This is a genomic window from Pelagibacterium xiamenense (assembly GCF_021166475.1).
GTDB lineage: Bacteria > Pseudomonadota > Alphaproteobacteria > Rhizobiales > Devosiaceae > Pelagibacterium > Pelagibacterium xiamenense.
Genome location: NZ_JAJOYS010000003.1, coordinates 397,349 through 454,528, shown reverse-complemented (window position 1 = coordinate 454,528; position 57,180 = coordinate 397,349). Strand labels below are relative to the sequence as shown.

At 62.8% G+C, this 57,180-nt stretch carries 50 protein-coding genes (2 of these 50 only partly in view); 28 read left to right on the top strand and 22 right to left on the bottom strand.

The window, feature by feature from the left end; genetic code table 11:
* The 8 genes from rnr to ruvX all read right to left on the bottom strand — a co-directional run.
* A protein-coding gene (rnr, locus tag LSG43_RS14815) for a ribonuclease R (protein ID WP_231805552.1) crosses the window boundary here: on the bottom strand, positions 1-712 show its start. 1,556 nt of this gene lie to the left of the window's left edge; the window shows 712 of its 2,268 coding nt (coding positions 1-712); it begins with the start codon at positions 710-712; its stop codon lies beyond the left edge, outside the window.
* Positions 713-798: 86 nt separating this feature from the next.
* Positions 799-3,345 carry a type I DNA topoisomerase gene (topA, locus tag LSG43_RS14810; protein ID WP_231805550.1) on the bottom strand — a complete coding sequence of 849 codons (2,547 nt, stop codon included), beginning with the start codon at positions 3,343-3,345 and terminating at the stop codon, positions 799-801.
* A 164-nt stretch (positions 3,346-3,509) separates the two neighbouring features.
* Positions 3,510-4,628, bottom strand: a complete 1,119-nt coding sequence (dprA, locus tag LSG43_RS14805; RefSeq protein ID WP_231805549.1) for a DNA-processing protein DprA — start codon at positions 4,626-4,628, stop codon at positions 3,510-3,512.
* 1 nt (position 4,629) lies between these two features.
* Positions 4,630-5,229, bottom strand: coding sequence for a glycerol-3-phosphate 1-O-acyltransferase PlsY (gene plsY, locus LSG43_RS14800; protein WP_231805548.1), 600 nt, complete (start codon positions 5,227-5,229; stop codon positions 4,630-4,632).
* Positions 5,226-6,524: a dihydroorotase gene (gene pyrC, locus LSG43_RS14795; RefSeq protein WP_231805547.1), complete on the bottom strand. Its 1,299-nt coding sequence runs from the start codon at positions 6,522-6,524 to the stop codon at positions 5,226-5,228. Before pyrC ends, plsY begins: the two co-directional genes overlap by 4 nt.
* Complete coding sequence (locus tag LSG43_RS14790; protein WP_231805545.1) at positions 6,521-7,495, bottom strand: aspartate carbamoyltransferase catalytic subunit; 975 nt, start codon at positions 7,493-7,495, stop codon at positions 6,521-6,523. Before LSG43_RS14790 ends, pyrC begins: the two co-directional genes overlap by 4 nt.
* A 69-nt stretch (positions 7,496-7,564) precedes the next feature.
* A complete protein-coding gene (locus LSG43_RS14785; RefSeq protein ID WP_231805543.1) occupies positions 7,565-8,068 on the bottom strand; it encodes an anthrone oxygenase family protein in 504 nt (167 codons plus the stop codon).
* A 53-nt stretch (positions 8,069-8,121) separates the two neighbouring features.
* Complete coding sequence (gene ruvX, locus LSG43_RS14780; protein WP_231805541.1) at positions 8,122-8,586, bottom strand: Holliday junction resolvase RuvX; 465 nt, start codon at positions 8,584-8,586, stop codon at positions 8,122-8,124.
* Between the two features lie 80 nt (positions 8,587-8,666).
* Here ruvX and LSG43_RS14775 point away from each other — a divergent pair, with 80 nt between their 5' ends.
* The 6 genes from LSG43_RS14775 (at position 8,667) to LSG43_RS14750 (ending at position 12,731) form a co-directional block, all read left to right on the top strand.
* Positions 8,667-9,200 carry a hypothetical protein gene (locus tag LSG43_RS14775; RefSeq protein WP_231805539.1) on the top strand — a complete coding sequence of 178 codons (534 nt, stop codon included), beginning with the start codon at positions 8,667-8,669 and terminating at the stop codon, positions 9,198-9,200.
* Positions 9,201-9,327: 127 nt separating this feature from the next.
* Positions 9,328-9,615, top strand: a complete 288-nt coding sequence (gatC, locus tag LSG43_RS14770) for an Asp-tRNA(Asn)/Glu-tRNA(Gln) amidotransferase subunit GatC (protein WP_231805537.1) — start codon at positions 9,328-9,330, stop codon at positions 9,613-9,615.
* Positions 9,616-9,621: 6 nt separating this feature from the next.
* Positions 9,622-10,089 (top strand): GNAT family N-acetyltransferase, encoded by a 468-nt coding sequence (locus LSG43_RS14765; RefSeq protein WP_231805535.1) that lies wholly within the window; start codon positions 9,622-9,624, stop codon positions 10,087-10,089.
* A 12-nt stretch (positions 10,090-10,101) separates the two neighbouring features.
* On the top strand, positions 10,102-11,586 hold the full coding sequence (gene gatA, locus LSG43_RS14760) for an Asp-tRNA(Asn)/Glu-tRNA(Gln) amidotransferase subunit GatA (protein ID WP_231805533.1): 1,485 nt from the start codon (positions 10,102-10,104) through the stop codon (positions 11,584-11,586).
* Positions 11,580-12,344, top strand: coding sequence for a pentapeptide repeat-containing protein (locus tag LSG43_RS14755; RefSeq protein ID WP_231805531.1), 765 nt, complete (start codon positions 11,580-11,582; stop codon positions 12,342-12,344). The genes gatA and LSG43_RS14755 overlap by 7 nt, the downstream gene beginning before the upstream one ends.
* A gap of 69 nt (positions 12,345-12,413) precedes the next feature.
* Entirely contained in the window at positions 12,414-12,731 is a 318-nt protein-coding gene (locus LSG43_RS14750; protein ID WP_231805529.1) for a hypothetical protein, read from the top strand.
* Between the two features lie 56 nt (positions 12,732-12,787).
* Here the strand turns inward: LSG43_RS14750 and LSG43_RS14745 are convergent, their stop codons facing one another.
* Positions 12,788-13,045, bottom strand: a complete 258-nt coding sequence (locus tag LSG43_RS14745; protein ID WP_231805527.1) for a YjhX family toxin — start codon at positions 13,043-13,045, stop codon at positions 12,788-12,790.
* A 282-nt stretch (positions 13,046-13,327) separates the two neighbouring features.
* Here LSG43_RS14745 and LSG43_RS14740 point away from each other — a divergent pair, with 282 nt between their 5' ends.
* The 4 genes from LSG43_RS14740 to LSG43_RS14725 all read left to right on the top strand — a co-directional run bounded on the left by LSG43_RS14740 (position 13,328) and on the right by LSG43_RS14725 (position 16,186).
* A complete protein-coding gene (locus LSG43_RS14740; protein WP_231805525.1) occupies positions 13,328-13,642 on the top strand; it encodes a chorismate mutase in 315 nt (104 codons plus the stop codon).
* An 8-nt stretch (positions 13,643-13,650) separates the two neighbouring features.
* Positions 13,651-14,166 (top strand): GNAT family N-acetyltransferase, encoded by a 516-nt coding sequence (locus LSG43_RS14735; protein ID WP_231805523.1) that lies wholly within the window; start codon positions 13,651-13,653, stop codon positions 14,164-14,166.
* 89 nt (positions 14,167-14,255) lie between these two features.
* The gene (gatB, locus tag LSG43_RS14730) at positions 14,256-15,740 is read left to right on the top strand and encodes an Asp-tRNA(Asn)/Glu-tRNA(Gln) amidotransferase subunit GatB (RefSeq protein WP_231805521.1); all 1,485 of its coding nucleotides are present in this window, start codon (positions 14,256-14,258) and stop codon (positions 15,738-15,740) included.
* Positions 15,741-15,784: 44 nt separating this feature from the next.
* Positions 15,785-16,186 carry a VOC family protein gene (locus tag LSG43_RS14725; RefSeq protein ID WP_231805519.1) on the top strand — a complete coding sequence of 134 codons (402 nt, stop codon included), beginning with the start codon at positions 15,785-15,787 and terminating at the stop codon, positions 16,184-16,186.
* A 261-nt stretch (positions 16,187-16,447) separates the two neighbouring features.
* Here LSG43_RS14725 and LSG43_RS14720 read toward each other — a convergent pair whose 3' ends face one another.
* The 3 genes from LSG43_RS14720 to purM form a co-directional block, all read right to left on the bottom strand.
* Positions 16,448-17,347: a DMT family transporter gene (locus LSG43_RS14720; RefSeq protein ID WP_231805517.1), complete on the bottom strand. Its 900-nt coding sequence runs from the start codon at positions 17,345-17,347 to the stop codon at positions 16,448-16,450.
* A 111-nt stretch (positions 17,348-17,458) separates the two neighbouring features.
* Positions 17,459-18,082, bottom strand: coding sequence for a phosphoribosylglycinamide formyltransferase (purN, locus tag LSG43_RS14715; protein WP_231805515.1), 624 nt, complete (start codon positions 18,080-18,082; stop codon positions 17,459-17,461).
* Complete coding sequence (gene purM, locus LSG43_RS14710; RefSeq protein ID WP_231805513.1) at positions 18,079-19,155, bottom strand: phosphoribosylformylglycinamidine cyclo-ligase; 1,077 nt, start codon at positions 19,153-19,155, stop codon at positions 18,079-18,081. Before purM ends, purN begins: the two co-directional genes overlap by 4 nt.
* Before the next feature lie 134 nt (positions 19,156-19,289).
* On the opposite strand from purM, the gene LSG43_RS14705 reads away from it, so the two are divergent.
* The 4 genes from LSG43_RS14705 to LSG43_RS14690 are packed head-to-tail and all read left to right on the top strand — an operon-like array spanning position 19,290 to position 24,867.
* Positions 19,290-20,405 carry an AI-2E family transporter gene (locus tag LSG43_RS14705; protein WP_231805511.1) on the top strand — a complete coding sequence of 372 codons (1,116 nt, stop codon included), beginning with the start codon at positions 19,290-19,292 and terminating at the stop codon, positions 20,403-20,405.
* Positions 20,386-21,141 carry a P-loop NTPase family protein gene (locus tag LSG43_RS14700; protein ID WP_231805509.1) on the top strand — a complete coding sequence of 252 codons (756 nt, stop codon included), beginning with the start codon at positions 20,386-20,388 and terminating at the stop codon, positions 21,139-21,141. Before LSG43_RS14705 ends, LSG43_RS14700 begins: the two co-directional genes overlap by 20 nt.
* A gap of 10 nt (positions 21,142-21,151) precedes the next feature.
* Positions 21,152-23,335 (top strand): RNA degradosome polyphosphate kinase, encoded by a 2,184-nt coding sequence (locus LSG43_RS14695; RefSeq protein ID WP_439652039.1) that lies wholly within the window; start codon positions 21,152-21,154, stop codon positions 23,333-23,335.
* A complete protein-coding gene (locus LSG43_RS14690; protein ID WP_231805507.1) occupies positions 23,332-24,867 on the top strand; it encodes a Ppx/GppA family phosphatase in 1,536 nt (511 codons plus the stop codon). Before LSG43_RS14695 ends, LSG43_RS14690 begins: the two co-directional genes overlap by 4 nt.
* A 6-nt stretch (positions 24,868-24,873) precedes the next feature.
* Here LSG43_RS14690 and rnd read toward each other — a convergent pair whose 3' ends face one another.
* The gene (rnd, locus tag LSG43_RS14685; RefSeq protein ID WP_231805505.1) at positions 24,874-26,031 is read right to left on the bottom strand and encodes a ribonuclease D; all 1,158 of its coding nucleotides are present in this window, start codon (positions 26,029-26,031) and stop codon (positions 24,874-24,876) included.
* A 152-nt stretch (positions 26,032-26,183) separates the two neighbouring features.
* Between rnd and aspS the strand changes: the two genes are divergently transcribed.
* The 3 genes from aspS (at position 26,184) to LSG43_RS14670 (ending at position 32,037) form a co-directional block, all read left to right on the top strand.
* The gene (gene aspS, locus LSG43_RS14680) at positions 26,184-27,971 is read left to right on the top strand and encodes an aspartate--tRNA ligase (protein ID WP_231805503.1); all 1,788 of its coding nucleotides are present in this window, start codon (positions 26,184-26,186) and stop codon (positions 27,969-27,971) included.
* 100 nt (positions 27,972-28,071) lie between these two features.
* Positions 28,072-29,649 (top strand): EAL domain-containing protein, encoded by a 1,578-nt coding sequence (locus LSG43_RS14675; protein ID WP_231805501.1) that lies wholly within the window; start codon positions 28,072-28,074, stop codon positions 29,647-29,649.
* 105 nt (positions 29,650-29,754) lie between these two features.
* Positions 29,755-32,037, top strand: coding sequence for an NADP-dependent malic enzyme (locus LSG43_RS14670; protein WP_231805499.1), 2,283 nt, complete (start codon positions 29,755-29,757; stop codon positions 32,035-32,037).
* A 50-nt stretch (positions 32,038-32,087) separates the two neighbouring features.
* Here the strand turns inward: LSG43_RS14670 and LSG43_RS14665 are convergent, their stop codons facing one another.
* The 5 genes from LSG43_RS14665 to LSG43_RS14645 all read right to left on the bottom strand — a co-directional run bounded on the left by LSG43_RS14665 (position 32,088) and on the right by LSG43_RS14645 (position 37,022).
* Entirely contained in the window at positions 32,088-33,566 is a 1,479-nt protein-coding gene (locus LSG43_RS14665; RefSeq protein WP_231805497.1) for an AMP nucleosidase, read from the bottom strand.
* A 296-nt stretch (positions 33,567-33,862) separates the two neighbouring features.
* Positions 33,863-34,285: a DUF1801 domain-containing protein gene (locus LSG43_RS14660; RefSeq protein WP_231805495.1), complete on the bottom strand. Its 423-nt coding sequence runs from the start codon at positions 34,283-34,285 to the stop codon at positions 33,863-33,865.
* A gap of 9 nt (positions 34,286-34,294) precedes the next feature.
* Entirely contained in the window at positions 34,295-34,879 is a 585-nt protein-coding gene (locus tag LSG43_RS14655; protein ID WP_231805493.1) for a DUF1176 domain-containing protein, read from the bottom strand.
* Between the two features lie 125 nt (positions 34,880-35,004).
* Positions 35,005-35,601 (bottom strand): Spy/CpxP family protein refolding chaperone, encoded by a 597-nt coding sequence (locus tag LSG43_RS14650; protein ID WP_231805491.1) that lies wholly within the window; start codon positions 35,599-35,601, stop codon positions 35,005-35,007.
* A gap of 164 nt (positions 35,602-35,765) precedes the next feature.
* A complete protein-coding gene (locus LSG43_RS14645) occupies positions 35,766-37,022 on the bottom strand; it encodes an aminopeptidase (RefSeq protein ID WP_231805489.1) in 1,257 nt (418 codons plus the stop codon).
* Between the two features lie 126 nt (positions 37,023-37,148).
* Between LSG43_RS14645 and LSG43_RS14640 the strand changes: the two genes are divergently transcribed.
* Complete coding sequence (locus LSG43_RS14640; protein WP_231805487.1) at positions 37,149-38,363, top strand: TIGR03862 family flavoprotein; 1,215 nt, start codon at positions 37,149-37,151, stop codon at positions 38,361-38,363.
* 8 nt (positions 38,364-38,371) lie between these two features.
* Here the strand turns inward: LSG43_RS14640 and LSG43_RS14635 are convergent, their stop codons facing one another.
* Positions 38,372-39,367 carry a LacI family DNA-binding transcriptional regulator gene (locus LSG43_RS14635; protein ID WP_231805485.1) on the bottom strand — a complete coding sequence of 332 codons (996 nt, stop codon included), beginning with the start codon at positions 39,365-39,367 and terminating at the stop codon, positions 38,372-38,374.
* 305 nt (positions 39,368-39,672) lie between these two features.
* Here LSG43_RS14635 and LSG43_RS14630 point away from each other — a divergent pair, with 305 nt between their 5' ends.
* From LSG43_RS14630 to LSG43_RS14595, 8 genes are all read left to right on the top strand, one after another.
* On the top strand, positions 39,673-41,997 hold the full coding sequence (locus LSG43_RS14630; protein ID WP_231805702.1) for an alpha-L-rhamnosidase: 2,325 nt from the start codon (positions 39,673-39,675) through the stop codon (positions 41,995-41,997).
* A gap of 58 nt (positions 41,998-42,055) precedes the next feature.
* Complete coding sequence (locus LSG43_RS14625) at positions 42,056-43,351, top strand: ABC transporter substrate-binding protein (protein WP_231805483.1); 1,296 nt, start codon at positions 42,056-42,058, stop codon at positions 43,349-43,351.
* Positions 43,352-43,422: 71 nt separating this feature from the next.
* Positions 43,423-44,334 carry a carbohydrate ABC transporter permease gene (locus tag LSG43_RS14620; RefSeq protein ID WP_231805481.1) on the top strand — a complete coding sequence of 304 codons (912 nt, stop codon included), beginning with the start codon at positions 43,423-43,425 and terminating at the stop codon, positions 44,332-44,334.
* Positions 44,331-45,158, top strand: coding sequence for a carbohydrate ABC transporter permease (locus LSG43_RS14615; protein WP_231805479.1), 828 nt, complete (start codon positions 44,331-44,333; stop codon positions 45,156-45,158). The genes LSG43_RS14620 and LSG43_RS14615 overlap by 4 nt, the downstream gene beginning before the upstream one ends.
* A 12-nt stretch (positions 45,159-45,170) precedes the next feature.
* Complete coding sequence (locus tag LSG43_RS14610; protein WP_304622655.1) at positions 45,171-46,277, top strand: ABC transporter ATP-binding protein; 1,107 nt, start codon at positions 45,171-45,173, stop codon at positions 46,275-46,277.
* A gap of 406 nt (positions 46,278-46,683) precedes the next feature.
* Positions 46,684-48,336, top strand: coding sequence for a Na/Pi cotransporter family protein (locus LSG43_RS14605; protein ID WP_231805477.1), 1,653 nt, complete (start codon positions 46,684-46,686; stop codon positions 48,334-48,336).
* A 108-nt stretch (positions 48,337-48,444) separates the two neighbouring features.
* Positions 48,445-49,989 carry a VOC family protein gene (locus LSG43_RS14600; RefSeq protein WP_231805475.1) on the top strand — a complete coding sequence of 515 codons (1,545 nt, stop codon included), beginning with the start codon at positions 48,445-48,447 and terminating at the stop codon, positions 49,987-49,989.
* 110 nt (positions 49,990-50,099) lie between these two features.
* Positions 50,100-50,333 carry a hypothetical protein gene (locus LSG43_RS14595; RefSeq protein WP_231805473.1) on the top strand — a complete coding sequence of 78 codons (234 nt, stop codon included), beginning with the start codon at positions 50,100-50,102 and terminating at the stop codon, positions 50,331-50,333.
* Between the two features lie 521 nt (positions 50,334-50,854).
* Here the strand turns inward: LSG43_RS14595 and LSG43_RS14590 are convergent.
* A complete protein-coding gene (locus LSG43_RS14590; protein ID WP_231805471.1) occupies positions 50,855-51,571 on the bottom strand; it encodes a hypothetical protein in 717 nt (238 codons plus the stop codon).
* Between the two features lie 46 nt (positions 51,572-51,617).
* Positions 51,618-55,319 (bottom strand): vitamin B12-dependent ribonucleotide reductase, encoded by a 3,702-nt coding sequence (locus LSG43_RS14585; RefSeq protein WP_231805469.1) that lies wholly within the window; start codon positions 55,317-55,319, stop codon positions 51,618-51,620.
* 550 nt (positions 55,320-55,869) lie between these two features.
* Here LSG43_RS14585 and LSG43_RS14580 point away from each other — a divergent pair.
* Complete coding sequence (locus LSG43_RS14580; RefSeq protein WP_231805467.1) at positions 55,870-56,253, top strand: NADH:ubiquinone oxidoreductase subunit NDUFA12; 384 nt, start codon at positions 55,870-55,872, stop codon at positions 56,251-56,253.
* Between the two features lie 11 nt (positions 56,254-56,264).
* A complete protein-coding gene (locus LSG43_RS14575; protein ID WP_231805700.1) occupies positions 56,265-56,696 on the top strand; it encodes a DUF2155 domain-containing protein in 432 nt (143 codons plus the stop codon).
* A 9-nt stretch (positions 56,697-56,705) separates the two neighbouring features.
* Here the strand turns inward: LSG43_RS14575 and aat are convergent, their stop codons facing one another.
* Positions 56,706-57,180: the 3' portion of a leucyl/phenylalanyl-tRNA--protein transferase gene (gene aat / locus LSG43_RS14570; RefSeq protein ID WP_231805465.1), read on the bottom strand. The gene runs 185 nt beyond the window's last position; the window shows 475 of its 660 coding nt (coding positions 186-660); its start codon lies beyond the right edge, outside the window — the gene reads right to left on this strand; its stop codon occupies positions 56,706-56,708.

Genomic DNA, 57,180 nt, shown 5'->3' with positions numbered 1-57,180 from the left:
AGGCAATGAGGCTTACCGCGCCTTCGGAATGCGGATTGCCGATGACGTTGATCACTTTGGCGCGCGGAATCATCAGTCGGCCGCGCATGGTGACTTCGACCTCGACGAGATCGCCGTCGCGCGCCTTGCCAAGATCGCCAGCCTCGATCCGCATCTCGCGTGCCTTGCGTTCGACCGGAACGAGACGGGCGCCGCCTTCGTCGATCCGCACGATCCCGATATCGGCCTTGCGCGGCTTGTCGAGCACTTTCATCGCGCGGCCGGTATAGGTGGGGACAGTGCCATCGCCGCGCTCGATGCGGGCAAGGATACGGTCGCCGGGGGCCGGGACCACCCGGGCGGATTTGGGAACGTGGATACGGACGACCGGCTTTTCGCCTTCATCGTCGTTCCACTTGGCGGGGTAGGCGTGAAGGTCGTCCGCATCGGCGTCGGCGGGGATGTCGAGGACGGCGACTGCGGGGAGTTCGCTCGTCACGCGGATCGCCTTGCGCGATCGGGCAAGGAGGCCTTCGGCTTCCATGTCTTTTAAAAGCACCTTCAATGCGACGCGGTCGTCGCCCTTGATGCCGAAATGGCGCGCGATTTCGCGCTTGGAATTGATCTCGGGGAACTCCGAGACCGCCTCCATGATCTCCTCGCGCGTCGGGATGACGCCCGGCCCGTAGCGGGCGGGGGATTTGGATTTTGTTGTCGTTGGGCGCTTGGCCATGAATCAGTCCTTGTGACCGGCCTGCACCCCGGAAATGTGCGCTGCGCTCCTGCGTGAGGCAAGAGCGCGCAGCACGATTTGAGGGGCTAGGCCTCGGTCTTTTTCTTGGCCGCCGCCTTCTTCTTGGGCGCGGCCCTGGTTTTCGATTTGCCCTTGGTGCCCGCCTTTGCGGCGATCAGTTCGAGGGCTTGTTCCTTGGTTACGGTCTCGGGCGCGACGTCCTTGGGGAGCGTTGCGTTGATCTTGCCGTGGTTGACGTAGGGGCCATAACGGCCGCTGCGCACGGTGATCGCGCCACCATCAGGGTGGTCGCCCAACTCCTTGATGACGCTTGCCGCGCCGCGGGCGCCGCGACCGCCATTGGCTTTCTTTTCGGCGATCAGATCGACGGCGCGGTTGAGGCCGACGGTGAAAACCTCCTCGACGTCGGGGAGGTTGGCGTAGGTGCCGTCATGCAGGACGAAGGGGCCGTAGCGGCCGATGCCCGCGCTGATGGGCTTGCCGGTTTCCGGATGCGCGCCCACTTCGCGGGGAAGCGAGAGGAGCTTGAGGGCCTTTTCGAGGTCCATCGCGGCTACGTCCCAACCCTTGGGGATGGACGAGCGCTTGGCCTCCTTGCCGTCACCAAGCTGAACATATGGGCCGAAGCGGCCCGTTTTCAAGTAGACTTCTTCGCCGGTCTCCGGATCGACACCCAAGACACCGTCACCCGGAGCCGCCTCGGCGGCCTGGCCGGTGGCGCTTTCTGCGAGTTGTTGGGTGTGGCGGCACTCGGGGTAGTTCGAGCAGCCGATGAAGGCGCCATACTTGCCGAGCTTGAGGGACAACTGGCCGGTGCCGCAGGTGGGGCAGAGGCGCGGATCGGAGCCGTCTTCGCGGGGCGGGAAGATGTGGTCGCCCAAAAGGTCGTTGAGCGCGTCGAGGACTTCGGAAACGCGGAGATCCTTGATCTCGCCGGTATGTTTGGAGAAATCGTCCCAGAAATTACGCAGCACTTCCTTGTAGTCGATGCCGCCGGCGGAAATCTCGTCGAGCTGTTCTTCAAGTCCGGCGGTGAAGCCGTATTCGACGTATTTGGTGAAGAAGCTCTGGAGGAAGGCGGTGACGAGACGGCCGCGATCTTCGGGGATCAGCGCGCGCTTCTCAAGGCGGATATAGTCGCGGTCCTTGAGCGTGCCCAGCGTCGAGGCGTAGGTCGAGGGCCGGCCGATGCCGAGCTCTTCCATCTTCTTGATGAGGCTCGCTTCGGTATAGCGCGCGGGTGGCTGGGTGAAGTGCTGCTCGATATCGACTTTTTCGAGCGCCGGTGTATCGCCAACGGCGAGCGCGGGGAGTTCGCGGCTGTCTTCGTCGTCTTCACTCGTTTTCTCGATGCCGTAGACGCCCAGGAAGCCGGGGAAGGTGACGACCGAACCGGTGGCGCGCAGGATGATGGCGCGGCCCTGGGCGGCGACATCGATATCGGCGGTGGTGCGTTCGATCTCGGCCGAACGCATCTGGCTGGCCAGCGCACGGCGCCAGATGAGCTGGTAGATCTTGTGCTGGTCGGGGTCGAGATTGCGCAACGTATCGGGGTGCCGTCCGAGATCGGTCGGGCGGATCGCCTCGTGGGCTTCCTGCGCATTCTTGGCCTTGGTCGAATAAAAGCGCGGCTTTTCGGGTACGTATTCGCCACCGAATTCCTTGGCGATGGTGCGGCGTGCGGCCTCGACGGCTTCGGGGGCCATCTGCACGGCATCGGTCCGCATATAGGTGATGAGCCCGTCCTCATAGAGCCGCTGGGCGATCTGCATGGTCCGCGAGGGCGAAAGCGACAGGCGCGAGGATGCGTCCTGCTGGAGCGTCGAGGTTGTGAAGGGGGCGTAGGGATTACGCTTTGTCGGCTTCTTCTCGACATTGGCGACGCGGAAGCTGCCGGCCTCGATGGCCTTCTTGAGCGCTTCGGCATCCTCGCCGGTCTTTACGGTCAGCTTGTCGGTCTTTTCGCCGTCGACGGAATAAAGGCGGGTCTGGAAGCTCTTGCCGGACTGGTTGAGCGTTGGGGTGACGCTCCAGTATTCCTGCGGCTTGAAGCGCTCGATTTCCTCCTCGCGCTCGGTGACGAGGCGCAGCGCGACCGATTGCACGCGGCCCGCCGAACGCGAGCCGGGGAGTTTGCGCCATAGGATCGGGGAGAGCGTGAACCCCACGAGGTAGTCGAGGGCGCGGCGGGCGAGATAGGCGTCGACCAGAGGCGCATCGATCTCGCGCGGGTTCTGCATGGCGCTCGTGACGGCGTCCTTGGTGATGGCGTTGAAGACGACGCGCTTGACGGGCACGTCCTTCTTTAGCGCCTTTTTCTCCTTGAGGACGTCGAGGACGTGCCATGAGATCGCTTCGCCTTCGCGATCCGGGTCGGTTGCGAGAATGAGTTCGTCGGCGCCTTTGACGGCCTTGGCGATGTCGGAGAGGCGCTTTTTCGACGCGGTGTCGACGGCCCAGCTCATGGCGAAGTCCTCGTCGGGGCGCACCGATCCATCCTTGGCCGGAAGATCGCGGACGTGGCCAAAGCTGGCGAGGACCTCATAGTCCTTGCCCAGATATTTGTTGATGGTCTTGGCCTTGGCCGGGCTCTCGACGATGACGACTTTCATGCCTGAAAACGGCTCCGCAACTAACGAAACATGCCTTGAATCTCGGGAAATAAGGTGGGAAATCGCACCCCTCAAGGTTGGCGCAAGATGGTGAATGGCCGGGGCGCTGTCAATGACCGGCCGTCAACTTGATGTGTATGGATCGCCGGGTGAGCCGCTGATTCTCAGCCTTTGAGGGCGACCAACTGGCCGCCGGAACGCTCGAGACGGCCTGCCAGTTCGAGCTCCAACAAGAGAATCTGCATGGCCGGGGCGGGGATGCCGGTGTCCTGGATCAGCGTGTCGATCGCGATCGGGGTGAAGCCGAGGGCTTCGATGAGGCGGTCACGATCGTCATCGGAGGGCTCGGCGCCGCTTTGGGGTGCGCCGGGCAGGTCGTCGGGTTCGAAGAGATCGGCCTGGTCGGGGCGCGCGTGGGCAAGCTCGGCGAGGATGTCGTTTGCACTTGTGACGAGCCTCGCGCCCTGCTGGATGAGCGCGTTGCCGCCTTCGGCGCGCGGGTCGAGGGGCGAGCCGGGGACGGCGAAGACTTCGCGATTCTGTTCGAGGGCGAGGCGGGCGGTGATGAGTGAGCCCGAGCGCTTGGCCGCTTCGACGATGACGACCCCCAGGGAGAGGCCCGCGACGAGACGGTTGCGGCGCGGGAAATCACGGGCGCGGGGCTCCCATCCCATGGGCATTTCCGAGAGGAGGACGCCGCCTTCTTCGACGATGGCGTGGGCGAGGGGGATGTTGGCTTCGGGATAGAGCTTGTCGAGGCCGCCGGCCATGACGGCGATGGTTCCCGCAGCGCGCGCGGCATCGTGGGCCGCGGCGTCGATGCCGCGGGCGAGGCCGGAGACGACGACATAGCCGGACGCGCCGAGGTCGCGGGCGAGCATTTGGGCCATGCGGCGCCCGGCGGTCGAGGCGTTGCGGGCGCCGACGATGCCGACCGTCTTTTCGTGGGTGGTGAGGTCGCCGCCCATGACCGTCAGGAGCGGAGGCGGACCGGAGATGTGCCGCAGGTGGGGCGGGTATTCGGGTTCAGAGATCGCGATGAGGCGCGCGCCGAGCTTTTCCGCGGCGGCGATTTCGTCCTCGGCTTCGGTTACGGAGGGGATCGCGATGTAACGGCCGCCGCCGCGCCTGACGAGATCAGGCAGGGCCTCAAGCGCAGCGCCGGCGGAGCCGAAGCGGTTGACCAGGGTACGGAAGGTGGCAGGACCGACGTTCTCGGTTCGGATGAGGCGGAGCCATGCGACACGCTGGTCTGGGGAGAGCCGGGTGCGTGCCGCGTCCATCTTAGCTTGCCGCCTCTTTCTTACCGCCGATCCTGGTCTCGCTGCCGTCCCGGAGGCGGGCGATGTTGGTACGGTGAGTGTAATAGAGCACCGCGGTCAGAGCGAGGCAAGCGAGGGCGAGAGGCCAGCCCGAGAAGATGAGTGCCAGCACGGGCGAGAGGGCGGCGGCGGTCAAGGCCGAGAGCGAGGAATAGCGGCTCAGAAAGGCGACGAGCAGCCAGATGGCGCAAAAGCTCAGCCCGACCGGCCAGGAAAGGGCGAGGAGGATGCCGATATAGGTGGCGACGCCCTTGCCGCCCTTGAAGCCGAGCCAGACGGGAAAGACATGGCCGAAAAACGCAGCGACACCGGCGACCATGGCGGGCTCGTAGCCCCAGAGCCAGAGGGCGATGAGGACCGCAACGGCGCCCTTGCCGGAATCGCCGACGAGAGTCAGTGCGGCGAGGTCGCGGCGGCCGGTGCGCAGGACGTTGGTGGCGCCGATGTTGCCCGAGCCTATGGCGCGCACGTCGCCGAGGCCCGCAAGGCGGGTGGCGACGAGCCCGAAGGGGATCGAGCCGAGGAGATAACCCAGTATAAGCGCGAGCGCATATTCGATCATTGCGCGGTGTCCTCCCGGTGAACGATCCTTCCTCCGACGATCGTCGTCATCACCTTGCCCATCATGCGCGCCTTTTCGAAGGTGGTGTTGGACGATTTCGAGCGAATGGTAGCCTCCTCGACGATCCAGGGGTAGTCCGGATCGAAAAGGCAGACATCGGCGGGGGCGCCTTTGGCGAGCGTGCCGGTCTTTAGGCCGAGGATCTGGGCGGGGCGGATGGTCATGGCGCGCAGGAGCGTTTTGAGGTCGACGTCGCCGGAATGATAAAGTCGCAGGGCGCCCGCGAGTAGCGTTTCGAGCCCGATCGCGCCCTCGGCGGCGTCCGCGAAGGGCTGGCGCTTCACTTCTGTATCCTGCGGGTCATGGCCCGAGCAGATGACGTCGATGGTCCCGGCCTTGAGGGCTTCAACCATGGCCAGGCGGTCGTCCTCGTGCCGCAGGGGCGGGGAGAGCTTGAAGAAGGTGCGGTAGGGGCCGATGTCGTTTTCGTTGAGGCACAGATGGTTGACCGAGATGCCAGCCGAAATCCTGGGGCTGTGCTTTTTGTAGTGGGTGAGGAGTTCCGCCGAGCGCGCGGTGGAGACTTGTGCCGCGTGGTAGCGGGCGCCGGTCATCAATGCGAGTTGGAGGTCGCGGTCGAGCGGGATGGTTTCGGCCTGGGTGGGGATGCCCTTGAGGCCACGGAAGGTGGCGAGCGGGCCAGCGTTCATGACGCCTTCTCCCGCGAGCGCGGCATCGAGCGGCTGATGGATTATTGGCGCGTCGAAATTGGTAGCGTAGGTCATGGCCGCGCGCATGACGGCGGTGTTCTGGAGCGATTTGCGCCCTTCGGTGAAGGCGACGGCGCCGGCTTCCTTCAAGAGCCCGAACTCGGTGAGGTCCTTGCCCTCGAGGCCCTTGGTGATGGCGGCGCTGGGGAGCACGCGCACGCACGCAGTCGCGCCGGCGCGGCGGAGGACGTAGTCGACAAGCGCGCCGTCGTCGATGGCCGGGGCGGTGTCGGGCATTGTGAGAATGCTGGTCACGCCGCCCGCGGCGGCGGCGTGGCCCGCGCTTTCGAGGGTTTCGCGGTATTCATGGCCGGGTTCGCCGGTGAAGACGCGCATGTCGATGAGACCGGGGCAGACGATCAAGCCGCGCGCATCGATGCGGTCTGCGTCGGCTGGTGCGCCGGGGGCCTGGCCTTCTGCGACGTCGGCGATCCTGCCATTTTCCACCAGCAGTACGCCGGTGACGTCGCGGTCCGAGGCGGGGTCGATGATGCGCGCGTTTTCTATAAGGAGCGGCTTATTCATGCGTTGCCCTCCCGATTCAGAAGCGCGTCGAGCACGGCCATGCGGACGGCGACGCCCATTTCGACCTGTTCGGTGATGACCGATTGAGCGCCGTCGGCGATGGCGGGATCGATTTCGACGCCGCGGTTCATCGGGCCGGGGTGCATGACGAGCGCACCGGGCCTGGCGTAAGCGAGCTTTTCCGCGTCGAGGCCATAGAAGCGGTAGAATTCGCGGGTCGAGGGGACGAGCTTGCCGGATGCGCGCTCGTTCTGAAGGCGGAGCATCATGACCACGTCGACGCCTTTGAGGCCCTCGCGCATGTCGGTGAAGACCTCGCTCGCCATCTGGTCGACGCCGGCGGGCAGGAGGTTTTGTGGGGCGATGACGCGGGTGCGGGCCTGCATGGCGCCTAAAAGGATGAGGTTCGAGCGCGCAACGCGGGAATTGGCGATGTCGCCGCAGATGGCGACGGTGAGGCCATTCAGGCGTCCCAGGTGCCGGCGGATGGTGAGGGCGTCGAGGAGCGCCTGGGTGGGGTGTTCGTGCGCGCCGTCGCCGGCGTTGAGGACGGCGCATTCGACTTTCTGGCTCAAGAGCTCGACGGCACCGGAGGAGCCGTGGCGGACTACGATGGCGTCCGGCTGCATGGCGTTGAGCGTCGCCGCTGTGTCGATCAGGGTTTCGCCTTTGGCCACCGAGGAGGTGCGCACGGCCATGTTCATGACCGTTGCGCCGAGGCGCTTGCCGGCGATCTCGAAACTTGCCTGGGTGCGGGTCGAATTCTCGAAAAAGAGGTTGATCTGGGTCTTGCCGGCAAGGTTCGGCAGCGTCTTGCGCTGGCGCGAGACCGGGATCATCGCCTCGGCGCGGTCAAGCAGGTCGACGATCTCGACCGGATTGAGCTGGGCGATTCCGAGAAGATGCCGATGACGGAAGGGTTGGAAAGGGCCCGAAGGCGTATTGGAGGTGTCGGGTGCTGGACGTGCCATAGGGGTTCCCACTGCGACTAGCGGTGCGTACCCCAAGGCCCGTCCAACGGCAAGACCCTGCTGGTGTTTTTACGCCGAAGCGCGCCCAGCGAGAAATAGCGCGAGGCCGCATAGCAGGGCAGAAGCGATGCTGGCGATCGTGCGGATGTGGTTCCACCAGGTCCAGCGGGTCGAATAGTCCATCCAGAGCGCGCGGGCGGCTTCGGCGTCCAGCGGGATCGATTCGCGGCCGAGCGCTTCGTTCATTGGCACGTTGACGGCGACAGTGATGCCGAAGGCGCCGATGAGGTAGCAGAGGCCGGCAAGACCGAAGACGACGCCGACGTCGCGCATACCCATCGCCCAGAAGACGATTGCGGCGAGGACGGCGAAGACCGGGGCGCCGAAAAAGCTGGGGAAGAACCAAGCATTCTGGATCACCGTATTGATCTTCTGCATGCCGTCGATAGCCGAACCCGGCGCGGCGGCGTCGAAGCCCCACATCACAGAGACGGAATAGGAAAAGAAAAAGCCTGCCATGATGGCACTGGTGAGGAGTGCCAGGGTCGCCAATATGCCTGCAAGATACGTCATGTTACCCCCCGCTTGCTGCGCCCATATCCCACTGGCTTCGCGGGATGATGGTGCTACCCCTTCCGCAGGCGCTCGAGCGCGCCCTGCAAAATGTAGCTCGCCGCGAGCTTGTCGACCACCTCGGCCTGGCGGGCGCGCGAGAGGTCGGCTTCGAGCATGGTGCGGGTTACCGCCATGGTTGATAGCCGTTCGTCCCAGAAGGCGATGGGGAGGGCGGTCTTCTGCGCAAAATTGCGGGCAAAGGCGCGGGCGGATTGGGCGCGGGGGCCTTCGGTGCCGTCCATGTTGAGCGGCAGGCCGATAACGATGCCTGTGACGTTGTTTTGCGCGATGAGTGCAAGGAGGCGGTCGGCGTCGGCGGTGAATTTCGTGCGCTTGATGGTTTCGACCGGCGAGGCGGAATAGCGCATGGCGTCCGAGATTGCGACGCCGATGGTCTTTGTGCCCAGGTCGAGGCCCATGAGCTTGCCCGAGGGGGGCAGGGCGGCGAGCGGGTTGGCGATGTCATCGTCGGTCATTGCGGGGCTTTCTTGCCGGGCGGTGTTTATCGGCTTATCAGCGTGCTTGGGCACAAATGCAAGGATGGAGCGTTGGAGCGATGAAACTGACGTGGTTCGCCGGCATGACATTCCGGCTGCATATCGCCGGTGAGATCGTAGTTACCGATCCCGAAGATGCGCCCGAGACGGTGGACAGCACCGAATTGAAGAGCGGGGCGGACTGGGTGGTCCATAGTCTGGGATCCGGCCTCGCCGGGTTCGATCCGGAGGTCTGGAAGCCGCGCCGGGCCGGACGGTTGATCGACGCCGATACCAGTACGCCGAAGCTCAATGTCTTCCGGTTCGGTCGCGGGTTCGTACTCGACGCGCCAGATGAGGGGCTTGTGGTCGTGCTCGACAGTGACGCGCCTGCCGATATCGTCTGGGGCCGCTGGGCCGACAACGCGATCGTGGTCCTGGGCGGCGGCGCGGCGGGAGCGGTCGGGCGTGCGGCGCTTGAGGGGGCGCGGCCCAAGCTGATCGCGCTTGCGGGCGCCGGCGCGGAGGCGGACGCGGCATTCGCCACGTTGGCACCGCTTGTCGGTAGTGCCGGATTGACCGTTCTCGAGCCCGGTCTGGCGGTGGAAGTCTGATTGCAGGGATAAAAGGCTCTTATCCATCGGCCCGAATTGTGACTTGGCGATTGCCAGCAGCATTGGCGCGTTGCTAAAAGGCGCCGATACCACGTAGCAATTCCCGCTCAAGCGCAGGAGAATATCCATGTCGGTCGATGCCGATACCGTGCGGCGCATTGGTCATTTGGCCCGAATCCGCATTTCCGACGACGAAGTTGCCGCCTACGAAGGCGAGCTCAATGCCATTCTCGGGTTTGTCGAGCAATTGAGCGAAGTCGATGTCAGCGGCGTCGAGCCGATGACCTCGGTGACCCCGATGGTGCTGCGCCGGCGCGCGGACGGGGTGACCGATGGCGGTTATCCCGAAAAGGTCGTGGCCAACGCGCCGCTTTCGGAAGACAATTTCTTCATGGTGCCCAAGGTCGTGGAGTAAGACCCGATGGCCATCACGATCGCTATCGAAACACCGTTGCAGGACGACGTGCGCGCGCTTGTCAAAGCGCTCAACGCGTACCTCAATCCGCTTTCGCCCCCCGAGTTCCAGTTCCAGATGACCGTCGAGCAGATGGCAGGGGAGGATACCACCCTGTTCATCGCGCGCGACGATAGCGGACGGGCCGTGGGCATGGGGGCGCTCAAGGTGTTCGACGGCGACATGGCCGAGATCAAGCGCATGTACACGCTTCCCGAAGTCAGGGGGCAGCGTGTGGGCGTCGTGCTTTTGGAGGCGATCGAAGCCCTGGCCCGCGAAAAGGGAATTAGAATTCTCAAGCTCGAAACCGGGAGCGTCGCCGGGTTCGAGCCGGCGTGGCGGCTCTATGAGCGCGGCGGGTTCGCCCGGTGCGGCGCGTTTCTCGACTATCCAGACAGCGAATATTCCGCCTTCTACGAGAAGGCCCTGGTTTAAGGACTTTTCCCAGTGACCGATCTTACCCGTTTGAGCCTCAAGGACTTGCGCGACGGCATCGCGCGGAAGGACTTTACCTCGCTTGAAGCGACCGATGCCTATGTCGGCGCGATCGAGGCGGCGAATGACAAACTCAACGCCTACGTCGCGGTGACGGCCGATCAGGCGCGCGCGATGGCGAAGGCGAGCGACGAGAGGATCGCCAAGGGCGAGGGCGGAGCGCTCGAGGGCGTGCCGCTCGGGATCAAGGACCTGTTTGCGACCAAGGGCGTACACACGCAGGCGGCAAGCCATATCCTCGATGGGTTCAAGCCCGAGTACGAATCGACGGTGACCGCCAATCTCTGGGGCGACGGCGCGGTGATGCTGGGCAAGCTCAACATGGACGAGTTCGCCATGGGTTCGTCCAACGAGACGTCCTACTACGGCCCGGTGGTGAACCCCTGGCGAGGTGCGGGCGGCAACAAGGACCTGGTGCCGGGCGGGTCGTCGGGCGGATCGGCTGCGGCGGTTTCCGCATGGCTTTGCGCCGGGGCGACGGCGACGGATACGGGCGGGTCGATCCGGCAGCCGGCGGCCTTTACCGGGACAGTCGGGATCAAACCGACATACGGGCGCTGCTCGCGCTGGGGGATCGTGGCGTTCGCCTCATCGCTCGATCAGGCCGGGCCGATCGCGCGGACGGTCGAGGACAGCGCAATCCTGCTGCAGTCGATGGCCGGGTTCGACCCCAAGGATTCCACGAGCGCAGAGCTGGCGGTACCCGATTTCGCCGCGGCGGTGGAGCGTGGGGTCAAGGGGCTGACCATCGGCGTTCCGAAGGAATACCGGATGGACGGGATGCCCGAGGAGATCGAAACGCTCTGGCATCAGGGGCTCGAATGGCTCAAGGCCGAGGGCGCGACGGTCAAGGACATTTCGCTGCCGCATACGAAATATGCGCTGCCCGCCTACTATATCGTGGCGCCGGCGGAGGCGTCCTCGAACCTGGCGCGGTATGACGGGGTGAAGTACGGCTTGCGGGTCTCGGGCAAGGATATCACCGATCTTTACGAACTCACCCGCGCCGAAGGGTTCGGGCGCGAGGTCAAGCGGCGCGTGATGATCGGGACCTACGTGCTCTCGGCGGGGTATTACGATGCCTATTACGTCCGGGCGCAGAAGGTCCGCACGCTCATCAAAAAGGATTTCGAGGATGCGTTCGCCGGCGGCGTCGACGCCATTCTGACGCCGGCGACGCCGTCGGCGGCATTCGGGATCGCCGATCAGGATCTTCACGCCGATCCGGTAAAGATGTACCTCAACGACATCTTCACGGTGACGGTCAACATGGCCGGCCTGCCCGGCATCGCGGTACCGGCGGGCAAGGACGGGCAGGGGTTGCCGCTGGGACTGCAGCTTATCGGCAAGCCGTTCGACGAGGAGACGCTCTTTGCCGCGGGCCGCGTAATCGAAAAGAGCGCCGGCCAGGACTTCACCCCCGAGAAGTGGTGGTGATCGCCCAGGGCGATTTCAGGACGTTGATCGCGGCCGGGCAGCCGGTCGAAGGTGCCGATCTGTCGGGGATCGACTGGTCCGATCTGCCAGCCGGCGAGATTGTGATGCGCGATTGCACGGTTTCCGGCGTGCGTATGGTCGAGGCCGATCTTTCCGGCGCGCTGTTCGCGGGGTGCCGGTTCACCAGGGCCGGGTTTCCCGGCGCGAACTTGACCGATGCCGTCTTCCGCAACTGCACGTTCTTCGATGCCGAAAGCGGCGAGGGGTGCGACTTTTCGCGGGCCGATCTCGAAGGCGCGGTCTTTGAGGGCGGCAACCTCGCGGTGAGCCGGTTTGCGCATGCGCGGCTTTACGATGCCGCGTTCCGGCGGTGCAAGGCGCAGGGGGTGGACTTCGAAGGCGCGGACTTCTCCAGGACGATCGGGGGGCGGACGGCGATCTCCCGCGTCGTTTTCGAGATGGCGATCCTCGATATGGCGTCGTTTCGAGGCACGAGGCTCGACGATTGCATCTTCGCCGAGTGCAGTTTGAGGCAATCCGACTTCAGCGGATCGTCGCTGGCAAGCGCGGACTTGCGCGGAAGTGACCTGTCCGAAGCCAATTTCACCAACGTCGTTCTGGACAACGCCGATCTGCGCGGCGCGACGGTTTTCGGGCTCGATGTGACGCGCCTGGCGAGCTTCGAAGGCGTCAAGTTGACGCCGGACCAATTGGCTGACGTTGTCAGGCCGCTCGGCATACGGGTCTTTCCGCGGTAGCGGACGGATATTGCGCTGGCCGTTCCAAGTGTCTAACTGGGATCGAGACGAAGCATTCCTGAGAGCATCATGGCATCGAATATCTTCACCACCCTCGACTGGTCCGAGCCGCCCAAGGATCTGAGCCTGCCGCTGCAGGCGCTGTGGTGGGTCAAGAAAGGCGAGTTCCGCATGGGACCCGAATGGGAAGAGGCGCACCGGATCGTCCAGCAGATGGAGGGCGTCGAGGCGTTCGACTGGGTACACGCGCTCCTGCACTGGATCGAGGCGGATATGGGTAATGCGGACTATTGGTATCGCCGCGCCGGCAAGAGGCGTTCGACACCTTCGGTGGCCAAGGAATGGGAGCACATGGCGCTGACGCTGAGCGAAGGCGGACAGCAATAAGCCATGATTTGACTGGCCGGTGCGCGGCGTGAGTTGGCTCGCCGCGCACCGCGCCGCTACCGGTTGTCGGGCTGGCTGCGCACCAGTGCGATGCCTCGACGGGTGATGCGGTAGGGGCCGCCTTTGTGCGAGGCGATCGTCTTGCGCCGCAGGAGCTTTTGGAAGAGCGGCAAATCGCATTGGGTCATGAGCCAGCCGTCTCGGTTGTAGCACTCGATGCCGGTGATTTTGCCGCGTTCGTTCTTGAGCGGCACGATGTGGCCGCCCTGCGCGAGTGCGTGCAGCACCCGCTGTTCGTCTCTGGAGATATCCATTCGGGGTAAGTCTGTCTGCTGGTAGGCGGTGCGCTCAACGCGCCTGCCGCCGGTCAAACGGCCTCGCTCCGCCCGCGATACGCAAGGCGGCATGAGGGGTTCGAAATATCAGCCCCGTCCTTGCAGACGAGGCCTCAGCAGAGCTCAGACAGTTTAAACATACGGCGCAAGGCTAGCGCGGCTGCCGCGGTCTGGGAAGAAAGCGTGCGTCATGTGGTTGTTTTTCCGCGCACGCCGATGCACACCTGCATCACTTAAATGGCAGAACAACGGATTTGACACATGACCGCTAGCAAAACGCCCACCGAATGCGAAACCAAGGAGGACGTGCGCGCCGAGATCGACCGAATCGATCGGGAGCTTCTTGCGCTTTTCGCGGAACGGCACGGCTATGTGACGCGCATGGCGGAGATCAAGACCGACCCGCACGAAGCCTACGACCCCGCCCGGATCGAAGCGATCATCTCCAAGGTGCGCGAGCGGGCGGTTGGGCTCGAGCTCGACGAGGATCAGGCCGAGCTGATCTGGCGTACATTAATTGATTGGAATATAAACTACGAAAAGGGCATCATTATCGGACGAACGCGTCATCGGTAGGAGCCAGCATGCTCGACCACATCACATTGCGGCGTGCCTCGATTGCGGAAGCGGACAAGCTCGGCAAGCTGGCGTTTGCCGCGTGGGATTCGAGTATGCGCCACATTCTCGATGCGGACAGCGATGCAGGGCTCGAGGCAGACCGGCAAGCGCTTCTTCTCGCCTTCCAGCTCTTCTGCATCAATGCCTCGCACGCAATCACGGTGGCCGAGGACGAAGGCGCGCTGATCGGTTGGGGCGCGCGCGAACCCATGAGTGCCTATATCTCGGATCTCTGGGTCGCTCCGGCCTTTCAGCGGCACGGGGTCGGGCGGTCGCTGCTGCATGCGGTCGAGCACGACATCTTCAAGTCCGGTCACGACGTTGCGGTCCTTGAAACGCATGCGGAGAATGGGGGTGCGATCCGGTTTTATGCCCGCGAGGGGTATGAGATCGTCTGGCGCGGGGTCAAGTTCTCGCGGCTTTTGGGCCAACGCATCGAAAAAGTGCGCATGGAAAAGCAACTGGTGGTCATGACCCACTAGTCTGCCCGCCGCATTTCCGCTATCCCCACCTTGATTGTTCCCGCGCATTCCGCGCAGCGCTTGTTGAATCCGAATAGGCCGAATTTCGCATGAGCATTGTCGATACCCGCACGCCCAACCCGAAATATTTCATTGCCGGGGCGACCGGCGATTGGGAAATGGTCATCGGGATGGAGGTGCACGCGCAGGTCACCTCCGAAGCCAAGCTGTTCTCGGGCTCTTCGACGGAATTCGGCCGGCCGCCCAATTCCAATGTGAGTTTCGTCGACGCGGCGATGCCGGGCATGCTGCCGGTCATCAACGACGAGTGCGTGCGCCAGGCGGTGCGGACGGGACTGGGTCTGAAGGCCAAGATCAACAAGCGCTCGGTCTTCGACCGGAAGAACTATTTCTATCCCGACCTGCCGCAGGGGTATCAGATATCGCAGTACAAGGACCCGATCGTGGGGGAGGGCAAGGTGTTGCTCGACCTCGGCGAGGACGGGGAGGTCGAGATCGGGATCGAGCGGCTGCACCTCGAGCAGGACGCGGGTAAGTCGATCCACGACCAGCACCCCAATATGAGCTTCGTCGACCTCAACCGTTCGGGTGTGGCGCTGATGGAGATCGTTTCCAAACCCGATCTGCGGTCGTCGGACGAGGCCAAGGCCTATCTTTCCAAGCTGCGGACCATCCTGCGGTACCTCGGGACCTGTGACGGAAACATGGAGCAGGGCTCCATGCGCGCGGACATCAACGTATCGGTGCGCCGGCCGGGCGGCGAATTCGGTACGCGGTGCGAGATCAAGAACGTCAACTCGGTGCGGTTTGCCGGGCAGGCGATCGAATACGAGGCGCGCCGGCAGATCGACATTCTCGAAGACGGCGGCGTCATCGATCAGGAAACGCGGCTGTTCGATCCAAAGAGCGGGCAGACGCGGTCGATGCGATCCAAGGAGGAGGCGCACGATTATCGCTATTTCCCCGATCCCGACCTGCTGCCGCTCGAATTCGACGATGCGTTTATCGACGAACTCGCGGCGCATCTGCCGGAACTGCCCGACGAGAAAAGCGCCCGGTTTATCGAGAGCTACGGGATTTCGCACTACGATGCCAGCGTTCTGGTGGCGGATCGGGATTCGGCGGACTTCTTTGAGTCCGTGGCCAAGGGGCGCGATGGCAAGCTGGCGGCCAACTGGGTTATCAATGAACTGTTCGGCCGGCTCAACAAGGACGGGACCGCGGTGACCGATAGTCCGGTCAGTGCGGATCAACTCGGCGGCATCGTCGATCTCATCTCTAAGGGCGAGATTTCGGGCAAGATCGCAAAGGATCTCTTCGAGATCGTCTGGTCCGAGGGTGGCGATCCGGCGAAGCTTGTCGAAGAGCGCGGGATGAAACAGGTTTCCGATACCGGCGCGATCGAGAAGATCGTCGACGAGATCATCGCTGGGAACCCCGACCAGGTCGAGAAGGTTAAGGACAAGCCGGGACTTCTTGGCTGGTTCGTCGGGCAGGTCATGAAGCAGACCGGCGGCAAGGCCAATCCCCAGGCGGTCAACGAGATTTTGAAGGCGAAGCTCGGCCTGGAGTAAACGTTTGGCGTGCTCCGGGTCCGCGAGGGCGAAGGGAGCACGTCATGACGCAGCGCACAAATCGCATTATCTTCAACATCCTTGCCAAGGATATCGAGGAGACGGCGGCGTTCTACGAGACGCTTTGCGGCCTCAAGCGCATCTACACCAGCGATTGGTATATCGTCCTCTCACCCGATGGCGGGCTCGGAGACGGAGCACTCAATTATGAGCTTGGGATCATCGACGAAGTCCACCGGGTCGTGCCGACGGCATCGCGCGGGATGTTCGCCGGTGGCTATTTGACATTGGTCGTCGACGATGTCGAGCAGGCATTCCTGGAGGCGCGGAGGATGGGTGCTGACGTCGTTCAGGAACCAACGCCGCTCGACTACGGGCAAACCCAGATGATTTTACGCGATCCCAACGGCGTGGTCGTGGATATTTCAACGCCGACAGAACACTAGGTCCGGGAACGGCCCGGCGCGTGTGTTCGTTTTTCGTACGCTACCCAAAGGAGGTTTACGATGACGAGGCCAGCGCCAGAGCCCAATCCGGTTCCGCCGCAGCCGGGCCCCGATCCGGTTCCGCCGCGTCCCGACAGCCCGGTTCCCAATCCGCACGACCCGCAGCCGCCCGTGGAGCCGGGGCAGCCTAGCGAGCCCTACCCGGAAATACCGCCCGAACCCACGCCTGTGCCACCCCGGCCCGAGACGTGGCCGGAGCGGTCATAGCGCGCGTGCGCGTTGCAGCCCCAGCCATTTCGGCAGGCGGCCGTCGATCAGCAGCAGGCCGGTAAAAATCACAAGCATGCCCAAAATGTGCGTGGGCAGAATCACTTCGCCCAAAAGGCTCACGCCGAGGATGATCGCGGAGACCGGGGCGATGAGCGTGGTCGTGGCGAAATTCGTGGCGCCGACGCGCGGCAGGATGCGGTACATGATCTGGAAGGTGAAGGCGGTTGAGATAAGCCCTATGGCGAGCGCGGAGAACCATGTCTCGGGGAGCGTGGGGGTGGGGACGCCTTCGCCGATGAGGGCAACGGGGATGGCTGCCAAGCTGGCGCCCGTAAAGGCGAGGGTCGCGAAGGTCATGGGTTCGACGTGCTTGAAGCTGCGGTTGATGTTGAGCGCCAACGCGTAGCAGAGCGTTGCGAGCAGGCAGGCACCCATGGCCCAGAGGCTGGAATTGCCGCCGCTAGCCAACGCGGGGGAGGCCAGAATAACCGCGCCGGTGAAGCCGAAAACGACGCCAAGGCTTTTCCATCGGGTGGCCTTTTCGCCACCGATCCAGAAATGGGAGACGATGACGGTCATGACCGGTGTGAGCGCGTTGATAATCGCCGCAACACCGCTGGCGAGGTGTGCCTGGGCCAGCGGAAAGAGGCCGAAAGGCAGGGCATAGGACAGGGCGCCGAGGAGCCCCAGTTGCACCCACAACCGGGCATCGCGGGGCAATGGTTTGCGCAACGCGAACTGGATGCCCCAGCAGCCGATGGCGGCAATCCCGACGCGGAACCCCGAGACCCACAAGGGGCCGAGTTCCCGGATCAGCACAGCGTTGAAGATGAAGGAGCAACCCCAGATGGCGCCCAGGGCGATGATCCAGAGCCAGTCGCGAAATGCCATTGGGCATCCTTTGAGCCGTTGAACAGCAAACCGTATGCCTCGCATTCGTGAAAGTCGAAGCACAATTGGCGATGTCAGATATCAATGCCGGTGATGGATGCGACCCGGTTTTTACGCGTCGAGCGGCCGCACCTTATTGAGCCCCGTGTCCAATGCAATCTCGCCTGCGGCAAGCATGCCGAGCGCACGGGGGTAGAGCTTGTGTTCTTCGACGAGGACGCGCGCAGCAAGGACTTCCGGCGTGTCGCCGGGCTGGATCGGGACGCGGGCCTGGGCGATGACAGGACCCTCGTCGAGCCCCGGGGTGACGAAGTGGACCGAGCAGCCGTGTTCGAGGTCGCCCGCGGCGATGGCGCGGGCGTGGGTATCGAGGCCCTTGTATTTGGGCAGGAGCGAGGGGTGGATATTGATGGCCTTGCCCAACCAGCGGGTCGTGAATTCCCTGGTGAGGATGCGCATGAAGCCCGCGAGGCAGACATAGTCCACGCGCCAGCCCTCGAGGATTGCGGTGAGCGCGTTTTCGAAATCGAGGCGGGTTTCGAATTTGCTTTGTGCGAGCGTCGCCGTCGGGATGCCTTCGGCACGGGCGTATTCGAGCCCCGGCGCGGCGGCCCGGTTGGAAAAGACGCCGACGATCTGCGCCGGGTAGTCGGCATTCCTGGCCGCCTCGATCAGGGCCGTCATGTTCGAGCCGCGCCCGGAAATCAGAATTGCGACGCGTTTTTTGCCGCTCATAGGTCAAGCGTGCCCGAGAATTCGACCGCCTCGCCGGACCTCTCAACGAGGTCACCGACGATCGCGGCGGTTTCGCCCTCGGCATTGAGACGGTCGACAAGCGCAGCTGCGTCCTGGGCTCCGACGGCGACGAGCATGCCCACGCCGCAGTTGAACGTGCGCAGCATTTCGCGCTCGGCGATGCCGCCGGATTTGGCGAGCCAGCCAAAGACGGCGGGCACGGTTACGGCGCCGAGTTCCACGCGCGCGGCGAGGTGTGCGGGCAACACGCGCGGGATGTTCTCCTGAAAGCCGCCGCCTGTGATGTGGGCCAGCGCCTTGATCGAGAGGCCCGCCTTGAGGGCGGCAAGGATGGGTTTGACGTAGATCCTGGTCGGTGTGAGGAGAGCCTCGCCCAGGCTCCGTTCGGGCGCGAAGGGCGCCGGATCGGACCACGAGATGCCGGACATGTCGACGATCTTGCGCACAAGCGAAAAGCCGTTCGAGTGTACGCCGGAGGATGCGATGGCAACGAGCTTGTCGCCGGCGGTGATGTCCTTGCGGGGCAGGAGGGCGCTACGTTCGGCGGCTCCGACGGCAAAGCCGGCGAGGTCGTAGTCGTCGCCCGCGTACATACCGGGCATTTCTGCGGTTTCGCCACCGAGTAGCGCGCACCCGGCCTGCCGGCAGCCTTCGGCAATGCCCTCGACGATCGCCGTGCCTTGCTCGACATTGAGCGCTCCGGTGGCGAAATAGTCGAGGAAGAAGAGCGGTTCGGCGCCCTGGACGACGATGTCGTTGACACACATGGCGACCAGGTCGATGCCGACGGTATTGTGCACGCCTGCGTCGATGGCGATGCGCAGCTTGGTGCCGACCCCGTCATTGGCGGCTACGAGAATCGGGTCGGCAAAGCCGGCAGCCTTCAAATCGAACAGTCCACCGAAGCCGCCGATCTCGCCGTCCGCGCCGGGCCGGCGGGTGGATTTGACCGCAGGCTTGATCGCCTCGACAAGGGCGTTGCCGGCGTCGATATCGACCCCGGCCTGCTTGTACGAGAGGCCGTTTGGTGGCACCAAGGGTGAGTCGGACATGGGTCAGGACCATTTCCACTGTGCTGCCCACAGCTTTTGCCCAGGGCAACAGATTGACGTTGATCGCCTCGCATGGGGGCTATAATCGAAGGCTGATAGCGGCTCGCCGCGCATCACGCAAGGATCGTCCCCGCATGACACTGCAGAATCAGATCAAGGCCTGGGTCCTCCTTCTGGCGGTCACCGGGGTCCTGCTGTGGGTATTCCGGGGCATCCTGTTGCCCTTCGTGATCGGGATCACGCTCGCTTATCTGCTCAACCCGATCGTTGAGTGGCTGGAAAAGCACCATGTGCGCCGCGCCATCGGAACGCTTTTTGTCCTTCTGTTGGTGGTGCTCCTGGTTATCGCGGCGGTCCTGCTGATCGTTCCGTTGATCCTCCAGCAGGCGTTCGGATTGCTGCGGAACCTGCCGGGCTATGTCGAGCAGTTGCAGGAGTTCATCGCGACCCAGGCGCCAAGGCTCGAGCAATGGATCGGCACGGACCGCATGCTTGAGCTCGAGCGCGGGCTCGAGCAGATGTTTTCCGACAGCATCGGCATGCTCACCAACATCACCGGCCAGATTGTCCAATCGAGCGTGAGCATCTTCAATACCGTGGGCATCATGATCGTGACGCCGGTGGTGGCGTTCTACGTGCTGGTGGACTGGCAGAAGATGGTCGAAAGTGTCGACAACCTGTTCCCACCCAAGCACAAGGCGGAAATCCGCGCGCTTTTTGCCGACATGGACGTGGCGCTGGCGGGGTTTGTGCGCGGGCAGGGGACCGTGGTTCTCATTCTCGCGATTTACTATGGCGCGGCGCTGTCGCTGGCGGGTCTGAGCTTCGGGCTCGCGATCGGGATTATTGCCGGGCTTTTCAGCTTTATTCCCTATGTCGGGGCGCTGATCGGGTTCGTGCTTTCGATCGGGGTTGCGCTGGTTCAGTTCTGGCCGGACTGGATACCCATATCGATCATCCTCGCGATCTATCTCTTCGGGCAGTTTCTCGAGGGCAACATCCTTTATCCCAAACTCGTCGGGTCGAGTATCGGTGTGCATCCGGTCTGGCTGATGTTCGCGCTTTTCGCCTTTGCCGTGTTGTTCGGCGCCGTCGGTGTTATCGTGGCCGTGCCGCTCGCGGCGATTTCCGGGGTGTTGATGCGCTGGGCGGTGACCAAATACAAGAACAGCCCCCTTTATGACCCCGACTACAAGGTTCTGCAGTCCAGACAGGGCGCGGAGAAGGACGATGCAGGCAAAATCGGTTAAGCCCATGATTGCCGAAGATGCCGACCCGGGCGTGTGGCCTGAGGGCAAGACGCAACTGGTTCTGAATCTCGGGCACGTCGCCGCGCAGACCGCCGACGATTTTATGGTGTGCGAGGGCAATCATCTCGCTTTCGAGCACGTTTGCGCCTTTCCCGACTGGCCCGCGCCGTTGGCGCTCGTCGAAGGGGCTGCAAAATCGGGGAAATCACACCTTGCACGGATCTGGCTGGCGCAGGCGGACGCGGTGGCAGCCGAACCCGATGCGGTCGAGAGCCTTGCGGCCGAAGGCGGGACACGGCCCGTGCTCGTCGAGGATATCGATCGTGCCGGTTATGACGAGGTGGGGCTCTTTCACTTGCTCAACCAGTCGATGCGCGACGAACGGCCGCTGCTGATGACCGCGCGGTCGCCGATCGCCGAATGGCCCTACCGGACCAATGACGTCAAGTCGCGTGCGCGGCTGGCCGCGTGGTTCTCATTAACGGCGCCCGATGACATCTTGTTGTCGCAGATGATGGTGAAACTGTTTGCCGACAGGCAGTTGTCGGTCGATCCGAAGGTGATTTCCTATCTCGTAGCGCGCATGGAGCGGTCAAGTGAGGAAGTCGTCGCTCTGGTTTCGATCGCAGATCGGCTCGCGCTGTCGCGCGGCCGGGCGGTAACGCGCGCGATCGCCGCCGAGGCGCTGGCGCTGCGTGCCGCTGCCCGCGCGGACAAACCGGACACGGAAAGCTGAGGACGCTATTATGGTTGAAATGGTGCAGAACGAACATCTGGTCGAGGACACCACCCCGGATATCTCGGCGCTGCGTGAGAGCCCGGCCCGGTTCGTGAACCGCGAAGTCTCCTGGCTTCAATTCAATATGCGTGTCCTCGAAGAGGCGCAGAACCAAAATCACCCGCTCCTTGAGCGGCTGCGGTTCGTTTCGATTTCGGCGAACAATCTCGACGAGTTCTTCATGGTTCGCGTCGCCGGGCTGAAGGGGCAGCTTCGGGCGGGACTGCCGCGCGAGAGCTCGGACGGGATGACGCCAACCGAGCAGCTCGAAGAAATCGCCACGCTCGCCCAGCACCTGCATCTCGAACAGCAGGACCAGTGGCAGTCGATCCGTGAGGAACTCGCCGAGCACAACATCGTCCTGCACGAGGAGGAGGACCTCACCTCCGAGCAGGTGGATTTCCTGCAGACGATCTTTCGCGAGGAAATCTTCCCAGTCCTGACCCCGATTGCCATCGATCCGGCGCATCCGTTCCCGTTCATTCCCAATCTGGGGTTCTCGCTGGCGTTCCAGCTCGATCGGGTATCGGACGGGTCGCGGCTCAACGCGCTTGTGCGTATTCCCGCCAATCTCGACCGCTTCATCAAGCTGCCGACGCATGCGATATCCGACCGGCGGGTCGAGATGGTTACGGTCGAGACCATGGTGAAAGTCTTCTTTCACAAGATCTTCCCCGGCTACACGGTGGTGGGCTCGGGCGGATTCCGGGTGGTGCGCGACAGCGAGATCGAAATCGACGACGAAGCGGCCGACCTCGTGGTCGAGTTCGAATCGGCGCTGCGCCAGCGCCGGCGTGGCCAGGTGATCCGGCTTGAGATCGACCGTTCGATGCCGCGCTCGCTGAAGCGGCTGATTGCCGAGGAGTTGCACGTCACGGTTGAAGATACGTTCGAGGTTGACGGGTTTCTCGGCCTCGCGGACGCAGGCAAGATCTGCGATCTCGACAGGCCGGAGCTCAAGTTCCCGCGTTACCACGCCCGGTTCCCGGAGCGCATCCGCGATCATCACGGCGACTGTTTCGCCGCGATCCGGGAAAAGGATATCGTGGTCCACCATCCCTATGAGAGCTTCGACGTCGTTGCACAGTTCATCGCGCAGGCGGCGCGGGACCCCGATGTGGTTGCGGTCAAGCAGACGCTTTATCGGACCAGCAAGGACTCCCCGATCGTCAAGGCTCTGATCGCGGCGGCGGAATCCGGCAAGTCGGTGACGGCGCTGGTCGAGCTCAAGGCGCGGTTCGACGAAGAGGCCAATATCCGCTGGGCGCGGGATCTCGAGCGGGCCGGCGTGCAGGTCGTTTTCGGGTTCATCGAACTCAAGACCCACGCCAAGCTAAGCCAGGTGGTGCGTCGCGAGCAGGGGCGGTTGGTGTCTTATTGCCATGTGGGCACGGGCAACTATCACCCGGTCACGGCCAAGATCTATACCGACCTGAGCTATTTCACGGCCGATCCGGCGATCACGCGCGACGTCGCGCGGGTATTCAACTTCATCACCGGCTATGCGCGCCCGAGCGAACTCGAAACGATCGCGATTTCACCGATTTCGCTTCGCTCGCGATTGCTCGAGCATATCGCGACCGAGGCTGAGCTTGCGAGCCGTGGCGAGCCGGCGACAATCTGGTTCAAGTGCAATTCATTGGTGGACCCTGACATCATCGACGCGCTTTACAGCGCCAGCCAGGCTGGGGTGAAGATCGACCTGGTCATCCGCGGTATCTGCTGCCTGCGGCCGGGCATTCCGGGCTTTTCCGATAATATCCGGGTGAAGTCGATCGTTGGGCGGTTCCTCGAGCACTCGCGTATCTATTGCTTCGGCAACGGCCGCGAGATGCCCTCGCGCGAGGCGGCAGTCTACATTTCGTCAGCGGACCTCATGCCACGCAATCTCGACTGGCGCGTGGAAACGCTCGTGCCGATCAAGAACAAGACTGTGCATAAGCAGATTCTCGATAGAATTATGGTCGCCAATCTGCGAGACAACCAGCAAAGCTGGGAGGTGCTTCCTGACGGAACGGCGCAGCGTATCAACGCTGCCGAGGGTGAGGAAGCATTCAACGCCCACGACTATTTTATGACGAATCCCTCGCTATCGGGGCGCGGCAGCGCGCTTCACGGGGACTATGGTGACGACGAAGAGGATGCAGGTTGATCCGCTTCTGGAGCGTTGAGTCGGACCCTGCCGCGCAGGGACGGATTGCGGGAGCCAAGCCGGTCGCGGTTCTCGATATTGGGTCGAACTCGGTTCGCCTGGTGGTCTATGAGCGCCTCGCGCGGGCGCTCACTGTTCTTTACAACGAAAAATCGGCGAGCGGGCTGGGGCGGGGCGTCGCCGCGACCGGCAAGCTTTCCGACGACAGCATGGCGCGGGCGCTGAAGGCGATCCGCCGGTTTGCCATGGTGTGCAAACTCACCGAGGTCGGCGACATTCACGCCATCGCGACGTCGGCGACGCGCGAGGCCGAAAACGGGCCCGACTTCGTTCGGTCGGTCGAGGAGGTCATCGGCGTTCCGGTGCGTGTGCTCTCGGGTGCCGAAGAAGCCCATTATGCGGCGCTTGGGCTGGTTGCCGGCATGCCGGCGTTCGACGGCGTCATCGGCGATCTGGGCGGGGGCAGTCTGGAACTGGCCGCCGTTTCGGGGCGCGAAGACCACATGGGGGAAACCCATGAACTGGGGGCCATTCGGCTCCAGGACGACAGCGACATGACGCCGGAGCGCGCCGTCGAAATCGCACGGGAACGGCTGACGCGCTCGAAGGTCCTCAAGTCAGGGCGGCACACGTCTTTCGGTGCGGTTGGCGGCACGTGGCGCGCGCTCGCGCGCTTGCATCAGGCCCGGACGAAGTATCCGCTGCACATGGTTCAGGATTACACCGTGCCGAGCAAGGATATGCTGGAATTGTGCGACCTTCTCACCAAGGACGACAAGAAGCCGGTCGCGGGCATGGATATTGTGTCACGCGCGCGTAAAGGCCTTCTGCCATATGGCGCTGCGGTGCTCGCCGAGGTCCTTCGCGCCGGTGAGTTCGAAGAGGTCGTTTTTTCTGCCCTCGGGGTGCGTGAGGGGTATCTGTTCGATCAACTCGACCCGGATGAGAAGGCGGCCGATCCGCTATTGCAGGCGACGGCGGAGATCTCCTCACTGCGCTCCCGGGCACCGGAATTCGCGTCCGATCTGATTGAAGGCAGCAAGGCTTTCTTCGACATGATCGGGATAGAGGAAACTGCCGACGAAAAGCGGCTGCGTATCGCATCCTGCTATATTTCGGACATTGGGTGGCGCGCGCATCCGGACTACCGCGGCGAACAGAGCGTCGATATGGTGGCGTTTTCCGATATCGTCGGGATCGGGCACCCGGGCCGGGCATTTCTCGCGCAGACGCTGGCCTACCGCTACATGGGGTTGAAGCAGAAAAGCGCGTCGGCGCGGCTTCTGGCACTTGCGGGCGACTCGCTCAATGCGCGCGCCCGACTGCTCGGCGCGTTCTTTCGCGTCGCCTATCCGCTGACCGCCGCCATGCCGGGCATACTGCCGCAGACGTCATTCGGCGTGCAGGGCGATGCGCTGGTGCTGCATCTGCCCGGCGACCTCGCGTTCCTCGACGGGGAGCGTCTCTACGGCCGCCACAAACAGCTCGCCCAGGAGGCAGGGTTCAAGGCCGCCGAGATCAAGGTCGGCTAGGTCGGATCAATCCGCCTCGATTTCAATCTCGACAATGCCTTTGCGCGTGGCTGCCAGCGCGAGGCGGCCGTGCTTGATCGCCAGTGCCTTTTCCCCGAAGAGCTTGCGGCGCCACCCCTTGAGCGCGGGTACATCGGCATCATCGTCGAGCACGATGGCGTCAATGTCCTCGGAATTGGCGATGATCCGGGTCGCGACGCCGTTCCGGTCGGCGACCGCTTTCAAAAGCACGCGCAGAAGGTCGCCGATCGCGCCCTTGGGTGACGGACCCCTAGGGCGCTGGGGGACGACGGGCAGTTGCGACTTGTCGCGTGCCTCGACTTCCTTGATCACGGCGATCAGGTCGCTTCCGGCCGACGATTTGCCGAAGCCGCGCGGCACGGCGCGGAGCTTGTCGAAGGCTTCGGGCGAAGTGGGACGCTGCTGGGCCAGCTCGTAGATCGCATCGTCCTTGAGGACGCGGCTGCGCGGCTGGTCATTGTTCTGGGCGCGCTGTTCGCGCCAGGCGGCGATGGCCTGCATGGCGGCGAGGTCGCGAGGCTTGCTGACCTTGAGTTTCAAGCGCTTCCAGGCGTCGGCGGGCTCGACGATATAGGTCGAGAGGCTTTCAAGCACCGCCATCTCGTCTTCGACCCAACTGCTGCGGCGAGTCTTTTTGATCTCGTCGCGCAGTTGGGCATAGATGTCGCGCAGATGGGTGACGTCGGCGAGCGCGTAGGTGAGCTGCTTTTCCGAGAGCGGACGCGCGGCCCAGTCGGTGAAGCGCGAGCTCTTGTCGATCTGGGTGCCGACGACGGCGCGGACGAGATTGTCGTAGGAAACCGAGTCGCCGTGGCCGCAGACGCTGGCGGCGATCTGGGTATCGAAGATCGGGTGGGGCACGGCGCCGAACAGTTTGACGAAGATTTCGATATCCTGCCGAGCGGCGTGGAAAACCTTGGTGACGAGGCTGTTGGCCAGCAGTTCGGCGAACGGGGCAAGATCGATGCCGTCGGCCAGCGGGTCGATGATGACCGCGCGGTCCGGTGTCGCTGCCTGAATCAGGCACAGCTTGGGCCAATAGGTGGTTTCGCGGAGGAATTCGGTGTCTACGGTGACGAAATCGTATCCGGCAGCATCCTTGCAGAACGCCTCGAGCGCCCGCGTCGATGTGATGACCTGCATTACAAAACTAAATCCGATTCAAAATGTATCATGGCGGTGTTAACAGGTTGGGCGCGCCACGCATAGTTCCAAGCGATCAGTATGCTTGACATTTCGGGCGCGTCATGCGCTTTTCGCCCGCGAATTCCCCACTCCGTTCTGGAAAGACTCCGATGACGCATCGCTATCGTTCGCACACTTGCGCCCAACTCAAAGCAGCCGATGTGGGGAGCAATGCGCGCCTGTCGGGCTGGGTGCACCGTATCCGCGACCATGGCGGGCTGCTGTTCATCGATCTGCGCGACCACTACGGGATCACCCAATGCGTGGTGGACCCCGATTCTCCTGCTTTCGCGCTCGCCGAAACGCTACGCGCCGAATGGGTGGTGCGGGTTGACGGCGAGGTCAAGGCACGGACCCCCGATACGGTGAACCCGAACCTGCCGACGGGGGCGGTCGAGGTGTTTATCCGCGAGATTGAAGTGCTCGGCACCGCGGGCGAATTGCCCATGCCGGTTTTTGGGGATCAGGAGTATCCTGAGGAGACTCGGCTCAAATACCGTTTCCTGGACCTGCGCCGCGAACGGCTGCACCGCAACATCGTGGTGCGCTCGAAGGTGATCTCGTCGCTGCGCCGGCGTATGGTAGAGCAGGGCTTCACCGAATATCAGACGCCGATCCTGACTGCGTCGAGCCCTGAAGGCGCGCGCGATTTCCTCGTACCTTCACGCCTCCATCCGGGCAAGTTCTACGCTCTGCCGCAGGCGCCCCAGCAATTCAAGCAGATGATGATGGTTGCCGGGTTCGACCGGTACTTCCAGATCGCCCAGTGCTTCCGAGACGAAGACGCGCGGCACGACCGGGCCGGCGAATTCACTCAGCTCGATATCGAGATGAGCTTCGTCACTCAGGAAGACGTCTTCCAGGCCGTCGAACCCGTGCTGCGCGGGGTGTTTGAGGAGTTCGCCGACGGTTGGCGCGTCACCGAGAAGTTCCCGCGCATCCCCTATGCCGAGGCTATCCGCAAATACGGCTCGGACAAGCCCGACCTTCGCAACCCGATCGAAATGCAGGATGTCACCGAGCACTTCCGCGATTCCGGATTCAAGGTCTTCGCCGGTCAGATCGCGAACGATCCCAAGGTCGAGGTCTGGGCAATCCCGGCGCCGACGGGTGGCTCGCGCGCGTTCTGCGACAGGATGAATGCCTGGGCGCAGGGCGAAGGACAACCGGGGCTCGGCTACATCTTCTTCAAGGACGGGCAGGGCTCGGGGCCGATTGCCAAGAACATCGGCGAGGAACGGACCGCCGCGATACGGGAACAGCTCGGGCTCGGGGATGGCGATGCGGTCTTCTTCGTGTGCGGCGTGCCCGCGAAATTCTACGCCTTCGCCGGGTCTGCGCGCACGCGTGTGGGCACGGAACTCGAATTGCTCGACGTCGAGCAATTTGCCTTCTGCTGGATCGTCGACTTCCCCATGTTCGAATGGAACGAGGAGGAAAAGCGGGTCGACTTTTCGCACAATCCATTCTCCATGCCGCAGGGCGAACTCGACGCGCTCGAGAACGAGGACCCGCTTACGATCAAGGCGTACCAGTACGACGTCGTCTGCAACGGCTATGAACTCTCTTCCGGCGCCATTCGTAACCATCGGCCCGATATCATGCGCAAGGCATTCGGCATCGCGGGGTATGGCGAGGAGATCCTCGAACAGCAGTTCGGCGGCATGTATCGCGCGCTGCAGTATGGTGCGCCGCCGCACGGTGGTATCGCTCCGGGCGTCGACCGAATCGTCATGCTATTGTGCCACGAGCATAACCTGCGCGAGGTCACCGCATTCCCGATGAATCAGCAGGGCGAGGATTTGTTGCTCGGTGCCCCGAGCGAAGCCTCGGCGCGGCAGTTGCGTGAACTGCATCTGCGGGTCAACCTGCCGGCTGAGGCCAAAAAACAAGCTTGAGTACCGGCGTCTGCCATCAGCGTTAAAGCCCGGTAAACGCTTGCCGGTTAGCATTGTGCGAAAACTGCTAACCGGGGCTGGCCGTCCTTTGCGCATTCGTATGCCCACGATTTTACTGGTGCTGGCTGCATTCGCGGCCTTCATTCCCGTCCTTGCGGTGGACGGGATGCTCGACACCTATGTCCGGGCGCGGGAAACGAGCGCGCTGCAGACGCGCGTTGATGCCATTACGCAGGACAGCCAGGCAGCGGTTCACGACGCAATCCAGTCCCTGCGCCGCATCCTTGCGGCCAGCCCGTCGCTGTGCACTCCGACATTTTTCGCGAACGTCAACGCCGAATTGATCGGAAATCTCTATCTCAAGCAGGTGATGGTCGAGAACCGGGACGGGGTTCAGTATTGCGCGGCCTACGACACGACGGTCGAATATCGCGTGCTGTCGGAGAGCCTGAACATTCCCGGGCATACAGAGATGCTCAGCGTGGTGCAGATTGCGGATTTTCCGCGGCCGCTGCTCAAGGTCACGCAGTCATTTGGGGAGCAACGCATGGTGTCCGCGCTCGTCGTGGCGGCGCCGATCCTGTCGCTGGAAAGCGGCACGCTCTTTGATGGCCTCAATTACCTGCAACTTTCCCTAACCAGCGGCACGCCGATCCTTTCGCGGGGGGATGCGGGCGTTGAGGGGGCAGACGGCCGGCAGGACTATCTGCTCGCCCGATCGTTTGCCGGGGAAATTCCGATCAAGGCGGAAGCGGCCGCGTCCTTTGAGAGCCTGCGGCCCGGCTATGCCCAACTTGATCTCGCGTTCACGATCGTGGCGTGTCTCGTAGGGGTCATGATCCTCGTTATGGCGCTGCATTTCGTGCGGCGGTCGAGCTTGCCGTCGTTCGATCTCGAACGCGCGATTCTTGCGGGCGAAATGAAGCCCTACTACCAGCCGGTCATCAACCTGAGAACGGGAAGGCTCGTCGGCTGCGAGGTGCTCATCCGTTGGGTCAAACGCAATGGCGAAGTGGTGCCTCCGGGCGCGTTTATCGACTACGCCGAGATGTCCGGACTGGCCATTCCCATGACGCTGAGCCTTATGGAGCAGGTGCGGGTGGACCTTGAGGACCTGTGCCGCGACGTGAAGGACTTCAAGGTTTCCATCAATCTCTTCGAGGGGCATTTCCGCGACGGGTCGATCGTCGAAGACATCCATTCGATTTTCGAGGGCAGCGGGATCGAATACCGGCAATTGGTTTTCGAGATCACCGAGCGCCGGCCGCTCGACGACCGGGTGGCAGCCAACCGTATCATATCGTCCATGCACAAGCTGGGCGTACGCATTGCGATGGACGATGCGGGGACGGGGCATTCGAATCTTGCGTATCTGCAGACGCTGGGGATCGACATCATCAAGATCGACAAGATCTTCGTCGACATGATCAAGGACGCCAGTACGCCGGTGCCCGTTATCGACGGGCTCATCTCGATGGCCAGGGACATGGATATCGAGATCATCGCCGAGGGCGTCGAAACGCAGGATCAAGCGCTTTACCTGCGCGCCAAGGATGTCAGCCTGGCGCAGGGGTACCTCTTTGCGCCGCCGATGAAGCTCTCGGCGTTCCGGACGCTTGCGGACGCGCTGCGGCCCGAGGAAAAGTTGTCGAATCTCGGCGCGGATATCGCCGCATAACCAGGCAGTACGTCCTGCGTCTATTGGACGAAAAGTTAGGGCAAACAGCCTTCCCTTTTTGCGCGTTTGGTGGCACCTAAGTCTCCGGTTTTCCGAGGAGACGGCATGACTGACGAACCGCGTGACGCGCAAAAGGCGCTGAGAGACGCCGCGCTGCATTTCCACAATTACCCCAAGCCCGGCAAGGTCGAGATCACACCGACCAAGCCGTTGGCCAACCAGCGCGATCTCGCGCTTGCCTATTCGCCAGGTGTCGCGGCGCCGTGCGAGGAAATCGCGGAGAACCCGGAAGCGGCAGCGCGCTATACCTCGCGGGCCAATCTCGTTGCGGTCATCTCCAACGGTACTGCCGTGCTGGGGCTGGGCAATATCGGGGCGCTGGCGTCAAAGCCGGTGATGGAAGGCAAGGCGGTGCTCTTCAAGAAGTTCGCCGGCATCGACTCCATCGATATCGAGATCGACGAGCAGGACCCCAAGAAGTTCATCGAGACGGTCGCGCCCATGTGGCCGTCCTTCGGGGGGATCAATCTCGAGGACATCAAGGCGCCGGACTGCTTCGAGATCGAAGAGGCTCTCAAGGAGCGCATGCCGATTCCGGTCTTTCACGACGATCAGCACGGTACGGCGATCATCGTTGCGGCGGCGGTGCTCAACGGGCTCAAGATCGCCAAGAAGGATATCGCCAAGGTCAAGATCTGTACTTCGGGCGCCGGGGCGGCGGCAATCGCGTGCCTCAACATGTTGATGGCCGTGGGCGCCAAGCGCGAAAACATCTGGGTGGCCGACCGGGAAGGGCTGGTGACAACGAGCCGCGACAACAGCGTCGACCGCTGGCGCGGGGCATTCGCGCAGGACAGCGACAAGACGACGCTCGCCGAGGTCATGGACGGCGCCGACATCTTCCTGGGGCTCTCGGCGGCCGGCGCGCTCAAGGCCGAAATGCTCAAGGACATGGCGAAGGACCCGCTGATCCTCGCGCTCTCCAATCCCGTACCCGAGATCATGCCGGAGGTGGCCATCGCGGCACGGCCGGATGCGATGATCTGTACGGGCCGGTCGGATTACCCCAACCAGGTCAACAACGTCCTGTGTTTCCCCTTCATCTTCCGCGGCGCGCTCGATGTCGGGGCGACGGAGATCAATGAGGAGATGAAGGCCGCCGCCGCGCACGCGATTGCGCAGCTCGCGCACGAGCCGGTGCTCGAAGCGACGACGAGCGGCGCGTCAACCTTCGGGCGGGACTACCTCATTCCCAACCCCTTCGACCAACGCCTGATCCTCAGGATCGCGCCGGCCGTCGCCAAAGCGGCAATGGACTCGGGGGTTGCCCAGCGGCCGATCACCGATTTCGACGCCTACAAGGACAGCCTCAACCAGTTCGTCTTCCGCTCCGGCATGGTGATGAAGCCCATGATCGAGCGCGCGAAGGGGGCGGGCAAGCGCATTGCTTTCGCCGACGGCGAGGACGAACGCGTGTTGCGCGCAACGCAGGTCATCCTCGAAGAGGGGATTGCGTCACCGATCCTCATCGGGCGTCCCTATGTCATCGAGCAGCGCATCGAGCGGTTCGGGCTGTCTCTGACGCCGGGCAAGGATTTCGAGGTCATCAACCCCGAGGACGATCCGCGCTATCGCGAGTATGTGTCGCTGTTCCATTCGCTGGTCGGGCGCAACGGTGTGACGCCGGATACGGCGCGTACCATCGTACGTACCAACACGACGGTAATCGGCGCGCTCGCCGTCAAGCGCGGGGAGGCGGACGGGCTCATCTGCGGGCTCGAGGGGCGCTACATCAAGCATGTGCGCGATATCAAGTCGGTGATCGGGCTGGCCGATGGCGCCAACGACGTCTCCGCGCTTTCCATGCTCATCATGCCGCGGGGCGTGTTCTTCCTTTCGGACACCTATGTGAGCATGGATCCGACAGCCGAGGAGATCGTCTCGATCGGACTGCAGGCACGCGATCACCTCAAACGCTTCCATCTCGAGGCCCGGGCTGCGCTCTTGAGCTATTCGAACTTCGGTTCGCGCGAGGGCGAGACGGCCGAGAAGATGAAGAAGGCCTATCAGATGCTCAAGGATGCGGCTCCGGACATGGTGGTCGAGGGCGAAATGCAGGGCGACCTGGCGCTCAATCAGGTTTTGCGCGAGCGCTATGTGCCGGATTCAGTGCTCAAGGGCGAGGCCAATCTTCTGCTGTTCCCGAACCTTGAAAGTGCGAACCTTTCGATGACGCTGCTCAAGGAAATGAACAACGCGCTTGCGGTCGGGCCGATTCTGATGGGCACGGCCAGCCCGGCGCATATCCTGGCGCCGTCGGTGACCAGCCGCGGCATCGTCAACATGACGGCGATTACCGTCAACGAAGCGCTCGACTACGACGCCTGAGGGCAGCGAAAAGACAGAGAGAGAAGGGCGCCGGTTGGCGCCCTTTTTCGTTATTGGAACGCGGTTTCCGCGAAGGAGCGCAGCTTGCGCGAATGGAGCCGTTCGACTGGCTGGTTGCGCAGGATTTCCATCGCCTTCAGGCCGATCAGGAGGTGCCGGTTGACCTGGGTGCGGTAGAAATCCGAGGCCATCCCGGGGAGCTTGAGTTCGCCGTGCAACGGTTTGTCGGATACGCACAGAAGCGTGCCGTATGGGACGCGGAAGCGGAAGCCGTTGGCCGCGATGGTCGCGCTTTCCATGTCGAGCGCGACGGCGCGGGACTGGGACAGCCGGCGGGTGATCTCGGACTGATCGCGCAGCTCCCAGTTGCGATTGTCGATGGTGAAGACCGTGCCCGTGCGCATGATCGACTTGGTCTCAAGTCCTTCGAGATGGGTGATTTCGGCAACGGCGTCCTGGAGCGCGAGCTGGACTTCGGCGAGCGCCGGGATCGGCACTGTGACGGGCAGGTCGTCGTCGAGAACGTGGTCCTCGCGGACATAGGCGTGCGCAAGCACATAGTCGCCGAGCGACTGGGAGTTGCGCAGGCCGGCGCAGTGGCCGAGCATCAGCCAGGCGTGCGGGCGCAGGACGGCGATGTGATCCGTCGCAGTCTTGGCGTTGGAGGGGCCAACGCCGATATTGATCATCGTTATGCCGCGGCCGCTCGGCGCCGTGAGGTGGTAAGCGGGCATCTGGGACTGCCGGCTTGGATGGGTCCCCGTGGTGCCGCCGCCAAGACGCTTGTTGAGAGTCACCACGTTGCCCGGCTCGACGAAGGAGTCGTAGCCCTCGTGGCCTTCCTCCATCCATTGATGGGCGAGGCGGGTGAACTCCTCGATATAGAACTGGTAGTTCGTGAAGATCACGAAATTCTGGAAATGCTCGGGTGTCGAAGCCATGTAGTGGCTGAGCCGCTGCAGCGAATAGTCGACCCGGGGCGCGGTGAACGCGGCAAGCGGGTAAGGACCTCCGGCGGGCGGAATCAGGGTTCCGTTCGCGATCTCATCGTCCATGTGTGTAAGATCGGGCGCATCGAAAAGATCGCGCAGTGGCACGCCGAGGTCCAACAGAACGTCACCCTCGACGCGCTCGGTCGGGTCCACGGCGAAATGCAGCGCTATGGGGGTTTCGGATTCGCCGATCTCGATCTCGACCGAGTGGTTCTTGAGGATCAGCTCGAAATTCTCGATGAGGTATTTCTTGAAGAGATGCGGCTGGGTCAGCGTGGTCTGGTAGAGACCCGGGCTGTGGAGGAAGCCGTAGGCGGCGCGCGAGGACGCCTGTTGCAGATAGCTCGTCGAGGTGACCTGCACCTTCGGGTAGTGCGCGCGTACCTTGCCCGGCGGAACGATGCCCTTGGTCAGATTGCGCAGATGCTCCTGAATGAAGGCCGTATTGCGGTCGTAGATTTCGCAGGCATATTCCCACGCCTGGACCGGATCGGTGAAGGCTTTGAGAGGCAGGGCCGCTGGCGTAACGAGCTTCATACAGATTTTCCTTGTTCTTGCTTTTGGTTTAACCCCTAGCCATGACAGTTTAAAAGCGCTCGCGCAAGGACGGCGCGCTACCCGATAGCGAAATCACAGTTCGGTGATGGGACTTTATCCCGCCGCATTGGCTCCCGATATCAATGGTGTCTGCTGGCACGGCAAACGAGCCCATGCACCGGCAGACCAAAGGCTTCCGTTGTTGTCCCCCAAGCCCTCAACAGCGCAGCGGGAGCCTGATCTAGGGGAGGCCGCAGTTGTCCGCCCGGCACTGCGGTCTCTTTCCTTTTGCGCCCTCAATGGGTTTCGTAGGTTTCCCGCATATAGCCGATCGACTGCACGATCAGGTCTTCGAGGACGTCGAGGTCGACGTCCGAGAGGCGTTTGACGTAGAGGCAGGATTTCCCGGTCGTGTGCTTGCCGAGCCGGGCCATCAGAGCGTCATAGGCGGAAAAACCGGCCATGATGTAAAGCGTGAGATTCGCCTTGCGCGGAGAGAATCCGATCAGCGGCCATTCCGCCGGTTTCCTGGTGGTATTGACGTAAGTGTAGCTGCCAAAGCCCACGATCGAAGATCCCCACATGCGGGCCTTCGATCCGGTCAGGCGCTCCATCATCTCAAGGATTGTCCAGGCGTCCTTGCGCCTTTGTTCGGGCTCGACCGCATTGAGAAAGTCCGCGACGCTCTGGTCCGTTGGGCGCGTCTTGAGCTCGGCCATTCCTCCTCCCTACTCGAAATCGACAAGCCTTTCGGGGTTGATCTCGCCATCGTAACTCGGATCGACGTCATAGGTGACAAGCCTGAAGCGCCCCTCGTCGAACACCCAGGTGCCGCTCGAGGATGCGTCGCCAAGACCGCGCCAGAGTGAGTGACTGGTAATGGTTTCGGTCTCGGGGTCGAAGTGAGGGTTGGTCAGAACGAGCCGGGCGCCGTAGCCGGTTATTGGGATATCGAGGACGTCACCTTCGAAGTCGTCGTCTTCGTAAACGACATCGAACTCGGGAACCGCAAAGGCGACGGGCAAGGCGCCGTCGTACTCGTCAACGAGGTAGTAGACGTAGTTCGCGTTGTACGCACCGGAATCGCAAAAGAATTCGTAGAGCGTCGCGGTGCTGTCGGTGTCCGAGTAGTCGTGGCGCCAGGTGAGTTCCCACGACCGGGTTTCCGAGAGCGTCCCGAAATCCTCTTCAATGCCGTAGCAGGAGGATTGGAAGGTCGTCTGGAAGAGCTTGGTCACCGCTTTGGTGTCCTGCCCGGCGGCCGGAAACGCGATCAACGAGGCCGAGAAGGCAAGAACGACGGTAGTCTTCATATCGAGGCATCCCCACGGCATTTGCGAACGGTGGGAGTGTGCCTTGAAAACGGGTCTCGGCAAAACCCTATTTTTAGCGCGGCCCGCGCCGCTGGACATGCGCGCGGGCCGCCGGAACGTGGCGGTTATTCGGTTTGGGTCGCTGCTTCCGGTTCGGCATCGGGTGCCTGGCCCGGGCGATGGGGGTGCTGGGGGGCAAGAAGCGCGACCTGATCGTCCTCGAGGCTATTCACAAACGCTTCAAAGGCCGGCTGGACGGCCTCGAGGGCCTCGGCACGCGCAGTGGTCATGGCGACCATATTGGCATAGCGCGCGGTGATGTCCTCGGCGGTGGGGTCGCCCTCGAGCGGTGCAATGGCCTCGCGGGCGGCGTCAAGGTCTTCACGCGCTTCGAGCGCCGCGGTCTTGAGCGCGTCCAGCGCGGCGACCTGGTCGCCGGTGAGATCGAGCTGGTGGGTAAGACGCACCGCCGCGATATCGAGCGCTTGGGCGTCAGGTGCGCTTACCAGCATTGCGAGGATGCCGCCCTGCATGCGCGGTCCACCCTGAAAGCGCTGGCCGCCCATGTTGCCGGGACGAAAGGCGCGGGCGTCGCCGCCTTCGATACGCTCGGCCCGCCAGTCGTTGGCGGGTGCTTGTGCGTAGGCGGCGGGTGCGAGTGCGCCGACGGTCAGCACGCCGGTAGCGAGAACGAGAAGGGCCGATTTCTTGAGCGTAGTCATTTTGCAAAGTCCTTTTGTTGGTGCCGGCGCTTTTCGATGCCGACGTCGAGGACCTTACGAAAGACAACCTCTCACCGATGTTTCCACCGCATGAAATCTCGGAAAGGATCGTAACCGAAGGAAAGGGTGGGCAGAGACAGCTCCGCCCTTATATTCGCGTGGTCTTATTGTGCCCATTCACCCTTACGGAAGACCGGAACCCGCTCGCCGTCCTGGGTGATGCCGTCGATGTCGATGTCGGCGGACCCGATCATCCAGTCAATGTGGATGAGGCTGGCGTTGCCGCCGGCATCCGCGATTTCGGTTTCGCTCATCTTGCCGCCGCCTTCGATGCACTCGGCATAGCACTGGCCCATCGCGATGTGGCACGCGGCGTTCTCGTCGAACAGCGTGTTGTAAAAGAGCACGCCGGACTGCGAGATGGGCGAGGAATGAGGCACGAGCGCGACCTCGCCCAGGCGGCGGCCGCCCTCGTCGGTGTCGAGCACCTTGTTCCAGATGTCCTCGCCCTTTTTGGCTCGCACCTCGACAGCCTTGCCGTCCTTGAAGACCATTTCGATCTCTTCGATCAGCGTGCCGTTGTAGGAGAGCGGCTTGGTGGCGCGGACGTGGCCGTCGACCCGGTCCTTGTGCGGGGTCGTGAAGACTTCCTCGGTGGGAATGTTCGGGTTGCAGGTGATCCCGTTCTTGGCCTGGGAGGCGCCACCCGCCCATTTGTGGCCGTCGGCAAGCCCGACGGTCAGGTCCGTGCCCGGGCCGGTGAAATGCAGGGCCGAAAAGTTCATCTTGTTGAGCCAGTCGCGGCGGGTGTGGATTTCCGCGTTGTGTTCAGCCCATGCGGCGACCGGATCGTCATTGTCGACGCGGGAAGCGGTGAAGATGGCGTCCGCGAGCTTTTTGACCGCCTCATCTTCGCCCAAGCCGGGGAAGACGAGCTTGGCCCATTTGGCGTTGGGGTAGGAGACGATGTTCCAGTTGATGTCGAAGCCGGAAATCTTCCGGAGCGCGGGCTTATAGGCCTTCGAGGTGGCACGGCTGGCGCGGGAGACCTTCTCGGGGTCTTCGTCGGCCAGCATCATCGGGTTGTCGCCGGCCACGGCGAGGCGGGCGGTGTTGTTGTCGAAGGCCTTCGCCATACCCTCGTAAAGCCAGTCGGGGGCCTTGTCGAAGCTCTCGTCATTGGCGTGGCGGTAGCGGGCGAGGGTGGCTTCCTCGTCCGAATAGATCGTGGTGACGACGCCCGCACCGGCCTTGTAGGCGTGCTCGGTGATCTTGCGCACGAGCGGCGCTGCAGTCATCGGCGCGGTGATGAGAAGGTCCTGGCCCTTCTCCAGGCCCAGCCCGGTATGGATGGCGACCTGGGCGAGCTTGTCGAGTTTTTCTTCGGAGATGGTGGCGTTGGACAAGGTTTTTTCAGACATGATGGGTCCTTCCTCGAGACTCTTTTGAGCCGGAAGCCTAGCGGGTCGCGCTCAGCGGGGGAAGGGGCTTGCGCGGTGTGGATGACTGGGCGAAGAGAAGCGCGGTTTTGATTGGGGTTTTGGCGCATGGCGCAGATTGCAGTGATCGGCGGCGGGCCGGCGGGACTGATGGCCGCCGAGGTGCTTTCGGACGCAGGGCACGCGGTTTCTGTCTTCGAGGCCATGCCGACTGTGGCACGGAAATTCCTGATGGCGGGGAAATCCGGGCTCAATATCACGCATGCGGATGACCATGCCGCGTTTATCTCGCGCTTCGGCGCGGCGGCGGATCGCATGCGGCCGATGCTCGACGCGTTTACCGGTGCCGATGTCCGGGCGTGGACCGAGAGGTTGGGCATCGAGACCTTCGTAGGGTCATCAGGGCGCGTCTTTCCCAAAGCAATGAAGGCGTCGCCGCTCTTGCGGGCGTGGCTTGGGCGGCTCGATAGGCAGGGCGTGCGGGTATTCGTCCGGCACGGCTGGGAGGGATTCGATAAGACGTCTCTTATATTCGCGTCGCCTGATGGGCGGCAGGCACTTTCGTTCGACGCCGTGATCCTGGCGCTTGGGGGGGCAAGCTGGCCTCGGCTCGGATCGGATGCGGCGTGGGTGCCGTGGTTGACCGGGCGCGGCGTTGCCGTAACGCCGTTCCGGCCCGCCAATTGCGGGTTCGAAACCGGCTGGAGCACGCTTTTCAAGGAAAAGTTCGCGGGGGCCCCGGTCAAATCGGTCGTGGCGACATCGGACGCGGGGGCGGTGCCCGGTGAGTTCGTCATTTCGCGTCACGGTATCGAGGGGGCGCTGGTCTATGCACACGCGGCGGCGTTGCGCGACGCGCTGGATGTACACGGGGCGGCTGCGCTCACGCTCGATCTTGTGCCGGGACGGAGCGTCGACCGGCTTGCGGTGGATCTGGCGCGGCAACCGCGCAAGGCGAGCTTTTCCAACCGGATGCGCAAAGGGGCGGGGCTCGATGCGGTCAAGACCGCCCTGGTGCGCGAACTCGTGCCGGACGCCCCGGCGTTGGCGCCCGACGTACTCGCGGCGCGGATCAAGGCCCTGGACCTGCCCGTGACCGCGCCACGTCCGATTGCCGAGGCGATATCGTCCGCAGGCGGCGTGTCGTGGGAGAGCGTCGATGATCGGCTGATGCTCACCGCATTGCCGGGAGTATTTGTCTGCGGGGAAATGCTGGACTGGGAAGCGCCGACCGGCGGCTATTTGATCTCCGGATGCCTTGCCACGGGCCGGGCAGCAGCGCGCGGGGCGATAGACTGGCTGGCGGGCTTCGTCCCGCGGTGACACGCGGATTATGCGTTGCGGGTACTGCCGCGCACGACCAGCCTGGGTTCGACGACGAAATGCTCCGCCCGGGTACGGCCTTCGATGCGTTCCATCAGCATGCGGGCGGTTTCGGCCCCGAGCTGGCGGCCGGACTGGTCGACGCTTGTCAGGCTGTTTTGGGCGAGGTCGCAAGGCGGCGAGTTGTCGTATCCTACGATGGCGACATCGTCGGGAACGCGCAGCCCGAGCTCGATTGCGGCGCTGATCGATTCGAACGCGCAGGCGTCCGTCCAGCAGAACACCGCGTCGGGCCGGTCAGGCGCCGAGAGCAGTTCGCGCGCCTTCTGGCGGGCTTTGGGACTGTGCTCGGCGTAAACGACCCGGATGTGTCGGGCGAGGCCGTGCCGGTTCATTGCCTGCAAGTAGCCTTTTTCGCGCTGGAAGGGCACCGCCTGCCGCTCATCGGGCGGCAAATCGAGACTCATATGCGCGATGGCGCTGTGCCCCTGGCTCACGAGGTAATCGACAACCTGCTCGGCGCCCGTTACGTCGTCATTGTTTACGGTATCGAACAACTCCTCGGTGGGGCGGTGAAGGCCGATCACCACGGAGGGGATTTTGCGTGCGACGGCATCGATGGCGACTGGGTCCATGCGCGGGGCGATGAAGACCAGCCCATCCATCTGTCTATCGATCATGGCGTCGATCAGGGCCTGCTCAACCCCGATCGCCGAGTTCGAGACGCCCAGAAGCGGTTGGTACGGGGTATCGGTGAGAGCCGTGTTTATGCCCGCCATGATTTCCGAAAAGAACGGGTTGCGAATATCCGACAGGAGAACGCCCAGCGTGTAGCTCCTGCCGCGCATGCCACGCGCGGACGCGTTGGGGCGGTAGCCAAGCTTTTCGATCGAGGCGGTGACGCGGGCCTTGAGCGAGTCGCTGACACCATAGGCGTTGCGGAGCACCTTCGAAACCGCGGATACTGAAACGCCGGCATCCGCCGCGACCGTGCGTATGGTCACGCGACCGGGCTTTTCCGCCCCCGGCCCCTCCCGCTTTGTTCCCAGAACGTCGTTCATAAGTTCCCTGATTTTCTGCCGTTTTCGGGCGGTATGCGCTGCGCTTATGACGCTTATGGCACCGCTTGGGCAAAAAGGCTATTGCCAAGCGGTAAAAAATGTAGAACGATTTACGTAGAACGATACACAAGCGTCGGTCTTGCCTTCCCGGGAGAGGAAGTGCGAGGCGAAACGGGAGGACAGCCTTGCATTATACGCTCAAGAGCGAAACCAAACAGCACGCCGCGGTCCACGCCTGGCAGGCGCTCATGGTGCATCCGGCTAGCGACGGTGGCGTGGGCACGCCCGCCTCGTTCGTCCGGAAGCACTTTACGGTTGGAACCGTTGGCGGCGCGGAGACGCTGCGGATCAGCGCGCTTGGGCTCTATCGCTGTTTCATCAATGGCAAGCGGGTGGGCGAGGACCTTCTGACGCCAGGCTGGACGAGCTACGACAAGCGGCTCTCCTATCAGACCTATTCCGTGGGCGATCTGCTCGTTGCTGGCGAGAACCTCATCGAGATCTGGCTTGCCGACGGGTGGTACCGCTCGCAGATCATGTGGGGCGAAAACGCCATCTTCAACTGCTGGGGCGACAAAATTGCCGCGATAGCCGAGTTACGGGCGTCCTCCGATCCCGGCGACGCCGTGCTGGTGGCTACCGACGAAAGCTGGACATCAGGACTTCTGCCTATTCTCAAGTCGGGTATCTATTTCGGCGAGGTCTATGACGCGCGCAAGGAGGCGTTTGAAGAGACCGCCGGTGTCGACGTGCTCGATTTCGATCCCGACAGGCTCATTGCCCACGAGACGCAGCCTGTCCGCGAACTCGAGCCGCTATCCCCCGTGAAGACATGGCGCGATACCGCTGGGCGCGCGCTTTACGATTTCGGGCAGAACTCCGGCGGCTATGTCGCTTTTTCAGTCAAGGGTGCAGCCGGTGCCCGGGTCGTGGTCGAGCATTCGGAAATTCTCGACAAGGACGGGCAGTTCGAGAACGCCAATTACCGCACGGCGGATGCGCGGCTCGAATATGTGCTCAAGGGCGAGGGCACCGAAGCGTTCCGCCCGTATTTTACCTTCCAGGGGTTCCGCTACGCCCGGGTAACGATTGAAGGCGAAGCGGAGATCCTCGACATCGTTTCGGTGCCGATCAGTTCAGTCTATCCCCGGACGGGAACCTTCACGTCGGGGAACGCGCTGGTCAACCGGCTGGTCGAGAACACCCACTGGTCGCAGCGGGCCAATTTCATCGAGGTGCCCACCGATTGCCCGCAGCGCGATGAGCGGCTCGGCTGGACCGGGGATGCGCAGGTTTTCGCGATGACGGCGTGCTACCTGCATGACAGCCACGATTTCCTCGTCAAATGGATCCGCGACGTGATGGCCGATCAGCGGCAGGATGGCGCGATCCCGCATGTTTCGCCCGATCCAACACGGTTGCACCCGGAGATCTTCCCGGGCTTTTACGGCTCGACCGGGTGGGGCGACGCAATCGCCATCGTCCCCTGGGCGCTTTATTTGCACTACGGCGATAAAGACATCCTCGCCGAGGCGCTCCCGGCGATGGTCAAGTGGGTCGATTTCGTCTGGTCGATCAGTGACGGGCCGATCGTCTCGCCCCCGCGTCAGTGGGGGCAGCGCGGCTTTTCGTTCGGCGATTGGCTGCAGCCCAAGGGCCCCAGCGCCAAGCCGCTACCGACGATCGGTGATGAGGCGGCTGCGACGATCTATCTCCATATTACCGCGTCGCTCGTTGGCCGGATCGCACGGATTTTGGGTGAAGACAAAACCGCGGTTCGCATGGAGGAGATGGCCAGCGCCGTCAAAGCGGCCTTTGCGGAGGAATTCGTTTCCGCATCGGGTCGGATCGCCAATGACGATCAGACCTCGTACGCGCTGGCCATCGTCCATGATCTCGTGCCTGAGGACAAGCTGGAGGCTGTTCGGGGCTACTTCCGGAATGCCATTGCGCGCGCCGAGGGCCGGATCCAGACGGGGTTCATCGGGACGCCCGCCCTGCTGCCGGCGCTCATCAAGCTCGGCGAGACCGGATTGGCGCAGCAGGTCTTCCTGCAGGAGGAGGTGCCTGGTTGGCTCTATCAGGTCAAGAACGGCGCCACGACCATCTGGGAGCGCTGGGACGCGATCCAGGAGGACGGGTCGATCTACAACCCGCAGATGAACTCCTACAATCACTACGCCTATGGCGCGGTTTGTCAGTGGCTGTTCGAAGCCGTTGCGGGGATCAGGCCCGATCCGGAAGCGCCAGGCTTCGCGCATATCGTCTTCGAGCCGGTCATCCTGCCCGAACTTTCGCCGGTCACCGCGAGCTATCAGAGCGCGGCGGGTGAAGTCCGCGCGCATTGGCGGCTCGAAGAGGGGCGGGTGACCTATGAGATCGACGTGCCGGAGGGAGCGGCGGGAACACTGAGGCTGTCCGGAATGGATACCGGTGCGACGCTCGACGGTACGCCTATTGAAACGGGTGCGGATGTTCCGCTCGGAGCAGGGCGGCACATCGTTGTTTATAGCCCCGGCGCGCTACGGCCGGGATTGCCGAAATTCGCCCGGTCAACATCACGGACCCCGTAGGCGGGCGAACAAGTAGGTCCGGGCAATAGTGCGCCGGACGACACAGGGAGGAGACCATATGACGAGATCGAACTTTCCAGCCGTGCTTCTTGGTGGAACCGCGGTAGGGCTTTTGGCGCTCGGTGCCGGAGCGGCGTCTGCGCAAGACACGGTCAACTTGACGCTTTTGATCGATAACAGTGCCGACACTGTTGCGCTTACCGAACAGCTTGTTGCCGACTTCGAGGCGCGGAACCCGAATATCGACATCGAAATCGAAACGCGTCCGGGTGGCGGAGAAGGCGACAACATCGTCAAGACCCGGCTGGCAACAGGGCAGATGACTGACATCTTCCTATACAACTCCGGCTCTCTGCTGCAGGCACTCGCGCCCAGCCAGACGCTGGTTCCGCTCACGGATCAACCCTTCCTCGACCGCGTGCTGGATTCGTTTGAAAGCACCGTGACGTCGGGCGGTGACGTTTATGGCGTGCCCGTGCAGACGGCGATGGGCGGCGGAATTCTCTATAACCGCGACATCTATGAAGAGCTCGACCTCGAGATTCCGATGACATGGGACGCGTTCATGGCCAATAACGCCACGATCGCCGAAGCGGGTTATGTGCCGGTTATCCAGACCTATCGCGACACCTGGACATCGCAGCTTTTCGTTCTCGCCGATTTCTACAACGTGCTTGCCGAGGAGCCGGATTTCGCCGAGCGTTATACGGCGAACGAGGCGAAGTACGCGACGAGCGATGCCGCGCTCGAAGGCTTCCGGCATCTCGCGGAGGTGCATGAGGCCGGCTATATGAACGAGGATTTTGGCGCCGCGACCTATGATGACGGGTTGCGCATGCTCTCGACAGGCGAGGGCGCACATTACCCGATGCTGACTTTCGCGATCGCGGCCATCGAGGCGACATATCCTGAGAATCTGGACAGTGTCGGGTTCTTTGCGCAGCCGGGCAGCGATCCGGAGATCAACGGGCTGACGACCTGGATGCCCGCCGCGCTCTACGTTCCCAAGACCACCTCGCATCCAGAAGAGGCGATGGCCTTCCTCGATTTCGTTGCCAGTGTGGATGGCTGCAACGCGATCACCGAGGCCGTGGGCGCTACCGGCCCCTATCTTGTCGAAGGATGCGATCTGCCCAGCGACGTGCCCGCGGCGACCGCCGACATGCTGCCCTATTTCGAAGAGGACGGACGAACCGCCCCGGCGCTGGAGTTCCTCTCGCCGGTCAAGGGACCGACCCTCGAACAGCTTACTGTCGAAGTCGGGTCCGGGATCCGGTCACCTGAAGATGCGGCGGCACTTTACGATCAGGACGTGGAGCGTCAGGCGCAGCAACTGGGTCTCGAAGGCTGGTAGGCCTCCCTTATCAGCCAGTGGCGGTCCCGTTCGCGGGGCCGCCACGCGAACATTCGTGAGGATGGCGGTTCATGACGACAACGGTCTCCACCCCAATCGCGGTGCCGGCCAAGCCCCGGCACCGGCGCAGATCAAGTCCTTATCCGACGTGGTTTTTGCTGCCCGCGGCGATTGTCTACGGCATTCTGTTTCTGATCCCGACGTTTGCCTCGCTTTATTTCAGCCTGACGCGCTGGACGCTCTTCAATTCGAGCTTCATCGGGCTCGACAATTTCGTCGCGTTCTTTGAGGAGCCCTTCCTCATCCAAGGCGTCGTCAACACCATCATTTTCGCGCTCCTGACCTGCGCTCTCAAGGTGGTGTTCGGGCTGGGGCTCGCGGTTCTGCTGACCTCGCAGATCCACGCGCGGGGGCTGTTGCGCTCGGTGGTGTTCTTTCCGGTGCTGGTGAGCACCGTGGGCGTCGGCATCGCCTTTACCGCAATGATGCATCCCACCGACGGGATCATCAATGCGGGGCTGGGGCTTCTGGGTATCAAGGGGCCGGGCTGGTTGACCAATCCCTCGCTTGCGATCTATTCGGTTGCCTTCGTCGAGGTCTGGCGCGGGGTGGGGCTGGCGACGGTCATCTTCATTGCCGGCATCGTTTCGATCCCGCAGGACTATTACGAGGCCGCGCGGATCGACGGAGCGACGGGGTGGGAGCGCTTCGTCTATATCACATTGCCGCTTTCGCGCCCGGCGATGGTGACCGTGGTGATCCTCAGTTTCATCCACGGGCTCCGGAATTTCGAACTCGTCTGGGCGATGACGCGCGGCGGCCCCGGCTTTGCCTCGGACGTCCTCGCGTCGGTCATTTACAAGCAGTACCAGGCCGGGTTCTACGGGCTTTCGACGGCGGGTAACGTCGTGCTCTTCGTCCTGATCGCGGCGATGGCCGTGCCGCTCTACCTCTATCTCAACCGCAAGGAGGGGCACCAATGACCCTCGTCCGGCGTTACGGTCTGACCGTTGCGGCGCTCATCGGCGCAGGCTTCGTTTTCGTCGTGCCCTTCCTGTTCATCGTCCTGACGGCGGTCAAGGATCGCACGCAAGCCGCGCAACTCGACTTTACCTGGCCCACCAGTTTTCCGCTCTGGGAGAATTTCTGGACGGTGATCTCGACACGCGATTTCATGCTGATCACCGCCTATATCAATTCCACAATTCTGACTGTGGGCTCGATCACGCTTCTGGTGATCCTTGCGGCGATGGTGGGGTATGTCCGCCAGCGGCGGAAGGCGTGGTGGAACGGGCTTGTCGACTTTCTCGTCCTTGCCGGGCTGATGATGCCGCCTGCGGTGGTGCCGACGATCTGGCTCCTTCAGCAGCTGGGACTGTTCGCGACGCTGCACGGGATGATCTTTATCGAGGTCGCCTACAACATCTCGTTCTGCATTATCCTTTATCGCGCCTTCGTGGCGACGATCCCGCGCGAGATGGATGAGGCGGCGATCATCGATGGTGCGCGGCCAATGGATATCTTCTTTCGGGTGATCCTGCCCATGCTCAAGCCGGTGACGATCACCGTGATCGTCGTGCAGTCGGTCGCTATCTTCAACGATTTCGTCAACCCGCTCTACTACCTGCCGGGCAATGACAACGTCACCGTGCAACTGACGCTCTACAACTTCCAGAGCCAGTTCAACACGTCCTACAACCTCCTGTTCATGAACATCCTACTGGTGACCATTCCCCCTCTGATCGTGTTCCTGTTCTTCAATCGCCAGATTGTCGCGGGCATGACCTCGGGCGCGGTCAAAGGGTGAAGGCGAAGGTTTATGTCTGATCTAACTCTCAAATCCATTCGCAAGAGCTATGGCGCCGTCGAGGTCATCAAGGGCATCGACCTCGAGATCGCGCACGGCGAGTTCGTTGTCTTCGTAGGGCCATCGGGATGCGGGAAGTCCACACTTTTGCGCATGATCGCCGGGCTCGAGGAGATCACCGCGGGCTCGCTTCATATCGGCAATGTGCTTTGCAACGACGTCGAACCCCGGGATCGCGGTATCGCCATGGTCTTCCAGTCCTATGCGCTTTATCCGCACATGACGGTCTACGACAATGTCGGGTTCGGGCTGAAACTCGCCAAGGCGCCCAAGGATGGGCGGGACAAGAAGATCCGGGATGCGGCACGCATTCTGCAGATGGAGCACCTGCTGGACCGCAAGCCCTCGCAATTGTCCGGTGGGCAACGACAGCGTGTCGCGATCGGCCGGGCCATCGTGCGCCAGCCCGAAGTGTTCCTCTTCGACGAACCGCTTTCGAACCTCGACGCCGCGCTACGGGTCGATATGCGCATGGAATTGTCCAAGCTGCACCAGGAGCTTGGGGCGACGATGATCTATGTCACGCACGACCAGGTCGAGGCGATGACGCTGGCGGACAAGATCGTGGTGCTCAATGGCGGCGAAGTTCAGCAAGCCGGTGCGCCGATCGAGCTCTACCAGCATCCGGCCAACCTCTTCGTCGCCGGGTTCATCGGCAGCCCGAAGATGAATTTCCTGCCGGTCACGGTGAAAGGCATCGAGGGCGATACGATCGTTGTTCAGGCCGACGAGATCGACGACCTGCGCGTGTCCATTCCGGGCGCCACGGCGCGGCCGGGCGATGCCATGACGCTCGGTATCCGGCCGCATGCGCTGCGGACCGGTGCGGACGGGCCGATCAAGGGAACCGTCGATCTGGTCGAACGGCTGGGCAACGAGACGATCGTCAACTTCCGGCTGGGTGGCGGAACGCAATGGCTGGCCGTGCTCGATGGCGATATGCCTTTGCACCGCGGCCAGACGGTCGGCTTTACGGCACCGGAAGGTGAACCGGTTCTGTTCGACCGGGATGGCCGCAATATCGCGATTGCCAACCCGCAGGCCGAAAAAGCCGCCTGAGGTCCGAACTCTGGTTCGGGCCGCGTTCCCGGACAATACCCCGAAAGACGCCTTGATACCCGGCGCCGTCGCGAGCCCATGGCGGCCTTCGTGGAGGATGCCGCGCGCATCGTCCCCGATTTCCGGCCGCCCATGCTCGAGATCGGGTTTTCACGAATCGCGAATGTTCTTGATGCCCGCCAAGTGCTGGATCACCATAGTGTGCGGCTCTGGACCAATACGCTCCTGACGATACGCTCGTACAGTCGGACCCGGATGCGGTGTGGGGCGCGCCGATCGACGGGTATAACCGTGTCGCAGACGGACCTCAGCCCGCAGCTTGCGCGTTATCTAACCGGGCGGTACGATTCGTTCTTTTGAGTAAGATAATCGAACGCTTGTTCCAATATGTCCTGGAGACCAAGAGGTGAACCTTTATTCCGTCGCGTTTCATCTGGCCGGTGCGGTGATGCTGCTCCTTTGGGCCGTGCGCATGGTGCGCACCGGCGTCGAGCGGAGCCACGCGCCGGCGCTGCGGTCGCTTTTGCGCGAAAGCCGTGGCGGCCGGATGCGGGCGGCGGGGATCGGGGCCGGGATCGCCGTCGTTCTCCAGAGTTCGACCGCGGTCGCGCTTCTGGCGGCGGGGTTCGCCGGAAGCGGGGTCTTGAGCCTTGCGACCGGCCTCACGCTCATGCTGGGAGCGGATCTCGGGTCGTCGCTGGTCGTGCAGATCCTCTCGATCGACCTGCAATGGCTGGTGCCGCTCTTGCTGATCGCTGGCGGCACGGCCTTTTTCAAAGGGCAGACGCGGACCTGGCGGCAGGGCGGGCGCATTCTGATCGGCATCGCGCTTATCCTCGTGTCGCTCCAGATGATCGGCGTTGCGACGGCGCCATTGCGGGAGACCGGAACGGTCGTGTCCGGCGTCCTGGGCTATCTTGCGGCCGATTTCGTGACCGCGTTCCTGATCGGGGCGGCGTTCACCTGGCTGGTGCATTCGTCGGTGGCGTCGATCCTCATGATCGCAGCGTTCGCCGGGCAGGGAATCCTGCCGCTCGAGGTCGGGGTTTCGCTGGTTCTGGGCGCCAATCTCGGAGGCGGGCTGATTGCCCTGACCCTGACGCGCAGCAGCGTTATCGAGGCGCGCCGGATCGCTGCGGGCAATCTTTTGTTCCGCGGCGCCGGCGCGGTCGTCGTGCTGCTTGGCTTCCATCTTCTGCGGCCCTCGATTGACTGGCTCGGGGTGAGCGAGGCGACACGGCTTATCAATCTGCACCTGGGGTTCAATTTTGCGCTCCTCATCCTCTGCCTGCCGCTCACGGGGCTCGTGGCGAAGCTGATGGAGCGGATCATCGTTTCTTCCGATGGCGCGCCCGAGCCGCTCGAGGAGCCGGGCTCGCGGCTCGACCCGTCGGTCATCGACCAGCCGCCGCTGGCCCTGGCGAGCGCCAAGCGCGAGCTTTTGCGCATGGCGGAGATCATCGAGCGCATGCTGGCGCCCCTGATGGAGCTTTATGAGACCGGCGATCCGGAAAAGATCAAGCAGGTCAAGCGGCTCGAGCAGGCGGTGGATACCGCCCAATCGGAAATCAAGCTCTACCTTGCCAAGATCAATTACCCCGACGATCTCGACGACGACGCACGGCGCGCGCAGGAACTCGCCAATTTCGCGATCAACCTCGAATATGTCGGCGATGCCATTGCCAAGACGCTGATGACGCTGGCCGAGACCCGGCGCGACCAGAACCTCAAATTCTCTCCCGCCGGCTGGCGCGAGCTCAATGAACTGCATCACCGCGTGATGCAGAACATGCAGTTGGCGCTCAACGTTCTGATGTCGGAGGACCGCGAATCCGCGCGGCTGCTGCTCGAGGAAAAGGAAGAAATGAGCCGCGCCGAACGCGCCAGCGCCACCGGCCACCTGCAAAGGCTGCGCGACGGGGCGCACCGGAGCATCGAAACGAGCAACATTCACCTCGAAACGGTGCGGGCGCTCAAGACGATCAACTCGCTCTTTGCGAGCGTGGCCTATCCGATCCTTGCCGAGAGCGGGGAACTACGGGATACGCGATTGGCCTAGCTGCTCTGGATAGTCGCCATCGGTCGCACTGCCACCGTGAAATTGACAAGACGCCGAAGCCTATTGAAAACATCGGTCATCGGCAGATCCGGCAGACAGGGAATAGCAATGACTGGCATTCACCACGTCACGCTGATCACCCGGGGGGTGCAGGCGAATGTCGATTTCTATGTCGGCTTTCTCGGACTTCGTCTGGTCAAGCGCACCGGCGGCTTCGAAGACAGCACGCAGCTCCACCTGTTTTATGGCGACGCGGAAGGCGCGCCCGGTTCAATCATCACCTTTCTGGTCTGGGAAGAAGGTGCGCCGGGCCGGGTCGGCAATGGCCAGGTCGCGGAAGTGGCATTTGCAGTGCCCCCCTCGAGCATCGGCGACTGGCTTACCCGGGCGCTCGAACACCGCGTGCCCATCGAAGGTCCCAAGCGGGAATTCGGAGAACCCGTCCTGAGACTGAAGGACCCGGACGGGGTGATCGTCAAACTCGTCGGGGCCGATCTCCCGGCAACCGCGCCCTGGGGCGATAGCGCTCTGGCGATCCGCCGGCTGCGCGCTGTGACCATTTTGACGGACAAGCCGGACGAGACGGCGGATTTCGTCGGCAGGTTCGGTTTTCGGCAGGACGCGGTCATGGGCAATGTCCGGCGCATGCGGTCCGAAACGGATGCCGTCGATATCCGCGACGCATCGGGATACGTGCCGGGCGTTCCGGGCACCGGTACCGCCGACCATGTCGCATTCCGGGCCCGGGATGTGGCAACCGTTCGCACGGTTCAGGCCGAGCTCTCACAGATCAACGCTTCGCCGACCAGCTTCCACGACCGAAAGTACTTCACCTCGCTTTATGTGCGAGAGCCGGGCGGAACCTTGATGGAACTGGCTACGGATGGACCCGGCTTTGTGGTCGACGAATCGATTGAGGATCTGGGGAAACACCTGTTCGTGCCGCCCGGTGATGCCGCTCGTGCCGAGGATCTGCGCGTAATGCTGCCCCAGTTTGCGCTGCCGGGGGAGACGCGGCGACCGATGCGGGAGCTGCCGTTCGTCCACCGTTTCTACACGCCGGACGACCCGGACGGCAGCACGATCGTTCTGTTGCATGGCACCGGCGGCAACGAGGCGGATCTGATGCCTCTCGCCCACCGGATCGCGCCGCACGCCACGCTGCTTGGCGTCCGCGGCCGCAGCCACGAGGAAGGCGTGGCGCGCTGGTTCCGCCGCCTCTCGATGGTGCGTTTCGATCAACCGGACATACGGGCCGAGGCCGAGGCTTTCGCCGCATTCGTCGACGGCGCGGTCACGGGCTACGGGCTGGATCCGGCTGGAATGACGTTCCTGGGCTATTCGAACGGGGCGAATTTTGCCGCCGCGGTGATGGGACTGCACCCTGACACCATCCGCAGAGCCATCCTGATCCGCGCGATGGCGGCGCTCGATGAACTGCCCGATGCAGACCTGACCGGGAAAGGCGTTCTGCTGCTGACGGGCGCGCATGACCCTTACGGCCAGCATGCCGGTGCACTCGAGGACTGGCTAAGGGCCCGTGGCGCCGAGCTTGACGCCCGCCGGATCGATGCAGGGCATGATATTGTGCAGGACGATCTGGTGGCGGCGCAATCGTGGTTGCAACGCGACAGGAAGCCGGACGCTGACTGACATCAGGCGCCGCGGAGCTGGTTGAGCCTCGGCCCAACCTCCGAGAGCTGTAGGCCCGTGCCACGACTTGTGCTAATCGGACGGCCTAACGCGTGAAAGGACGATCGAATATGAGCGAGCCGAGTGTGGCAGAAGCGACCGAGACCATCTATGCCTCGCTGCAGGCGGACAATGCCGACATCGACGCTCATATTGCGTCATTGAAACAGGCGATGGCCCGCGAGGGCATTAAGGAAGCTGTCTTCGACCCGTCCAAGCTGGCCCAGAACAACCGATCCGGCCGCAAGACGATGCAGGCCTATTTCCGCCAGCGCGGCGTGAAGGTGACGTTTTCGGGGGCGTAGGGAGGCGAGTCCCGGCGGACGTTTCTCGTTTTGGGCGCGTCAACGCGCCCTCCGGCAATGAGCCTTCAGGTTCGATCAAAGTAGGGCGGTATGCGGCGAGACGTAGCCTCATACTGGGTAGTTGTAGATAAGCGAGGCACGCCTCGCCGCATACATCCGGGATTTTCGGCTTATGGATACCCCGCCGGGGACGATCCCCTCCCTCTTTCGAGGGTATGGCGCGCTGATCCTGGCCCGACGCATCGGGGGACGTGTCGCCTTGGCGCGAGTGAGCACCCTTTGGGCCTCCGCTGGAGCGACCTCCATCGGACCCGAACCGGCCTGGCGGACAATACCGGAGCGCCGCGGGATCAAATGAGGCCTCGGCTCAGCCCCACGCATCCCGTCTCTCCAATCCTGCCCTCACCGGAAGCTCGTATGCATCCTCGCCCTTGGTGCGGCCGTGAGGAGAAGTATGGCAGAGGTTTGGGGGGCGGGGATAAGTTTGGGATAAGGGGTTTCAGTTTGTTGCCGAATACGGCTTAATGGGCTGTGCCCAGTCGTGCTGACCTTAGATGAACTCCGACCTTCCGGCCGATACACCTGGCTTCATCCTGCGCTTGTTTCGGAAGAGCCGAAAGGAACGCCTCTAGTTGCTGTTCCTGCTCGGTTCTTCTATCCATGGGCAGACCCAACAGGAACAAGTGCTTATCTAAGGTTCGTTCGGCAAGTCGTTCATCCATGTTGCATTCGGCAATATCCAGACGCACGTCCCGTAGTACCTCGTTCCACCCGTTCTTCGACAAGGTAGAATAAAAACTCTCCATTCGGTCGACGCTATCAGTGGCCGTCTTAGCGCCCAAGACAGCCTGACTGGCAAGGCCGTCATACATCGTCCAGCCACACGGCCAAACGAACCAACTGATCTTGGAGGCAGCAGAGAGCGGAAATACGATCCGCCCTTGGGCGTTGGGATGGCGCCTCTCCTCGCCGACCCATTTGGTCAACGCGCAAGATAACAGCTTCGCACGCTCCGGAAGCGGCATCCCATTGATTTGCCCAGACTCTCGGATACAGGACGCAAAGCTGTCTTCCCTGTTTTTCCGGATGCTGCGATTGACCAAATAGACGAAACCGATTTTCCGGACCCAATCGCCATTAAGAACCTTGCCGGACCTGAGCGCGTTCGCAAAATAGGCGTCACAATTCAACCACCACTGGTAGGCGAGAGCAAAGGCGTAGTCGGCGGCAATGTCCATAGTATCCGTCCGCTTTGACCTTTGCTGCTCGTTCAACGGCTAGCCCTCAACTACACCCAGTCGTCGACCCACACGTATCGCACTTCAAACACGTGCCATTCCGCACCAGCGTGAAGTTCTGGCACTCGGGGCAAGATTCCCCGACATAGCCTTTCATCTGGGCTTCGACGCGCAGGGCGTTGGTGTCCTTTGTCTTGGGCGCGGGGGTCGCTTCGGCCTCGGGTTCGGGGGCCGTTTGCGTGTCCGCTTTCAATGCCGTGCCGGATTTGAGCGCCGTCATTGTCGAGGTCTGCAGGGCCTGGACCGGGTTGGGGAGGTTGAGGTCCTGGCTGGAGACCAGCATCAGGTTCTTGTCCTTGACCCGGCCGCGGGTCATGCCGCGGGAGACGAAGCGGTCCGCCGAGACGGGTGAGGGGGCGTTGCCGCGGTCTTTCACCTGCTTGTCTTCGGAAACGCCCTGACCGATGGAGGTCGATCCGGCATCCGGGGTGACGTGGGCGAGGTCGGTGCGGTCGAGATAGGAGATCGCCAGTTCGCGGAACACATAATCGAGGATCGAGGTCGCGTTCTTGATCTGGTCGTTGCCCATCACGAGGCCGGCCGGCTCGAAGCGGGTGAAGGTGAAGGCCTCGACGAATTCGTCGAGCGGCACGCCGTATTGCAGGCCAAGCGAGATCGCGATGGCAAAATTGTTCATCATGGCGCGGAAGGCGGCGCCTTCCTTGTGCATGTCGATGAAGATCTCGCCAAGGCGGCCGTCGTCGTATTCGCCGGTCCGCAGATAGACCTTGTGGCCGCCGACGATCGCCTTCTGGGTATAGCCCTTGCGGCGGTCGGGCATTTTTTCGCGATCGCGAACGGCCTTCTCGATGATCTTTTCGACGATCTTCTCGGTGACCACCGGCGTGCGCTCGGCGGCGGGAAGGGCGGCGAGATCGGCAACCTCGTCCTCATCCTCGTCGTCATCGGCCAGAAGCGAGGCGTTGAGCGGCTGGGAGAGCTTGGAGCCGTCGCGGTAGAGCGCGTTGGCTTTGAGCGCCAGCTTCCAGGAGAGCATATAGGCTTCCTTGCAGTCCTCGACCGTTGCGTCGTTGGGCATGTTGATCGTCTTGGAGATCGCGCCCGAGATGAACGGCTGAGCCGCGGCCATCATGCGGATGTGGCTTTCGACCGAAAGGTAGCGCTTGCCGATCTTGCCGCAGGGGTTGGCGCAATCGAAGACGGGCAGGTGCTCGTCCTTGAGGAACGGTGCGCCTTCGAGGGTCATCGCGCCGCAAACGTGGATGTTGGCCGCTTCGATGTCCTTTTTGGAGAAGCCCAGGAAGGGCAGGAGCTCGAAGGTCGGGTCGGCAAGCTGCTCGTCGGAGACGCCCAGCGCCTTGAGCGTATCGGCGCCCAGCGTCCACTGGTTGAAGACGAACTTGATGTCGAAGGCCGACTTCATCCCCGCGTTGAGCTTTTCGATGTGCGCGTCGGTGAGGCCCTTGGCCTTGAGGCTTGTCGGGTTGATCGCCGGGGCCTGGTTGAGGTTGCCGTGGCCGACGGCATAAGCCTCGATCTCGGCGATCTGGTCTTCGGAATAGCCGAGCGTCCGCAGGGCTTCGGGGACAGCGCGGTTGATAATCTTGAAGTAACCGCCGCCGGCGAGCTTCTTGAATTTGACGAGCGCGAAATCGGGCTCGATGCCGGTGGTGTCGCAATCCATCACGAGCCCGATGGTGCCCGTGGGGGCGATCACAGAGACCTGCGCGTTGCGGTAGCCGTGCTTTTCACCCAGTTCGAGGGCCGTGTCCCAGGCGGTCTTGGCGCGGTCGATCAGGTTCTGGTCGGGGCACGCGGCGTGGTCGAGCGGGACCGGGGCGATGGACAGCCCCTCATAGCCGTTGGTGTTGCCGTAGGCCGCATTGCGGTGATTGCGGATGACGCGCAGCATGTGCTTGGCGTTGCGCTTATAATCCTTGAAGGCACCGAGTTCGGAGGCGATTTCGGCCGAGGTCGCGTAGGCGACGCCGGTGAGGATGGCCGTCAGCGCGCCGGCGATGGCGCGGCCTTCCTCCGAATCATAGGGGATGCCCGAGGTCATAAGGAGCCCGCCGATATTGGCGTAGCCGAGCCCGAGCGTGCGGTAGAGGTAGGAGCGCTCGGCGATGGCGCGCGAGGGGAACTGGGCCATCATTACCGAGACTTCGAGGACCAGCGTCCAGAGCCGGACCGCGTGCTCGTAATCGGCGGTGTTGAAGACGCCATCCTTGCCACGGAAGGGCAGGAGGTTGATCGAGGCGAGATTACACGCCGTGTCGTCGAGGAACATATATTCCGAGCACGGATTGGACGCGTTGATCGGACCAGCCTCGGGGGAGGTGTGCCACTCGTTGATGGTGGTGTGGTACTGAATGCCAGGGTCGGCGGAGGCCCATGCGGCGTAGCCGATCGTGTCCCACAGCTCACGGGCGTTGAGCGATTTGGTGGGCTTGCCGGTCTGGCGCGAAATGAGGTTCCATTCGCCATCGGCCTCGACGGCGTTGAGGAATTCGTCGGTGACGCGGACCGAATTGTTCGAATTCTGGCCCGAAACGGTCAGATAGGCTTCGCTGTCCCAGTCGGTGTCGTAGACGGGGAACTCGATGTCGGTATAGCCCTGCTTTGCGAACTGGATGACGCGGAAGATGTAGTTTTCCGGCACCAGCGCCTTTTTCGCGGCCTTCACCTCGCGCTTCAAAGCCGGGTTCTTGTTGGGGTCGAAGCAGTCGTCGCCATTGCCGTCGCAATTGACGGCGGCTTTCATGATGAGCTTCAGGTGCCTGGAAACGGTCTTCGAACCGGTCACCAGCGCGGCGACCTTCTGTTCTTCCTTCACCTTCCAGTTGATGTAGTCCTCGATATCAGGGTGGTCGATATCGACAACGACCATCTTGGCGGCGCGGCGGGTGGTGCCGCCGGACTTGATGGCGCCCGCAGCGCGGTCGCCGATCTTGAGGAAACTCATCAGGCCCGAGGATTTTCCGCCGCCCGAAAGGCGTTCGCCTTCGCCGCGGAGTTTGCTGAAGTTCGAGCCGGTGCCCGAGCCGTATTTGAACAGACGCGCCTCGCGGACCCAGAGGTCCATGATGCCGTTCTCGTTGACGAGATCGTCATCGACCGACTGGATGAAGCACGCGTGGGGCTGCGGGTGCTCGTAGGCGGATTTCGACTGGGTCAGCTTGCCGGTGAACGGGTCCACATAGAAGTGGCCCTGGCCGGGGCCGTCGATGCCATAGGCCCAGAAGAGGCCCGTGTTGAACCATTGCGGCGAGTTCGGGGCGACGCGCTGGGTGGCGAGCATGTAGCACAGCTCGTCATAGTAGGCGCGTGCGTCTTCCTCGGAGGAGAAGTAGCCGCCCTTCCAGCCCCAATAGGTCCATGTGCCGGCAAGGCGATCGAAGACCTGGCGGCTGTCCATTTCCGATCCGTAGCGCTCGTCCTCGGGGAGTTTGGCGAGCGCCTTTTCGTCCGGCACCGAGCGCCAGAGCCAGGAGGGAACGTCGTTTTCCTCGACCTTTTTGAGGACCTTGGCGACGCCGGCCTTGCGGAAATATTTCTGCGCGATGATGTCGGCGGCCACCTGGCTCCAGGAGGCCGGCACGGCAATATCCTCGAGCTTGAAAACCACCGAACCATCGGGGTTGCGGATCTCGCTCGTTGCGCTCTTGAATTCGATCCCCGCATAGGCCGACTGGCCCGCCTTGGTGAAACGCCGTTCGATATGCATGGTCTATGGTTCCCCAAACTAAGCCGGTTCGCTTGCGCCGGTGCCCCTTTGCAAGCGATTGATCGTCCGACCCGAAAGTGTCGATCTGGAATGGGACTCGTTGGCCCCCGAGACCGAAACCTTTTTCGATTCTGGAGGGCGTCGTCAATCGCCGCTGTCGACTACAATTTGTGTCTGCGAAATGGGTCGAACCTAAATATAGTGTATTTCACTGTGGATAGCGAGGAAAACGTCATGCTTGGTTCATGGGGTTAACGCGCGCGGATCGGGCACGGTTTCGGACTGGGTTAATGAAGTTATTTTTGGGAAAACGAGGCTAAGTGCTCGCGCTGCCTATGCTCTTCGGGTTGAGGAGACTCAGGGGGTGACCGGCGAATCGGTGTCAAGCGGCTTTTTTTCGGCGAATTTTCGCTTTTCCACGATTGTCACAATCGCAGGGGGAAAAAGCCGCAGTGGTTCGGGGTAGGCGCGGGGATTTGACCGTGCTAAACGCAAGACGATCTCGAGGCGCCACGAGGCGCCGAATCCTTTCCAGTTGGACGACAGCGCCATGAAGCAATTCATCTTCGAACTCTTTGGCTGGTGGAACAGGCAGACGCTCTCGACCCGCATCTTTACCGCCCTGCGCGGGATCAAGGTGGGCGAGGACGAGTTCGGCAATGTCTACTACAAGGGCAAGAAGGATGGCCGGCGCTGGGTCATCTATAACGGCCCGGCCGAAGCGTCCGCGATTCCGCCGGGCTGGCACGGCTGGATGCATTACCGCACGGACGTCGCCCCGAGCGAGGCCGAGTACAAGCGGCACGACTGGGAAAAGGCGCATCTGCCGAACCTGACGGGAACAGCCGCCGCCTATCGGCCGGACGGCTCCATCCTCACCGGCACCGAGCGCCCGCGCGTTACGGGCGACTACGACGCGTGGTCGCCGGAATAGGTCTTCTCGCGATGCCGGGCGGCTGGGGAAATCGGCGCTTGGGTTTCCGGTTTTCGGGATGGCTGGCCGGCGCCCTTCTGGCCCTTGTTCCGGCAAGCGTTCTTGCGCAACCGATCGCCAATCCGGTGGCCGTATTTCGCGGACTCGACAAGATCACGGGCCGGATCACGACATTCGACGTCTATATCGACGAGACCGTGCAGTTCGGCTCGCTGCAACTGACCCCGCGTGTATGCCACTCGCGCCCGGCGAGCGAAGCCCAGAAGATCACGGCCTTTGTCGAGGTGGACGAAGTCTCGTTGCGGGCGTCGATCCAGCGCATCTTCACCGGCTGGATGTTCGCCGAAAGCCCCGCGCTCAACGCGATCGACGACGCGGTGTACGATATCTGGCTGATCGACTGCAAGCAGACCTCGGACATTCCACCGCCGGATCAGCGATAGCGTGCGTGGTCAGGAGCCGCGCGGACGAGAGGGATTGAACCGGTCCCAGGCGTAAAAGTCGGCCTTCATCGAGAGCGCTCCGGCCAGCCGGACCTCATAGATGGCCCGCGGGATCTCGATTGCGCCCATCGATGCCAGATGGGGGGTGATGAACTGCGTGTCGAGCAGCGCGTAGCCGCCGGCATTCAGCCGGTCGACGAGATGGGCCAGGGCGATTTTCGACGCGTCGGTGGCGCGGTGAAACATCGATTCCCCAAAAAAGGCGCCGCCGATGGCGAGCCCGTAGAGGCCGCCGACGAGGCGCTCGCCATCGTAGATTTCGACCGTATGGCAATAGCCCATTTCAAAGAGCTGCCCGTAAAGGTCGATGATAGTGGAATTGATCCAGGTCGATTCCCGTTCGCTCCCGGACGTGGCGCAGCCCGCAATGGTGGCGGGGAAATCCTGGTCGACGCGGATCGAAAATTTGTGCTTGCGCAGTGTC

What these genes read in the sequence shown, in the direction of transcription:
- LSG43_RS14630 (WP_231805702.1), top strand. Translation starts at nt 39,673, where the DNA reads ATGGTGCATCCGGCTAGCGACGGTGGCGTGGGCACGCCCGCCTCGTTC.
- LSG43_RS14750 (WP_231805529.1), top strand. Translation starts at nt 12,414, where the DNA reads ATGGCATCGAATATCTTCACCACCCTCGACTGGTCCGAGCCGCCCAAG.
- LSG43_RS14740 (WP_231805525.1), top strand. Translation starts at nt 13,328, where the DNA reads ATGACCGCTAGCAAAACGCCCACCGAATGCGAAACCAAGGAGGACGTG.
- gatC (WP_231805537.1), top strand. Translation starts at nt 9,328, where the DNA reads ATGTCGGTCGATGCCGATACCGTGCGGCGCATTGGTCATTTGGCCCGA.
- LSG43_RS14670 (WP_231805499.1), top strand. Translation starts at nt 29,755, where the DNA reads ATGACTGACGAACCGCGTGACGCGCAAAAGGCGCTGAGAGACGCCGCG.
- LSG43_RS14790 (WP_231805545.1), bottom strand. Translation starts at nt 7,495, where the DNA reads ATGGCACGTCCAGCACCCGACACCTCCAATACGCCTTCGGGCCCTTTC.
- LSG43_RS14640 (WP_231805487.1), top strand. Translation starts at nt 37,149, where the DNA reads ATGGCGCAGATTGCAGTGATCGGCGGCGGGCCGGCGGGACTGATGGCC.
- LSG43_RS14625 (WP_231805483.1), top strand. Translation starts at nt 42,056, where the DNA reads ATGACGAGATCGAACTTTCCAGCCGTGCTTCTTGGTGGAACCGCGGTA.
- LSG43_RS14725 (WP_231805519.1), top strand. Translation starts at nt 15,785, where the DNA reads ATGACGCAGCGCACAAATCGCATTATCTTCAACATCCTTGCCAAGGAT.
- LSG43_RS14720 (WP_231805517.1), bottom strand. Translation starts at nt 17,347, where the DNA reads ATGGCATTTCGCGACTGGCTCTGGATCATCGCCCTGGGCGCCATCTGG.
- aspS (WP_231805503.1), top strand. Translation starts at nt 26,184, where the DNA reads ATGACGCATCGCTATCGTTCGCACACTTGCGCCCAACTCAAAGCAGCC.
- LSG43_RS14655 (WP_231805493.1), bottom strand. Translation starts at nt 34,879, where the DNA reads ATGAAGACTACCGTCGTTCTTGCCTTCTCGGCCTCGTTGATCGCGTTT.
- dprA (WP_231805549.1), bottom strand. Translation starts at nt 4,628, where the DNA reads ATGGACGCGGCACGCACCCGGCTCTCCCCAGACCAGCGTGTCGCATGG.
- purM (WP_231805513.1), bottom strand. Translation starts at nt 19,155, where the DNA reads ATGTCCGACTCACCCTTGGTGCCACCAAACGGCCTCTCGTACAAGCAG.
- LSG43_RS14695 (WP_439652039.1), top strand. Translation starts at nt 21,152, where the DNA reads ATGGTTGAAATGGTGCAGAACGAACATCTGGTCGAGGACACCACCCCG.
- LSG43_RS14650 (WP_231805491.1), bottom strand. Translation starts at nt 35,601, where the DNA reads ATGACTACGCTCAAGAAATCGGCCCTTCTCGTTCTCGCTACCGGCGTG.
- LSG43_RS14775 (WP_231805539.1), top strand. Translation starts at nt 8,667, where the DNA reads ATGAAACTGACGTGGTTCGCCGGCATGACATTCCGGCTGCATATCGCC.
- LSG43_RS14645 (WP_231805489.1), bottom strand. Translation starts at nt 37,022, where the DNA reads ATGTCTGAAAAAACCTTGTCCAACGCCACCATCTCCGAAGAAAAACTC.
- plsY (WP_231805548.1), bottom strand. Translation starts at nt 5,229, where the DNA reads ATGATCGAATATGCGCTCGCGCTTATACTGGGTTATCTCCTCGGCTCG.
- LSG43_RS14615 (WP_231805479.1), top strand. Translation starts at nt 44,331, where the DNA reads ATGACCCTCGTCCGGCGTTACGGTCTGACCGTTGCGGCGCTCATCGGC.
- LSG43_RS14610 (WP_304622655.1), top strand. Translation starts at nt 45,171, where the DNA reads ATGTCTGATCTAACTCTCAAATCCATTCGCAAGAGCTATGGCGCCGTC.
- LSG43_RS14745 (WP_231805527.1), bottom strand. Translation starts at nt 13,045, where the DNA reads ATGGATATCTCCAGAGACGAACAGCGGGTGCTGCACGCACTCGCGCAG.
- LSG43_RS14700 (WP_231805509.1), top strand. Translation starts at nt 20,386, where the DNA reads ATGCAGGCAAAATCGGTTAAGCCCATGATTGCCGAAGATGCCGACCCG.
- gatB (WP_231805521.1), top strand. Translation starts at nt 14,256, where the DNA reads ATGAGCATTGTCGATACCCGCACGCCCAACCCGAAATATTTCATTGCC.
- LSG43_RS14660 (WP_231805495.1), bottom strand. Translation starts at nt 34,285, where the DNA reads ATGGCCGAGCTCAAGACGCGCCCAACGGACCAGAGCGTCGCGGACTTT.
- LSG43_RS14675 (WP_231805501.1), top strand. Translation starts at nt 28,072, where the DNA reads ATGCCCACGATTTTACTGGTGCTGGCTGCATTCGCGGCCTTCATTCCC.
- LSG43_RS14600 (WP_231805475.1), top strand. Translation starts at nt 48,445, where the DNA reads ATGACTGGCATTCACCACGTCACGCTGATCACCCGGGGGGTGCAGGCG.
- pyrC (WP_231805547.1), bottom strand. Translation starts at nt 6,524, where the DNA reads ATGAATAAGCCGCTCCTTATAGAAAACGCGCGCATCATCGACCCCGCC.
- LSG43_RS14580 (WP_231805467.1), top strand. Translation starts at nt 55,870, where the DNA reads ATGAAGCAATTCATCTTCGAACTCTTTGGCTGGTGGAACAGGCAGACG.
- LSG43_RS14735 (WP_231805523.1), top strand. Translation starts at nt 13,651, where the DNA reads ATGCTCGACCACATCACATTGCGGCGTGCCTCGATTGCGGAAGCGGAC.
- LSG43_RS14590 (WP_231805471.1), bottom strand. Translation starts at nt 51,571, where the DNA reads ATGGACATTGCCGCCGACTACGCCTTTGCTCTCGCCTACCAGTGGTGG.
- LSG43_RS14765 (WP_231805535.1), top strand. Translation starts at nt 9,622, where the DNA reads ATGGCCATCACGATCGCTATCGAAACACCGTTGCAGGACGACGTGCGC.
- LSG43_RS14785 (WP_231805543.1), bottom strand. Translation starts at nt 8,068, where the DNA reads ATGACGTATCTTGCAGGCATATTGGCGACCCTGGCACTCCTCACCAGT.
- LSG43_RS14585 (WP_231805469.1), bottom strand. Translation starts at nt 55,319, where the DNA reads ATGCATATCGAACGGCGTTTCACCAAGGCGGGCCAGTCGGCCTATGCG.
- rnd (WP_231805505.1), bottom strand. Translation starts at nt 26,031, where the DNA reads ATGCAGGTCATCACATCGACGCGGGCGCTCGAGGCGTTCTGCAAGGAT.
- LSG43_RS14665 (WP_231805497.1), bottom strand. Translation starts at nt 33,566, where the DNA reads ATGAAGCTCGTTACGCCAGCGGCCCTGCCTCTCAAAGCCTTCACCGAT.
- purN (WP_231805515.1), bottom strand. Translation starts at nt 18,082, where the DNA reads ATGAGCGGCAAAAAACGCGTCGCAATTCTGATTTCCGGGCGCGGCTCG.
- ruvX (WP_231805541.1), bottom strand. Translation starts at nt 8,586, where the DNA reads ATGACCGACGATGACATCGCCAACCCGCTCGCCGCCCTGCCCCCCTCG.
- LSG43_RS14620 (WP_231805481.1), top strand. Translation starts at nt 43,423, where the DNA reads ATGACGACAACGGTCTCCACCCCAATCGCGGTGCCGGCCAAGCCCCGG.
- LSG43_RS14705 (WP_231805511.1), top strand. Translation starts at nt 19,290, where the DNA reads ATGACACTGCAGAATCAGATCAAGGCCTGGGTCCTCCTTCTGGCGGTC.
- LSG43_RS14595 (WP_231805473.1), top strand. Translation starts at nt 50,100, where the DNA reads ATGAGCGAGCCGAGTGTGGCAGAAGCGACCGAGACCATCTATGCCTCG.
- LSG43_RS14575 (WP_231805700.1), top strand. Translation starts at nt 56,265, where the DNA reads ATGCCGGGCGGCTGGGGAAATCGGCGCTTGGGTTTCCGGTTTTCGGGA.
- topA (WP_231805550.1), bottom strand. Translation starts at nt 3,345, where the DNA reads ATGAAAGTCGTCATCGTCGAGAGCCCGGCCAAGGCCAAGACCATCAAC.